Annotated in this window: 41 protein-coding genes; 19 read left to right on the forward strand and 22 right to left on the reverse strand. The window is 41.0% G+C overall.

What is annotated here, in order from left to right; translation table 11 throughout:
• A partial coding sequence (locus V7K98_RS06745; protein WP_335020090.1) for a hypothetical protein occupies positions 1 to 245 on the reverse strand: 245 nt, incomplete at its 3' end.
• A 502-nt stretch (positions 246 to 747) separates the two neighbouring features.
• Between V7K98_RS06745 and acsF the strand changes: the two genes are divergently transcribed.
• Entirely contained in the window at positions 748 to 1,824 is a 1,077-nt protein-coding gene (gene acsF / locus V7K98_RS06750) for a magnesium-protoporphyrin IX monomethyl ester (oxidative) cyclase (RefSeq protein WP_335020092.1), read from the forward strand.
• A gap of 177 nt (positions 1,825 to 2,001) precedes the next feature.
• Here acsF and V7K98_RS06755 read toward each other — a convergent pair whose 3' ends face one another.
• The 4 genes from V7K98_RS06755 to V7K98_RS06770 form a co-directional block, all read right to left on the reverse strand.
• Positions 2,002 to 2,250 carry a hypothetical protein gene (locus V7K98_RS06755; RefSeq protein ID WP_335020094.1) on the reverse strand — a complete coding sequence of 83 codons (249 nt, stop codon included), beginning with the start codon at positions 2,248 to 2,250 and terminating at the stop codon, positions 2,002 to 2,004.
• Positions 2,251 to 2,252: 2 nt separating this feature from the next.
• A complete protein-coding gene (locus V7K98_RS06760; RefSeq protein WP_335020096.1) occupies positions 2,253 to 3,104 on the reverse strand; it encodes a hypothetical protein in 852 nt (283 codons plus the stop codon).
• A gap of 164 nt (positions 3,105 to 3,268) precedes the next feature.
• Complete coding sequence (locus V7K98_RS06765; protein ID WP_335020098.1) at positions 3,269 to 4,045, reverse strand: RNA polymerase sigma factor SigF; 777 nt, start codon at positions 4,043 to 4,045, stop codon at positions 3,269 to 3,271.
• Between the two features lie 880 nt (positions 4,046 to 4,925).
• Positions 4,926 to 5,756 (reverse strand): photosystem II manganese-stabilizing polypeptide, encoded by an 831-nt coding sequence (locus V7K98_RS06770; protein ID WP_335020100.1) that lies wholly within the window; start codon positions 5,754 to 5,756, stop codon positions 4,926 to 4,928.
• An 816-nt stretch (positions 5,757 to 6,572) separates the two neighbouring features.
• Here V7K98_RS06770 and V7K98_RS06775 point away from each other — a divergent pair.
• On the forward strand, positions 6,573 to 6,923 hold the full coding sequence (locus V7K98_RS06775; RefSeq protein WP_335020102.1) for a hypothetical protein: 351 nt from the start codon (positions 6,573 to 6,575) through the stop codon (positions 6,921 to 6,923).
• A 103-nt stretch (positions 6,924 to 7,026) separates the two neighbouring features.
• Here the strand turns inward: V7K98_RS06775 and V7K98_RS06780 are convergent, their stop codons facing one another.
• Genes V7K98_RS06780 through V7K98_RS06790 form a run of 3 tightly spaced genes read right to left on the reverse strand, consistent with a single transcriptional unit; the run spans position 7,027 to position 13,513 of the window.
• Positions 7,027 to 12,072 carry an nSTAND1 domain-containing NTPase gene (locus V7K98_RS06780; protein WP_335020162.1) on the reverse strand — a complete coding sequence of 1,682 codons (5,046 nt, stop codon included), beginning with the start codon at positions 12,070 to 12,072 and terminating at the stop codon, positions 7,027 to 7,029.
• Positions 12,069 to 12,200 (reverse strand): hypothetical protein, encoded by a 132-nt coding sequence (locus V7K98_RS06785; RefSeq protein WP_335020104.1) that lies wholly within the window; start codon positions 12,198 to 12,200, stop codon positions 12,069 to 12,071. The genes V7K98_RS06780 and V7K98_RS06785 overlap by 4 nt, the downstream gene beginning before the upstream one ends.
• The gene (locus tag V7K98_RS06790) at positions 12,182 to 13,513 is read right to left on the reverse strand and encodes a P-loop NTPase fold protein (RefSeq protein ID WP_335020106.1); all 1,332 of its coding nucleotides are present in this window, start codon (positions 13,511 to 13,513) and stop codon (positions 12,182 to 12,184) included. Before V7K98_RS06790 ends, V7K98_RS06785 begins: the two co-directional genes overlap by 19 nt.
• An 853-nt stretch (positions 13,514 to 14,366) precedes the next feature.
• On the opposite strand from V7K98_RS06790, the gene V7K98_RS06795 reads away from it, so the two are divergent.
• The 3 genes from V7K98_RS06795 (at position 14,367) to ftsZ (ending at position 17,443) form a co-directional block, all read left to right on the forward strand.
• Complete coding sequence (locus V7K98_RS06795; RefSeq protein ID WP_335020108.1) at positions 14,367 to 15,221, forward strand: cell division protein FtsQ/DivIB; 855 nt, start codon at positions 14,367 to 14,369, stop codon at positions 15,219 to 15,221.
• A gap of 560 nt (positions 15,222 to 15,781) precedes the next feature.
• Entirely contained in the window at positions 15,782 to 16,072 is a 291-nt protein-coding gene (locus V7K98_RS06800) for a hypothetical protein (RefSeq protein ID WP_335020110.1), read from the forward strand.
• A gap of 54 nt (positions 16,073 to 16,126) precedes the next feature.
• Complete coding sequence (gene ftsZ, locus V7K98_RS06805) at positions 16,127 to 17,443, forward strand: cell division protein FtsZ (protein WP_335020111.1); 1,317 nt, start codon at positions 16,127 to 16,129, stop codon at positions 17,441 to 17,443.
• Positions 17,444 to 18,288: 845 nt separating this feature from the next.
• Here ftsZ and gshB read toward each other — a convergent pair.
• The 11 genes from gshB to V7K98_RS06860 all read right to left on the reverse strand — a co-directional run bounded on the left by gshB (position 18,289) and on the right by V7K98_RS06860 (position 29,759).
• Positions 18,289 to 19,254 carry a glutathione synthase gene (gene gshB, locus V7K98_RS06810; RefSeq protein WP_335020113.1) on the reverse strand — a complete coding sequence of 322 codons (966 nt, stop codon included), beginning with the start codon at positions 19,252 to 19,254 and terminating at the stop codon, positions 18,289 to 18,291.
• A 192-nt stretch (positions 19,255 to 19,446) separates the two neighbouring features.
• On the reverse strand, positions 19,447 to 19,710 hold the full coding sequence (gene grxC / locus V7K98_RS06815) for a glutaredoxin 3 (RefSeq protein WP_335020115.1): 264 nt from the start codon (positions 19,708 to 19,710) through the stop codon (positions 19,447 to 19,449).
• 270 nt (positions 19,711 to 19,980) lie between these two features.
• Positions 19,981 to 20,868 carry an exosortase-dependent surface protein XDP2 gene (locus V7K98_RS06820; protein WP_335020117.1) on the reverse strand — a complete coding sequence of 296 codons (888 nt, stop codon included), beginning with the start codon at positions 20,866 to 20,868 and terminating at the stop codon, positions 19,981 to 19,983.
• Between the two features lie 739 nt (positions 20,869 to 21,607).
• Complete coding sequence (gene hflX, locus V7K98_RS06825; RefSeq protein ID WP_335020164.1) at positions 21,608 to 23,353, reverse strand: GTPase HflX; 1,746 nt, start codon at positions 23,351 to 23,353, stop codon at positions 21,608 to 21,610.
• Between the two features lie 154 nt (positions 23,354 to 23,507).
• Positions 23,508 to 24,479: a 7,8-didemethyl-8-hydroxy-5-deazariboflavin synthase subunit CofG gene (cofG, locus tag V7K98_RS06830; RefSeq protein WP_335020119.1), complete on the reverse strand. Its 972-nt coding sequence runs from the start codon at positions 24,477 to 24,479 to the stop codon at positions 23,508 to 23,510.
• 225 nt (positions 24,480 to 24,704) lie between these two features.
• Positions 24,705 to 25,466, reverse strand: a complete 762-nt coding sequence (gene crtW, locus V7K98_RS06835) for a beta-carotene ketolase CrtW (RefSeq protein ID WP_335020121.1) — start codon at positions 25,464 to 25,466, stop codon at positions 24,705 to 24,707.
• Positions 25,467 to 26,091: 625 nt separating this feature from the next.
• Positions 26,092 to 26,541 (reverse strand): SRPBCC family protein, encoded by a 450-nt coding sequence (locus tag V7K98_RS06840; protein ID WP_335020123.1) that lies wholly within the window; start codon positions 26,539 to 26,541, stop codon positions 26,092 to 26,094.
• A gap of 19 nt (positions 26,542 to 26,560) precedes the next feature.
• The gene (locus V7K98_RS06845; RefSeq protein ID WP_094330630.1) at positions 26,561 to 26,749 is read right to left on the reverse strand and encodes a CPXCG motif-containing cysteine-rich protein; all 189 of its coding nucleotides are present in this window, start codon (positions 26,747 to 26,749) and stop codon (positions 26,561 to 26,563) included.
• An 89-nt stretch (positions 26,750 to 26,838) separates the two neighbouring features.
• Positions 26,839 to 28,494 carry a B12-binding domain-containing radical SAM protein gene (locus tag V7K98_RS06850; protein WP_335020125.1) on the reverse strand — a complete coding sequence of 552 codons (1,656 nt, stop codon included), beginning with the start codon at positions 28,492 to 28,494 and terminating at the stop codon, positions 26,839 to 26,841.
• A gap of 147 nt (positions 28,495 to 28,641) precedes the next feature.
• Positions 28,642 to 28,896 carry a SemiSWEET transporter gene (locus V7K98_RS06855; RefSeq protein WP_334860663.1) on the reverse strand — a complete coding sequence of 85 codons (255 nt, stop codon included), beginning with the start codon at positions 28,894 to 28,896 and terminating at the stop codon, positions 28,642 to 28,644.
• A 296-nt stretch (positions 28,897 to 29,192) separates the two neighbouring features.
• Positions 29,193 to 29,759 carry a hypothetical protein gene (locus tag V7K98_RS06860; protein ID WP_335020127.1) on the reverse strand — a complete coding sequence of 189 codons (567 nt, stop codon included), beginning with the start codon at positions 29,757 to 29,759 and terminating at the stop codon, positions 29,193 to 29,195.
• Between the two features lie 272 nt (positions 29,760 to 30,031).
• Between V7K98_RS06860 and V7K98_RS06865 the strand changes: the two genes are divergently transcribed.
• A complete protein-coding gene (locus V7K98_RS06865; RefSeq protein ID WP_335020129.1) occupies positions 30,032 to 31,747 on the forward strand; it encodes a tetratricopeptide repeat protein in 1,716 nt (571 codons plus the stop codon).
• Positions 31,748 to 31,848: 101 nt separating this feature from the next.
• On the opposite strand, the gene V7K98_RS06870 is transcribed toward V7K98_RS06865, so the two are convergent.
• Entirely contained in the window at positions 31,849 to 33,039 is a 1,191-nt protein-coding gene (locus V7K98_RS06870) for an FAD-dependent oxidoreductase (protein WP_335020130.1), read from the reverse strand.
• Positions 33,040 to 33,153: 114 nt separating this feature from the next.
• Here V7K98_RS06870 and V7K98_RS06875 point away from each other — a divergent pair, with 114 nt between their 5' ends.
• The 11 genes from V7K98_RS06875 to V7K98_RS06925 all read left to right on the forward strand — a co-directional run bounded on the left by V7K98_RS06875 (position 33,154) and on the right by V7K98_RS06925 (position 47,455).
• Positions 33,154 to 33,735 carry a pentapeptide repeat-containing protein gene (locus V7K98_RS06875; RefSeq protein WP_335020132.1) on the forward strand — a complete coding sequence of 194 codons (582 nt, stop codon included), beginning with the start codon at positions 33,154 to 33,156 and terminating at the stop codon, positions 33,733 to 33,735.
• Between the two features lie 216 nt (positions 33,736 to 33,951).
• Positions 33,952 to 35,427, forward strand: a complete 1,476-nt coding sequence (locus V7K98_RS06880) for a pentapeptide repeat-containing protein (protein ID WP_335020134.1) — start codon at positions 33,952 to 33,954, stop codon at positions 35,425 to 35,427.
• A 606-nt stretch (positions 35,428 to 36,033) separates the two neighbouring features.
• A complete protein-coding gene (locus V7K98_RS06885; RefSeq protein ID WP_335020136.1) occupies positions 36,034 to 36,288 on the forward strand; it encodes a helix-turn-helix domain-containing protein in 255 nt (84 codons plus the stop codon).
• Positions 36,278 to 39,478, forward strand: a complete 3,201-nt coding sequence (locus tag V7K98_RS06890) for a PAS domain S-box protein (protein WP_335020138.1) — start codon at positions 36,278 to 36,280, stop codon at positions 39,476 to 39,478. The genes V7K98_RS06885 and V7K98_RS06890 overlap by 11 nt, the downstream gene beginning before the upstream one ends.
• Positions 39,475 to 39,951, forward strand: a complete 477-nt coding sequence (locus V7K98_RS06895) for a response regulator (RefSeq protein WP_335020140.1) — start codon at positions 39,475 to 39,477, stop codon at positions 39,949 to 39,951. Before V7K98_RS06890 ends, V7K98_RS06895 begins: the two co-directional genes overlap by 4 nt.
• Positions 39,951 to 41,918 carry a hybrid sensor histidine kinase/response regulator gene (locus V7K98_RS06900; protein ID WP_335020142.1) on the forward strand — a complete coding sequence of 656 codons (1,968 nt, stop codon included), beginning with the start codon at positions 39,951 to 39,953 and terminating at the stop codon, positions 41,916 to 41,918. Before V7K98_RS06895 ends, V7K98_RS06900 begins: the two co-directional genes overlap by 1 nt.
• 278 nt (positions 41,919 to 42,196) lie before the next feature.
• On the forward strand, positions 42,197 to 43,432 hold the full coding sequence (locus V7K98_RS06905; protein WP_335020144.1) for a pentapeptide repeat-containing protein: 1,236 nt from the start codon (positions 42,197 to 42,199) through the stop codon (positions 43,430 to 43,432).
• A gap of 673 nt (positions 43,433 to 44,105) precedes the next feature.
• Positions 44,106 to 45,302 (forward strand): ABC exporter membrane fusion protein, encoded by a 1,197-nt coding sequence (locus tag V7K98_RS06910; protein ID WP_442940401.1) that lies wholly within the window; start codon positions 44,106 to 44,108, stop codon positions 45,300 to 45,302.
• Positions 45,299 to 45,505: a hypothetical protein gene (locus V7K98_RS06915; protein WP_335020148.1), complete on the forward strand. Its 207-nt coding sequence runs from the start codon at positions 45,299 to 45,301 to the stop codon at positions 45,503 to 45,505. Before V7K98_RS06910 ends, V7K98_RS06915 begins: the two co-directional genes overlap by 4 nt.
• Positions 45,492 to 46,664, forward strand: coding sequence for an ABC transporter permease DevC (devC, locus tag V7K98_RS06920; protein ID WP_335020150.1), 1,173 nt, complete (start codon positions 45,492 to 45,494; stop codon positions 46,662 to 46,664). The genes V7K98_RS06915 and devC overlap by 14 nt, the downstream gene beginning before the upstream one ends.
• A 101-nt stretch (positions 46,665 to 46,765) precedes the next feature.
• On the forward strand, positions 46,766 to 47,455 hold the full coding sequence (locus tag V7K98_RS06925) for a DevA family ABC transporter ATP-binding protein (RefSeq protein WP_335020152.1): 690 nt from the start codon (positions 46,766 to 46,768) through the stop codon (positions 47,453 to 47,455).
• 347 nt (positions 47,456 to 47,802) lie between these two features.
• On the opposite strand, the gene V7K98_RS06930 is transcribed toward V7K98_RS06925, so the two are convergent.
• Both V7K98_RS06930 and V7K98_RS06935 read right to left on the reverse strand, forming a co-directional pair.
• Positions 47,803 to 48,258 (reverse strand): cupin domain-containing protein, encoded by a 456-nt coding sequence (locus V7K98_RS06930; protein ID WP_335020154.1) that lies wholly within the window; start codon positions 48,256 to 48,258, stop codon positions 47,803 to 47,805.
• 176 nt (positions 48,259 to 48,434) lie between these two features.
• Positions 48,435 to 49,214, reverse strand: coding sequence for a cysteine hydrolase family protein (locus tag V7K98_RS06935; protein WP_335020156.1), 780 nt, complete (start codon positions 49,212 to 49,214; stop codon positions 48,435 to 48,437).
• 81 nt (positions 49,215 to 49,295) lie between these two features.
• Here V7K98_RS06935 and V7K98_RS06940 point away from each other — a divergent pair, with 81 nt between their 5' ends.
• Together V7K98_RS06940 and V7K98_RS06945 are read left to right on the forward strand one after the other, a co-directional pair.
• The gene (locus V7K98_RS06940; protein ID WP_335020158.1) at positions 49,296 to 50,720 is read left to right on the forward strand and encodes an amidohydrolase; all 1,425 of its coding nucleotides are present in this window, start codon (positions 49,296 to 49,298) and stop codon (positions 50,718 to 50,720) included.
• 65 nt (positions 50,721 to 50,785) lie between these two features.
• Positions 50,786 to 51,232, forward strand: a 447-nt coding sequence (locus tag V7K98_RS06945) for a hypothetical protein (RefSeq protein WP_335020160.1), incomplete at its 3' end; no start/stop codon positions are given.

Raw genomic sequence — 51,232 nt, forward strand, 5'->3', positions numbered from 1 at the left:
TTAAGTTGAATGCTACTACCAACTGTTGTGTTACTTGGTGCAGAGACATTTTGAACTATTAAGTCTGGTGCAGGTGTCGTTAGAGAAATCGCACTGGCAAAAACATTATTGTTTTGAGAAGCAGTAACATAGCCATTCTGATTGAAATTTAACCCATAGCTATTATCAGTGCTATGTAAATTGATATTTGGATTATTTCCGAGAATACTATTTGTATTGATGAGATTATTTTCAGTAGAAAGCATCGATTACTCCATTAAAAGTTAAGTATTTTGGCAAAACAAATCCGACAGCCTTTGCAATTTCAAAGGTTGAAAGTCGAATATTTGTTACTCACAAAAATTAAATCAAATACTGATACATTTATAATACGTGTGCTGTAGCGGAGATACTGTAAACTTAGTGTAAAAAATTACTTTTCATTATGAAGTTACGCAATAAATAAATTGTTAAAGTAGGACATGATGAATGCTGTTGTGCCAGTTGTCTAAATCCTGTCTCCGATTCTTGGTTGCGTAAACATTGAATTATTGTTGCAACTCTTAATCTTTTGCTTACAAATTTCTAACCCGCACCTTGGTAGACTGAACTTTATACAATTGGATTATTATGGGCTGTTAAGCTTTAACAGAGCATTACCTTTGGCTTTCTGGTGAGGCAGTCGCTCGGAGGGGTTTTCCCGTATGAAGAACTGCACCAAGCCGGAGGGTCTACTTAAGATAATAAAGACGAAAGAGCAATCAAGACATGGTAGATTCCCTCAAAAAACCAGGCTTTGAAGAAATCCGGCCAGGGATTAAAGTCCCGGCAAAAGAAACCCTGTTAACACCTCGGTTTTATACTACCGATTTTGATGAAATGGCGCGGATGGATATTTCCGTCAATGAAGACGAGTTACAAGCCATTCTCGAAGAGTTCCGCACTGACTACAACCGCCATCACTTTGTTCGGGATGCGGAGTTTGACCAATCCTGGGATCATATTGATGGCGAAACTCGCAAGTTGTTCGTTGAGTTTCTAGAACGTTCTTGTACGGCAGAGTTTTCTGGCTTTTTGCTATATAAAGAACTTGGCCGTCGCTTAAAAGGAAAAAGCCCCGTATTGGCAGAGTGTTTTAACCTGATGTCACGGGATGAAGCACGTCACGCTGGCTTTTTGAATAAAGCTTTGTCGGACTTTAATCTGTCCCTAGATTTAGGGTTTTTGACTAAGAGTCGCAGTTACACCTTCTTTAAACCGAAATTCATCTTCTACGCCACCTATATTTCTGAGAAGATTGGTTATTGGCGCTACATCACTATTTATCGCCATTTAGAAACACATCCCGAAGACCGGGTTTATCCAATCTTCCGGTTCTTTGAGAACTGGTGTCAGGATGAAAACCGTCACAGTGATTTCTTTGATGCGGTCATGAAATCTCAGCCGCAAATGTTGAATGATTGGAAAGCACGGCTGTGGAGTCGGTTCTTCTTATTGTCGGTGTTTGCGACAATGTATCTCAATGACATCCAACGTAAGGACTTTTACGCCACCTTGGGATTGGATGCACGAGAATACGACATCCACGTAATTCAAAAGACTAACGAAAACGCCGGTCGGGTGTTCCCTCTGATGCTGGATGTAGAGAATCCAGAGTTTTATCAGCGCTTGGATACTTGTATCAGCAATAATGAAAAGCTGAGTGCGATCGCTAATTCCAACACTCCCAAATTCCTGCAATTGTTCCAAAAACTGCCGCTTTACATCTCCAACGGCTGGCAGTTGTTGCGGCTGTACCTGATGAAACCAATTGATACTGTTTCTGGTCAAGGTGGAGTTCGCTAAATCATAACAGGTTTGCGAAAGCTTTAGTGGCTCTGCTGATTGCAGAGCCACTTTTTTTGTGCAGAATACGGACAATTCATCAATTGTCCCTACCTAACCGCCACTTAATCATTCACGAACAACAAAATTCCCGACTTCTCTAAGAAATCAGGAATCTGAGGCTTCAATTTTTACAAATCAAATAGGAACATAGCGATTTTGATAGTAAGCCAAAATTTGGTTAAATCGTTGCCGACTTTCTAAACCAGAGTTTGCTGTCCACGAAATGGACAAGCCACCAATTTGACTTTGATTGTAATCAAACTGTTGGGATGATTGGGGAATTAAATCCACTTCTACCCCTTCGATTTGACGCAAATGAGCTGCTATCTCTCTGTAGACAGCTAAAGGCAAACCAGCGAATTCAATTTTTTCTTTAGTCTCCATCTCTATGAAGCTCCAACATTAAAAGGATTTGAGGAGGGCGTTGCAACTGAAACAGGATTACCATTAGCAGATGCAGCTGATGGCGTTGAGTTGACAGGCTCTTCCCCTACCATTTTGGCAACTTCGATACCAAATTGTTCAAGAATTACAATCGGATTGGAGCCTCCATTCATTTCAATCCGTTTAATCAGTACACCATTGGCTAACCTCTGCCCAGCTTGCACATAGCGACTTGTGGGTTCATCTGGTACTTTGATAATTGCCTGCGGTTCATTACTAATTAGAACTACACCACTCACAATAACTGCCCTTGCTAACTCAGGTTGTGCTGGTGGTGGCAATACAGATACTAAAGTCGGGTTGGAGACAACTTGAGGTAAAACTTTAGGTAAGACTGAAGTCAAAATAGGATTGACTTTTTTTGGTATAGAAGCAATGTTATTTTTCTTCTGATTTGAAGCTATGTTGGGTGTTGGAAGTTTTCGTACCACTAGCGATGCAGTAGGTAGCTTAGGCACCACAGGAACTGGTTTTCCAGGTGTTGTAGAAACTCCGAGAACCGTCGGCCCTAAAATTTGTGCGAACGGGTCAGTGCGGTTTTTTGATATCAGAATTAACCGTTCCCGCTCTGTAGCATTAGTGGATTGAATCAAGCTAGCAGATGCAGGAGTAACTTGTGAAACCTGTTTGGCAGGTATCACTGGATTCTTAAAGGATTGAGCCGCCGATGGCGACTTTGCGGCTATTTTGGGAATCGGCGCAGGATTGACGGCTTGTGGTGTATCTTCAGAAGCACATCCTGCGATCGCTAAGGTTAAAATAGCTGCAATTGTAATTTTTGAATTTCTGCCCATGAGCTGTTCTCAAAAGCCATTGGAAAATTTAAAAATGGAAATCAACATGCCTGAAATTTGTATCAAAGGCAAAGTATGTTCCCTTTATAACCTAATTTTTTACATTTCAAGGGTTATTTTTAGCACTAGCAGCCCAGCATAACTGCGGATTCAGTTTTTTGCAGTTAATCGTCTGCTACACCCATAAGCTGTTTCATCAAATCCAGACCTTTCTTGACTCTACGGGAAACTGTGACGACACTGATTCCTAGATGTTCTGCAACTTGTTTTTGTGTCAAATCTTGTAAAAACACGCATTCCAACACATCGCGGGTACGTTCTTCAAGCTGAACTAATGCTTGTTGCAAGCGAAGTTGATCTTCTTGTGCCAATTGAAAGCTGCGATAGTGAGGATCTGGAACCAATTCTCCCAAACAAGTAGAGCCTTCTTCTCCATCTTGGATTGGTACATCAAGACTCAAGGGAGCGCGGTTTATCCAGGCTAACTTAATTTCTTGCCATTCGTTTGGAGAAATTTCTAGTGCTGTTGCTAATTCGGTGTCTGTTGGTTGGCGATTATGCTTTTCACGCCAAGAACGTGACACTCCTATTGCTTGCTGTTGCAGTGCTAACCACTTCCGAGGAATTCGCACAGTGACACCTTTATCTCGGAGATAGTGTTGAATTTCACCCCGAATATAGGGAAGAGCATAGGAACTAAAGGCGTGTCCCTTGGAAAGTTCAAATTTTTCAATTGCTCTGATTAAACCCAAACATCCAACCTGGATCAAATCATCGTAGGTTTCATGACATTGATTCGTCCAGTAGTGAGCTTCTTTTCTCACAAGTCCAAAATTGAGTTTTACTAGTTGATTGCGAACATTTCCTGACCGAGATTGCTGATATTCTCGCAACAACTGCCAAATTTCATGTTTGAGTTCATTGGTGACTGTGGTAGGCATTGCACCGTGTCTATTGAGTAAATTAACAATCAATTACTCACTTTTAAATTCAGCTGCGATCGCACGAGATTAAAAACGATATCGTGCTATGTGTAATAGCAAATACTATGGTAATAAAAACTTTTTTAAAGAAAATTCCATAGATTTGCTTGACAATCGAGCAAAATTTAAATGGGCGAAATTGGTATTTAGTTTGTTATTTATCTTGGGGATAATCTGTAGCTGTTTTTAGAACTACATAGAAATAAAATATAAAATTAATCACTAAATATCAAACCGAGATTTTACTTAACTTTAATTAATTAATGATGAAGCTAATTTCTATAAATAAAACAACAGTAGTCGGAATTTTGTTAGATAGTAAAAGTTTGATTTACAGTAAAATTACTTGTCATTCAACTCATATTCAACCAATCATTAAAAATTACTAATAATATTGGGAAAATAGTATGTATATTTACGTAAGCCAATACAACAAAAGTTATTCTGGCCATTTGTTGTAATAAGGAGATATTGTGAGGCAAAATATCACTCAATACGGTTGGGTTAAGGGCTATTGGTAAAAAAATTTGGTTTTTGAGACGCGATAAATCGCCCTCTCTACAAGTGTTTTGGTCTTATCTGAACTGTATTGCTTTATAAAAAACCTGTCTACCACCCTGAAAAAAGGCAGGGCTGTTTCATTCTTTCAAAGCCTCTTGAAAAGATGGGGACAAGAAAAGGCAGAATTTTTCTCTTGTCTCTTTTCGTTTCTGTAAGGCTTCTATCGGAATGAAACAGCCCTGAAAATGGGGGCAAAGAAGTTAACTTTTGTAATTAAACCTGATATTTACAGAATTGTAGTTCTGAATGCCAGGTCAGTTATCTAACTCCAGAGAGTTTAGCCACGATTTGGTTCAACCCGTGCAAAAAATAGACCGCGAATCTTGACTTCTTTTGGTTCGCCAGCACCTAAATCTGTATCAGATGGCTGTTCGCTCTCGAAAGTACCAGCAATTTCACCACTAGAGCTATCTACTTTAGCGATTTGCAGAGAAATCTTACCATTTAGATTTTCAGCACGCTTAACGTTAGTGCGGGTAAGTTCTTCATTATCCGTAGCAGGGAGAGCCACAGCATTATCGTAACCACTGACGACACCACGACCTTTAGGATCTAGGAAGGCAGCACCACGATAGGAAGGAACTTTGAAAGTGCCTTCAAAGTCCGTGGAGGTGTTAATACTGCTCAAACTGGGTTGGGTTTGAGCAACCAAGTTTTTGATGGTGAAGAGGAAAGGTACTCGCTCACCGCCAGGAAGTTGTACAGTGATGGCTTGGAAGTCAAGACCATCAGTTTCCGTGAAAGTCAAGCTATTATCTGAGTTGATTTTTAGGTCGCCTTGCACCTGGTCAATGGTGGAAGTGTATCTGGTCAACAATTTACCAGCAACAAATTCTGCTTCTTGGCGTTTATTTGCAGGTTCTTCTTTGATGAAGAAGCTAGTTGGTTCTAAGCAAAGTTCTTTGATGGCATAAGACTGGCTAGAATCAATGGGAATCGAGCCACGGCTTGTTTCTGCTAGTTGGGGGCATTTGTTAGCCAAGCCAGTGCCACGAATTTGGTCGTAAGTGAGTACATCTCTAGTACTAGTAGCAGGAGCATCACTACAAGCAGTGATTAGCCCCAAACACAAAGCGAAGAATGCAACAATTAAAGCGCGATACCTCATGGTCAACCTCAATCTCAAAAATTAATATCTAAGTTGTAAAACTGCATCGAAGCTTTGATTTCTGACGAGAAGCCATCCTTGATCGGACACTGCGTTGCTCTGATTGCCAGAGTTGAGGCAAATGTTCGGGCGTATAGGTTGGAAGTCGCCACTCAAACTTTTCTCTGCTAAACGTAGTTAAACGTGTCGTTCTCTTGATCTTGGGGTGTAAACCCCAGAGTAAGCCGTACACTGTATCTTTTTGGATGTGTGTAACTAGGGGAGCAAAACCAGAGGTTTTACTGTTGGTGGCATTTGTTAGAGTTGGACGGGTGAATGAGTAAGCGCTACACGGAGCAGCACAAGTGCTTATCTCAAAGAGTGCGAAGAGGGGTGTCTGCTTCGCACTTTGCTTTTGCCAATTGCAAAAGCAGCATCGCCCAAGTCTTTTTGTATCATGTATGTGACGCTACTACATACAGTCCATTGTTTGATGGGTAAATTAGCCAGATCATACGATTTTTTTTAACTCAAAATCAAAGTACTCAAAATCCAAGAAAGTCTCGTCTCGATCGCATCTAGCTGACGTGGAAGCTATGTTAAACTTTACCGCTCCGTCAAAGTAGCGATCGCAATTGCTTTTAATAAAGATACAAATCTAGTTATATTCAACCTTTACTTAGGCAGTGAAGGCATGGGCGATCGCGGTGAGTGGAGAAAAAACCATCTAGAAGCCTACAGCAGGTTCATTTTCTCGACTCCTAGTCTAGAGTAACTAGGGAAAATTAAAAATCTCCGGTAAATTTGAGTTGACCTCATTTATACGGAAAGGCTGGGATGAACGATCACAAAAATCTAGAATCAGGGGAGTTGTCCTGTAAACTGCAAGCGATCGCAACTGTGGTAGGTGATGCAGTTCAGGGTTGTGAAGGTGATACTGTAGCTCTTTTGGCTTTGCTTAGGCAATTAGAACAGTTACACCGAGAGATCCGGGATGGGGTTTTTCAAGAGAGTTTGCCTGTTAACCGTCGGCAACTTTACTCGCTGCTGAAAGATATTGAGTCTGAGGGAGGCTGGCCTTATATTGAGCGTATGAGACTACAATCCTTCTTAGCGAATTTACCACAAGAGACTCCCCAAGAAAATAGCCGTGAAGTTTTAAAGAGCGATCGCTCCTTTGCTGATTAGCTCGGAATTAACAACTCTGATCGCCTCATCAACCGCTAAACCAAGAGCGGTTGCTCATTGAGGCTTTAAGAGTGATTAGTTAATAATAATTTTCCGCCTCTACTTAAGATTTGCGGGTTATGCCATCACAAAGAAGGCGATCGCGCTCCTCAAGGTTACGGTTGTGCTTAAGGTAATCACCCACCCAGTCGCAACCACGAACCAGCAGATCGTCAAGATTTAAATTCCACAGAATTATCGTGTTGTCATTACTAGCTGATGCTAGTGTTTGACCATCTGGGCTAAAACTAACACTTAACACTGGGGCACGATGCCCATTTAGACTTTTAATTAATTTGCCTTCATGACTCCAGAGTTTCACTGTACTATCCCAACTGGCGGCGGCAAGCAATTCACCATTGGGACTGAAAGTTACAGCATTGACGCTATCGCTATACCCCTTTAACAAGGTTTTTAACAACGTACCATCCCGTCGCCACAGTTTCACGGTGTTATCCCAACTGGCAGAAGCCAGTAATTCATCAGTGGGACTAAAGCTGACACCTAACACCCAACTGTTATGGGGTGAAAAAGTTTTGAGCAACTTGCCTTCACGGTTCCAGAGTTTTACAGTTTGGTCATCACTGGCGGAGGCTAAAATCTGACTATCAGGGCTGAAATTCACACTATTTACCCAACCTTGATGCCCTACTAATGTTTTGAGTAACTTACCTTGACGGTTCCAGAGTTTCACGGTTTTATCTTTGCTAGCTGATGCCAAAAACTGACCATCGGGGCTAAAATTCACGCTCATCACACTATCGCTATGTCCGTAGAGAGTCATGATTAAAGTACCGTCAAGCCGCCAAAGTTTCACAGTTTTGTCATAACTTCCTGAAGCCAGCATTTCACCTTTGGGGTCAAAACTGACACTAGGAACTTTATTTTTGTGACCAAATAAAGTTTTGTAAAGCCGGGTTTTGAACTCGCCATTACTGGTGTATCGTTGCCAAAGTTTTATGGTGCGATCGCTACTACCAGAAGCCAGCATCTGGCCATTGGGACTCCAAGCAACGCTCAAAACTCGATCCTGATGCCCTTTCAGAATAGACGGTGTTGGGGCATTTAAACTCCATAGTTTCACGCTTTTGTCGAAACTTCCTGAAGCCAGTAATTTATTATTTGGACTGAAAGCTAAACTAACAACAGCATCGCTGTGTCCTTTGAAGGTTTTGAGTAAAGTACCAGTGATACTCCAGAGGTTTATGGTATTGTCTTCACCTGCGGAAGCTAACTTTTTACTATCGGAACTAAAGCTCAAACTCCATACCGTACTGCTGTGTCGCCGTAAATTTTTGTAAAGACGAAAGTCAAAACCGTCTTTACTGTCGTTAATCTCCCTCTGCCAAAGTTTCACTGTCTTATCTCGACCTGCTGACGCTAAAAATTTCCCGTCAGGGCTAAAAACAGCTACAATTACGCCCTGCCGATGTCCTTGCAAAGTTGTAACCAGGCTGCCATCTCGTCGCCAGATTTTTACTGTCTTGTCGTCGCTGGCGGAGGCGATGAATTGACCATCGGGACTAAAGTTTACCCAGTTAACCCACCCGCGATGTCCTCTCAGGGTTTTTACTAATGTGCCGTCTTTGCGCCAGAGTTTTATAGTTCTATCCTTACTGGCAGTCGCTAACAAGTCACCATCAGGACTGAAATTAACGCTATAAACCCAATTTTTATGTCCTTGCAGGGTTTTATATGGTTTGGGGTCGAATTTACCAGTAACCGCGTTTTTGTGCCAAATTCGCACTGTTTTGTCGAGACTTGCGGAAGCCAGCGTTTGACCATCTGGGCTGAAACTTACACTGGTAACAGCATCAGTGTGACCTTTGAGGGTTTGAAGTAAAGTACCATCAGGATGCCAAATTTTCACCGTCTGATCTCGGCTACCTGATGCTAGGGTTTCACCATCTGGGCTGAAAGTTACTCCCCAGACAATATCAGTATGCCCTTCCAGGCGGTTGACTTCTGTTACTCCATAAACAGCTTGTTGTAGGGCTGTAACTACCCGCATTCGAGTATCTGGTTGCACTCCATCTGCCTGTTTCAGTCCTCTCCAAGCCCGCAAACTCTCTAATAAAGCATCAAATTCTTTATTAGACGCAAATAGAGCTTCACTAGCAGCAGTGATTCCACTAATGCTCAAGTTGGTTTCACTGCGTTCGGCTCGTAGAGTTTGGCGAATTGCTGCTGTTTTTTGCAAGTCGGCTTGCCACCATAATGCTGCTATTGTTCCCCCCATGATTGCCAGCATTACGCCGACAATCCGTGCTTCTCGCAGTCGCCGTTGCAACACCAGATTAAGTTGCTTTTGACTAAGTTGTTGGGCGACTTCTGCTTTAGTTTTTTGAAGTTTGATTTTTTCAAATTCAGCGAGCATACCATAGTTGTTTTTTTGGCGAATTGGCTCAACTAGATAATCGTGAACTAGCTGGTAGCGATCGCCTAATTCTTCTCTGACTCGCAACACCAAACCTGAACCCACCAATATTTCTAAAATCAGTTCCCCAACTGTGTCAAAACTTGATATTGTATCTATATCGTGGTTATTAACTAATGCAACTGCTAAATCAGTTTTAGTTTTTAATGGTCGCGTCCCTTTTTCATCAGTTAACTCAAATAATAATTTCCAACTTAACTCTTCATTCTCTTGACCGCAATCTTTGATTACTTCCCCAAGCCAGCGTTCAACTAATTTTGCCGAGCCGCCACAAAGTTTGTATTGTCCAAGAGTGGTAATGTTTTCTATTTGTAATTGAGCGCCAACTATTTGTAATTCAATTGGATGTACTTCATCTAGTTCTCCTGTCAAATCCTGGACTAATCGGTTAATTAATTCATCACTCAGTTCATAATGCGAACGTTGAGTAAGACTGTGAATTATGGCTTTAGCATCCTGGCTAGAGAATTTTCCTAGATAGTAGCGAATATCCTTATCGAGAATATTTTTATTAATTACGCCTAAATCATATAGTCCAATACTATTTTTTTGGCTCAAACGTTCAAATTCTAATAAGTAATGTAAATAATCTTCTCTTAAGGAAAGAATAATTTTTACATAAGAGATATTTAAACATTCACTAAAGAATTGATAAAATTCAATTCTTTGCGTGGGAGTATTACTAATAAAGAAAAATTCTTCAAACTGGTCTAATATGATAATTATTGTATAATTCCGCTCGGTTGCTAACCGAATTTTTTCTAGCAGTATAGTAGGTGTAGAGTCAGGATTAAGTGATATTCCTGTGTATGCCAGCACTTGGTTTAGGCTGCTGATTAAGACTGTGAGCCAATCAGTATAAACAGACAAAACAATAGGGATAGGAATGCGTTCTCCGATCACTTTTCCTATCAATGCGGGGACTAGACCGGCTTTGAGGATTGAACTTTTACCTACGCCTGATGGCCCATAAATTACTGTGAGTTTATAGTCAGCACGACTAATTCTTTCAATCAAACGATTGACATCTTGCTGTCGTCCAGAAGCAGATATTTCCTGAGCAACTCCTTCAGGAATAAACGGTATTTTGTGAGGTTCTAGGGCTGGGTTAATTCTCGCTCGTTGCGGCTGTAATTGACTTGCCCCAATAAAAGCACGAAAGCCATACTGATGTTCTATTTGAATTTTTTCTTGCTTTAGTTTAAAAGCTTCTGTATAGTTATGACGCTCAAAAAAGTAAAGCGATCGCAGTTCCTCTAAAATCTCTAAATACAGTGATGGCTGATGTTGTAGCTCACAAACTACCCTGGCCCATTCCAGGTTATTGATAGCTTCCTCTGGCTCACCTAGATGCCTCTGTGTACGTGCTAGCAAGAGCAGATACCAACTTTCTTGTCGTCGTCTTCGCAAAGCATCTCCCAGAGAAGCTTGTATTACTTCTTCGGAAATAGAAAGTGCTGTATTCGCTAATTCATGAGCTAGTACCCAATTCGACTCAGAAGCTGCAACATTTGCCAAAAAGCCATAATTTTGAGCAACTTGTACGGGAGTTCCATAATTTTTATGTAGATATAATGACTTTTGAGCTAATTTTTTTAAGTCATCCCAGGCTTGTAAACGTTGCAGCATTTCACAAGCGGGCAAAATAAATTTAGCAACTAAGTCTTCTCTTTGTACCCCTTCTAATATGTCTAGACATTGTTTAAACCACAAGAGAGCGTGTTCGCAATATCTACTATTGCTATTGTGGTGCAAATCTGCCATTCGGTGATAACACAGCCCAAGATGGAATAGTACTATTGCTTGCTTGAGTAAAGAGGAGGAAAGGGTAGGATGAGAAGATGGGAGAGGCAAAGAAGAATTACTTTCCAACTCTGCTACTCTCTTCGTTTCTTGCTGCCATAACGCTAGGCTTCTTTGATAATTGGCTAAAGCACCATTAATTTGATCGTTGGCATATTTATCTCGCCCTAAGACAAATTCTAAACTAGCTTCTAATCCTGGTGTTAATTTAAAACCATATAGGCGCAATAAATCATTACGGGCTGATTCTATTTCGTGGCGGGGTTGAGACTTAGGATCTAAATCTAGGGAAGCATTAGATAAAAATGTTTCGGCACCTGCTTCTAAAACTTTGGTAAATAGAGATTCTGCTTCTTGATGAATCAAAGCAATTAAATCTACTTTTGCCATTTCAAATTTAATTGTGGTTGCAGCCCAACTTTTAAAATCAGGGGCTAATCTAGACAGCAATGATGCCACTTCATCTTGTAGCCACAAGACTACTGGAAATGGAAAAGTCGCAGCATAAATATCTCGCGCTTGGTTAATACCTGTAAGTAAGTTTTCTAGATCGAACACTGACTCAATACCAAAAATCATCACAGCATCTGGCAAAGAGTCTGTGGCGACAGCAGGAATATCAAGAGATAGTTCTGAGACTATTGTGTTGTGTAAGGAAGTAGTTGATGAATTGAGAAAGATTTCTCTAATATTGATATCTTTACTGCTTGAGCGAATGTTTTCTAACATCTGCTTACGTAAGTGCCCATAGTTACACCGAACTAAAATTAGGGCAAATTGACCTTCGGATAGTGCGATCGCTCTAATCAGTCTTTCCAAGGTATGCTGATTTTCTCTTGTGTGGATGTGTAGTTGCTTGTCAGTAGTCATTGGTTGTTGGGCATTGGGCATTGGGCATGGGGCATTGGGCATTGGGCATTGGTTATTAGTCCAATGGCAAAGGACAAAGGACTAATGACTATTAACTTACCCAGGACTATTACTTCTTTTGCTGCCAAGCTAAAACTTTTTCTGTTTCTGCTAGGGCTGGACTGATGCCAAACCAGCGCCCCGCAGGATCACGATATTCAAATAAATACATGCTTCGTAGTAAGCTTTGATAGTCAGACTCACCTTTAACTCTCTGTTGCTGAACCACTTCAAACAATAATTCCCACTGGGATTCATCAATAGCTAATAGCAAATCGTCGCGGTAGTCTTTAATGACAGCTTCTAGACAGTCCCTAGAAAAAGGTGGATCTTGCCGTTGCAGGCAGCTATAAAGTAAACCCAGTAAGTTACGAATGTGGCCACCGCTAACGCGACATATCCGATCCAAGGTTTGGGAATGATCGAATAATTCTGTAATTAATAAAAGCCTTTCATTCAAAGGAACTTCTGGAAAAGCTCTTGCTAAGACTAACTGGCGTACTAGTGACATTCCTGGTTCGTAGTCACTGCCATCTCTTTGCCGCACTAACACCATCGGCAGTACTTTTGGTGCAATCCCTCCCCCCAAGCGGTTTTTTAGTGTTTCATACTCATTGGAGAATATTAAGGTTAGGGGAATGGTGTAAACTAGGTGGCATTTGAGTCGGCGTAACTGTTCGCCTCGGTCGATGAAAAGATATTCTGGTTGCGATCGCCCCGATGCTAACGGACGCATATCTACTCGATCCAAATTATCTACGATCACTACCAGTCCTTTTTGACCCCGTAGCTTTAGCTGTTCAACAGCCCTTTCTAAAATTTCTTCGTTAATCGCTTGCAAAATACTATTGGTACGTGGCTCCAAATATTGCCTCAGTTGATTCCGCATCTGCGTGCTATCTTTGGTTTTGGCGGTAATTTTGGCAATACCCAAAGACAATTCTGCTTGTCCAGAAAGCTCTATGGGGGTTTGCAAAAAATCTCCTACTTCTTTAAACAAATTGTTAAAGTAACCACCTTTGAGTTTGATGTTAATCCCTTCTAAACTGGCACTGACTTGACGGGCTACACTCAGTAAAATATCGCTGATATCAATATCTGCCATATCTAAGTCTTGACTGGACTCAAAATAAACTACATGAAATCCCGCTAATTCGAGTTCTGTTTTGAGGCGCTGCAATTCTGTTGATTTACCGCAACCAATATGACCTGTAAATAACTGGCAGGTTGGCTCATCAGGAGAAATCCGAACTATAGTCCGTTGCAATTCTTCGACAATCTTGCAACCACGGACATCAGCAAAATCTATATAATACTGGCTATCTAGCGCGTTACTTATGTTAAGCGTGTAGCTTGGGTTACATGCTTTATAAAAACGTGACAAATTGAATGTCGTTTTCATGTACGTAGATGTGTGTAGATACAGTTTAATTCGTATTTTTTATACCAACAATCTCTAACCTGAAGTAGGCGCACGATTAATTCGCAAGTTGGTAGTATCTTGCAGAAGTCAGCACTTATTACAGGAGTACTGTCAGTAGTATGGTAGAGATTTAATTGACCCTAATAACCTTAAGCATATTTGTCCTTTTTACACCTGCTAATGGGGTTTTGACAATCTCTAACTTTTGTTTGAGGCATAAACCTTTATGGCTGAGTTAATCAGTAAAAAAAGCTACTACATTGTATAGTTCCCAGTTTATATAGCTGATGAGGTATAACTAGTACAAATTATAGCAATTTATACAGAGATTCAGGACTACTTAGTTCTCATTTCACATTCTATTTGTCAATAAAACAAAATCAGAAATATTTAAATTAATTTAGAGAAAAAATATTTGATAAGCACTTGCCAAAAAGACAATGGTGAGTTAAGAATGGACACCGGAAACTTTCATAGGAAGGATTACTAGCACCATGTTAGTTCTGTACTTACTGTAAAGTGTTACTAAAAATAAAAAAAAGTCTTGAGGAGAGCGCCTAACAAAAAATATAAGAACCTCACCCCGCCAAAGCTACGCTTTGTCTCCCCTCCCCTTGCTAAGGAAGAGGTTGGGGGTGGGGTGTTAGGGACTTTTGCAAGAGGTCTAGTGTTTTCGTTAACTAAACACACTGTTTTGTCAAAGATAGGACTTACGCAAAACCACACGCGGTAGGGGCAATTCATGAATTGCCCCTACCTGAGAATAAGGGTTTTGGCTAAAATTTTGCGTAAGTCCTAAAAGAATTTGGACTGTAACGAGAAAGGGGTTTGAATGGCTGGCATAATATCGGTTTCCCGCACAGATTTAGCCCAGCGTCGTAAGAAATTACGGCAACGGCGGCAGATGAAAATTATTCAAGCTATCTGGCGAACTTTTGCCATTACTGGTTTGGCAGGTGGATTGCTGTGGGTAGCAGTTCAACCAGTATGGGTATTAAAAACTCCCAAACAAGTAGTGATGAAATCAGGCAATCAATTACTGTCTGATGAGACAACTAAATCCCTGTTGGTGCTATCTTACCCTCAATCTTTGTGGCGGATTGAACCAGATGCGATCGCAAACTCTTTGAAAAAACAACCAACTATTGCCCAAGCGATCGTTAAACGCCGCCTATTCCCTCCTGGATTAAATATCGAAATCCAAGAACGAGTCCCTGTAGCGGTGACTCAAACCCCAAGTGTACAAAATCAAGGCACTGGCAACAAAAAAGTCACAATCGGTTTACTAGATGCAAGTGGGGCCTGGATACCTTTAGAAAAATACACATCACTGAATCCCACTCGGAAATTACCCAATCTTAGAGTAATTGGATCGCCAAAACAATACTGTCTCGACTGGACTCAAATTCATCAAGCTGTAAGCCAAAGTACCGTAAAAGTGATGGAAATTGATTGCCAAAATCCAGCAAATTTAATTTTGAAAACAGAACTAGGAAATGTACATCTTGGTGTTCCAGGCCCTCAGTTGTCTGAACAAATTAAGGTACTCGCCCAAATGATCCCTTTAACAGCAAAACTCAATTCCGGCCAAATAGAGTATATTGATCTGAAAAATCCCGAAGTTCCATTAGTACAGATGAACCAAAAAGACCAAAAATTAACTCCCAAAAACCCTAAAAATATTTAGTGTGTTTAATGTATTGATAGCTCCTAGTAAATTAAGAAGCTTTATGCTGATAAATATATTTATTATTTTCAGTTTTCCGGCAACCCGCATGAAAATCGGCATTAACTTCTAATTAAAATGAGAAGATCAATCATAAAATCTCTCTTGTGAGGAAAACACTCTCAATTGTTACCTTAACATCTAAATAGTAGGGTGCAAGATGTCAGACAATCTAACTTTGGTCTGTTGAGGATACTTCCAAAGACAGTTTACTGAAATTAAAATCTGTAATTTAAAGTACTGTAGAAAGTTGCGTAAATGCTGCTTTTTGGGAGTCATTTTGGACTGTTCTGTAACATAATTCCTAATTTGGTTACTAAACCTCTAGGAAATCTTGATTTGTTGACCACACTAGTGAGGGTTCTCGTAAGATAGACTGTTGCTCCAACAAAGTGTCCATTAAGACTCCCCAAACAGCAAATTAATCAGGTATAGTCTGACAAGTAAATTCTTGCTGACTTAAACCTTAAGAATAAGTAAGTTTCAGGTGATTTTTGTGTCTAAAGTTGCAATTATCCCCAATGGTGAAACCTATTAACAATATTATTGAGGCAGATAACATGGGCTGTAGTGTGTCTTTAGAACTTATTTTCTCTGATCAGAAGAATGAAGAAATTAATGTCTGGTTGAAGTTATACAGTTCACTTTTAGATAAATATAGGTATACTTCTCTAGAATTGGCTGTGGGATCGGCTGCATTAAAAGCTTATCCCATAGCAAATTTTCGCACTGTCAATTCTGTTAGGCTTGGCAGTAGTGAAAACAATAAAGAACAGTGCCATCGTTTTGTGGCAGTGTCAAACTATAGTTGACTCTTAAGTGAATAACACCTGAAAAAGTCGTTTATCTACCCTTTCACAAATCCAATGACACTTGATAATAACCAAGGACTCACGTATAAAAATTCCCAATCCCCAGGACAGCCTGGGCTTTCTCTGGCAGTTAACTCGACCAATCCCTTTAATAACTCTGGAATGAACTTCGGACAAAATCACGAGAATAAGAAGATTTTTACGGAAAATAGCCGAATTGGTGAGATTGTTCCTGGTCGGGTTGCCAACATTAAAGTAATCGGTGTCGGTGGCGGGGGTGGCAATGCCGTTAACCGCATGATCGAATCTGATGTCTCTGGTGTAGAATTTTGGTCAATTAATACTGATGCCCAAGCTTTAACTCTGGCAGGCGCTCCCAGTCGATTACAAATTGGACAGAAGCTAACACGGGGTTTAGGAGCCGGTGGTAATCCTGCCATTGGTCAAAAGGCCGCTGAGGAATCACGAGACGAAATTGCTACAGCTTTAGAGGGTGCTGACCTAGTATTTATCACTGCTGGTATGGGTGGTGGTACTGGGACTGGTGCAGCCCCAATCGTGGCAGAAGTAGCAAAAGAAATGGGCGCTCTTACTGTTGGCGTAGTCACACGTCCATTCGTTTTTGAAGGTCGCCGCCGCACCAGCCAAGCGGAACAAGGGATTGAAGGGTTAAAAAGTAGGGTAGATACACTGATTATTATTCCCAATAACAAACTGCTGGAAGTGATCCCCGAACAAACACCTGTGCAAGAAGCTTTTCGCTATGCAGATGACGTGTTGCGTCAAGGGGTGCAAGGTATTTCTGATATCATCACGATTCCCGGTTTGGTAAACGTTGACTTTGCTGATGTCCGCGCTATTATGGCAGATGCGGGATCAGCATTGATGGGAATTGGTGTCAGTTCTGGGAAATCTAGAGCCAGAGAAGCTGCGATCGCAGCTATTTCTTCACCATTGCTAGAATGCTCTATTGAAGGCGCTAGAGGGGTTGTATTTAATATCACAGGTGGTACTGACTTGACTTTGCATGAAGTGAATGCAGCCGCAGAAGCAATTTATGAAGTAGTTGATCCCAACGCCAATATTATTTTTGGGGCTGTAATTGATGATAGACTCCAAGGCGAGGTAAGAATTACTGTAATTGCCACTGGATTTACAGGTGAAGTGCAAGCTGCGGTACAACAAAGCGTAGCTAGCATTCGAGTAGCGCCCAATACCTCAAAGCGACCAACAACACAACAACCCGCAGTTAATCCCCCAACCTCAACTCCAAGTGGAACTCCAACTCCAACTCCAATTCCAGAACCAAAAGAAAAACCTGGATTGGATATACCTGACTTCCTGAGAAACCGATCAAAACCACGGAATTAAAAGATTTTGGATTTGAGATTTTAGATTAAATTAGCAGTATTAGGTTAGGCTGAGTGCTCTATAAAATCTGTTAGTTTCAGGGTTTTACCAAAAGCAGGGATAAGCAATCCGTTGCCATCCCTAATTTTGCTAATTGGTAAAGAAACTCATCAACGTTATTTAATAGAATGAAATTGGCCAGGAGTATGTTGGCTTAGATTTCTAGTTGTGCTTTTGAAAGAAAAAATCTGGAAATCTGCCTGACTACGAAGGTTTAAATGTAGCCCGTCGTAGGCATTGCTACTTCTACCACCGCAATCCATTAAACTTATATTCGGTATAAACAAAGCCGCTTGGTTAATAAAGTAAAAAGTAAAAAGTAAAAAGATAATCCCCATAAATAAATCTAGGGGATTTAAAAAGGACGCATAAACAAGTAAAAAGATAAAAGTAAAAAGTAAAAAGATAAAAGTAAAAAGTAAAAAGATAAAAGTAAAAAGTAAAAAGATAAAAGTAAAAAGAAAGATAAATTCAATATTTCTTTTGCCTTTTTACTTTTTACTTTTGCCTTGTACGGATGCCTTGTTTCACAGCATGTTGTGTCGCACTTCGTGCCGCTACGCTAACAAAACAAATCTTTATTTCCTTTTCCATAAATAAATTCAGGGGCTTCAAACCGATTTTATTCCTCTTTCTTTTTACTTCTTGCTTTTTATTTTTGCCTTGTTCGGTGAGTTAACCACGGAAGCGCCCAAAGGAATTCTGTTTGCTGGAGAATGTGATACCAAGTAAACAATAATTTACATTTATTAAAGAGGTAGGGGTCAAATCCGCAACTGAAAAGCTCCTCCTGTCTCCTGCTTCATTCAATTTAGTGACTGTTCAATCCATTGAATAACCTGATGACCAAGATTAGTACCATCAAGGCGATCGATCTCACGAATTCCTGTAGGACTAGTGACATTAACTTCAGTTAAGTAGCCACCAATAACATCTATACCCACAAAAATTAAACCGTCTTGACGTAACCGTTCGGCTACTTGGGTACAAATTTCATTTTCTCTTGGGGTAATTTCGGTTTGAGCGACAGTACCACCAGTGGCCATATTATTGCGAAAATCAGTTCCGCTAGAGAGGCGATTGAGCGCACCAATCGGTTCGCCATTGAGCAGGATAATTCGTTTATCTCCTGCTTTTGCTTCTGGTAGATAGGTTTGTACCATTACTGGGACTCGACCTTGGAGGGTGCTGAGTTCGACAATGGAGTTAAAATTGCGATCGCTCGATTGCAAAAACAAAATTCCTTCCCCAGCTTTATTACCCAGTGGTTTGAGAATTGCTGCCCCCTTTGCTTCCACAAATTGCCGAATAAACTGCTTATCAGCACTGACAATCGTTTCTGGAATCGCCTTGGTAAACTGGAGGGCATACATTTTTTCATTTGCCCCTCGGATGCCACTCGGACTGTTAATCAGCAGGGTTTTATTTTGGTCAATGTAATCCAAAATGTAGGTGGCATAGAGGTAGGAATCATTGACAGGTGGATCTGTCCGCATAAATACGGCATCCATTGTCTCTAAAGAAGTTAAGGAAGAATCGCTCAACTTATACCAAGGATTCGCCGCTACCCAGCGCCCCTCCACCAACTGCACTGGTACAAGTTCGACTCGCTGTAAGACAGCCCAAGCTTTGCCCTCCACCACACTCAGCAGATTTGCTTGAGTTACCCAAACTTCGTGTCCCAGGATCTGCGCTGCTTCGATCAGGGCAATGCTGGTATCATGACATGGGTCAAGCAGATGGATGGGATCAATGATAAAAGCTAGTTTCACCCTTTATACCTCAATCGCCAAGAAATTAAATGGTTATTCAATTATTATCTCTTGACGATCTTACTAATTGACGTACATCTGTACTGCTGAGTAGAAACTGGAGGGTAAAGTCTTGTGGACAGATACTTTTGCGAGAAAAAAGTTCGTAAACAGAGTTGTAGTGGCTTGTCGCTAGCGCAATATCTTCTAAGCTTACACGGAAGTTAGTAACTCATCCAGCTTACCTTGACTGTCTAAAGCGTGGATATCATCACAACCACCAATATGATCGTCATTGATGAAAATTTGTGGTAAAGAACGCCGTCCATTTGCTCTTTGAGCCATTTTATCTCTCGCTGCTTCATCTCCATCGATGCTGTATTCTGTAAATTCAACACCCTTACTCTTCAGCAAACTTTTGGCACGGATACAAAACGGGCAAGTCCTCCAGGTGTAAATTTCTACTTTGGCAGCCATAATTTCCTCAACTTGATTTAATACTTTTTAATTTTATAACTTGTCACTTGCTATAGCGGTTCTATCTCGTTTTCACTTTATCTTCAGAAGGGCTAACTAAATTTGCCACGTTAACTTACTAGTACATCTGAGTCCCTTCCAGAGGTGCTACCCGTAGCTCAAAAATAAAAATCGCTAAAAAGCTCTTGTTTTATAAGCTTCTTAGCGATTGTATAGCAAACTTTATTAAAAATCGCCCTGGCTTACTACTAACCTCTAGGCAAGTGTTCTTTAATCTGTTACTAAAGACTTTTTCTTCACCACTCTCAGCGCACCTATAGCAAATAAGCCAAGGGCAACGGCTGTATTAGGTTCAGGTACTTTTTTAGGTGCAGGTGGCGGAGCCTGATAATATGGTGTACCACTTCTAGCTATTACTTTGAAATCAGGTCCGTTGTAATCTGCATTGGTTGTTATTTGAATACCACTAAGAGAGGTTACTCCCAATTGCTTAAGTTGGACTCCCCATGAACCTACTTGTTGAGCGCCATCAATTTCTGTAGTGTCAATGCTATAGCCTGCATTTTTTTGGTCTTGGCGATTCAGTTGTAAGAATTTACCTATTAACTTGCCATTGCTATCAATGGCTTGAATGCCCAAGTCACTATTCATACCGCGTTCCCAAAAGAACAGGTTGTCTAATCCAGTATTATCTTTCTGAATGGAACTGTCGAAAAAGAGGTTCATTTTAAAAGACCCGGTGTCTTCTGTATCAATAATGTTGTTTAAGTTTTTGTTACCCACGAAGGCAGCAATTTCAGCACCAGTAGGGTCTTTAAGACCAGAAACAGCTATGGGAGCAGAAGCTTTATCACCTTTGTCTGTACTCGCTGCCCCGGTGTTATTGTTTTTGTCGCCTGGGGTACTCGTACTTCCTGCTTGGACGTTTGCGATTGGTGTGTTAGATAAGATATCTACTTTGTTAACGAAAGATAAATTATTAAATTTGGTTCCATTCTGAGTAATGTAATTTAGCCAAATATCACCTTTAGAAGCGTCTGCACCTGTAAGAGATTGAGTGAAATTAGTGTCAAAGGTGGCAGCCTTAACAGATGGAGAAAATGCTAAACCTGCTCCAAAGCAGATAAAAAGAAAAGTGGATATGCGGTAAATTTTCATCAATTTTACTGTGATACTTGAGTAGTCAAATTAATATGCTTTTTCTTCAAGACAAAGGCATATTGATTTTGAAATTTAGTTTCAGCAAGGATTAGCTGATATTGGATAACTGGGATTGATTGTAGCCTGATAGTTAAGATTCAGATAAATCTACTCAATGAGTATTAGATTTATTGATTAGAAATTGATATTTACAAATTGCCATAAAAGATGCTGTAAAGTCCATGTTTTATTTATATGTTTATTAAAAATTTAATTTAGGAGGTAAAAATGAGATTTTTTTAAGTATTGTCCTAGTAGATAGTAATTACACGGAGTAATTATATTTATTTGAAATATTCCACTAAAAAACTGGACTATGAAATGAAGTCTTTTATAATATTGAAATATCTTTAATAAAATATAATTAAATTGATTTAGATAAATAACTCAAAGAATGTCTGTAAAGTTTTACAGGAGAGCATTCCCAAGCACACAGAAGGAGTCTACATAAGTAGACAGTTTTCTTCAGAATCGCTCAAGCTACTCGGTCAAAGGCTTTTTCAGTATATTTGCATAGATGACTTTAGCTTAGTAGAGTAGAAATATTTTTATCTTCATAAGGATTAGTGTTTGATTTTTGAACGAAGTTAGGTATCGTAGTACCTTCTCAGAAATCAAACTGAATTCCCATAGAAAGTGCCGTAGCTATACGAACTACGGCATTTTTAACTGAAATACAAAACTTTAATTTCAGTATTTACCTACTGTCAACGGCATATTCAATCAGTTGAGCAAGCCGATGGCGTAGGGTTTCTAATCCCAAGCGCTGACTAGCTGAAATAAATACGGCTAGAGGGAATTCTTCTCTAGCTAAAGCTAGAGTCTCACTATTAGCTTGATCAATCTTGTTAAAAATAACTAACGCCGGGCCAGGAGTTATCGGCATTTGTGCCAAGATTTCTCTGACTGAGCGAATATGACGCAACCAAGCTGGGTGAGACAAATCCACCAAGTGGAGTAGGGCATCAGCTTCTGTGACTTCTTCCAAGGTGGCGCGGAAGGCATCCATTAATGATGCAGGTAGTTCGTGTATGAAACCTACCGTATCTGTAATGAGAATTTCCTGATGTTCGTTTGTTTCGCCATAAGGAATCACTAAACGGCGCGTCGTAGGATCGAGAGTGGCAAATAGCTGGTCGGCTGTATAAACTTCTGCATTAGTGAGAGCATTCAACAGAGTAGATTTACCAGCATTGGTATATCCAACCAAAGCCACTGAGGGAATTTCTCGATGCTGCCTTCGTTGCCGTAACCGCGAACGATGGGCCTGTAACTGGGTTACTTCTTTTTGCAGTCGGGATATGCGCTGCCCAATGGCACGGCGTTCAGTTTCTAGTTTGGTTTCACCAGGGCCACGAGTCCCTATACCACCACCCAATCGGGACATGGTGCGCCCTCTACCAGCTAGTCGTGGCTGCATGTATTCTAGCTGTGCTAGTTCTACTTGCAACTTACCGGCACGAGATTGAGCGCGTTGAGCAAAGATATCCAAAATTACTTCGGTGCGGTCAACTACCCGGATGCCAATTTGAACTTCTAAGTTGCGGACTTGGGAGGGTGAGAGGTCGCGGTCAAAGACGACGAGATTGACTCCTAATGTTTGGGCAGTTAGGGCAATTTCTTGCACTTTACCTTCGCCAACTACTGTTTGGGGATGAACGCGCGATCGCTTTTGTCGGATTGTCTGTAATACATCTCCCCCAGCAGTATCAACTAAACGCGCCAATTCTACTAGGGTATCTTGGAATTGTAGGGGAGTTGTCTCACTGGTCATCAGCCCCACAATTAGCACGCGATCGTGGTCAGCATCTACTTCCTGGGCGATAAATTCACGCTGGAATTCCGCTTCCAGATTTTCTACCAAGTCTACTAAATCCTGATCTCCCAAATCATCCAAATCCATAGGTGGCGATATATTCCAACTTGGGGTTTGAATTTGGCTTTCCCCTACCTTGAAAGCAGCAGGACTAGTAATCAGGGTGCGAGACTCTTGGGGTATGAGATGAGCTAGATAAGCCTCTTTGACATATCCAGTTGCACCACCTCCCCGCCGTGTAAATCCTGTTCCGGTAATATTTAGGACAACTAGGGCATCTAAGCGTTGCAGGGCCATAGCCGTGAGTGCCGCTTCATTTGGCGGTTCTGGCTTCAGATGGGTGGCTATGCAACGAATACCACTGAGTCGTTCTGCACCGTAACGGGGCAATTCCATTGGTGGTATTTGCGTTTGTCGCGGTGTACCTACCCCGACGCGAATCACTTGTCCGCGACGATTGATGTAGGCGCATACAGGCTGATTGACTTCTGTGCTAATTGCTGCCAGACGCTGGGAAAACTCAGGCGTGGTGATGCGATCGCCTGGTATACGCTGGTGATACAGCTTCTGTAGTTGTTTCAGCTGGCTGGACTTTAAACCTTGGAGATTTCCGTAGATAGTTTCTATAGGCGTTTATGACCAGTAAATGGCCCCCCAATCCTTATATGTCTATTTTACAACACGGTTTAGGCTGCTATCTATATCTTCTGAGGGATGCGTTGGGAATTTGTCGCCCACAGTCTTGATTTGACGCTATTTTGGTGGTGTGAGTATAGCAATGTTAAACCAATAACATAGCATTCCGCGATCGCTTCACTGCTGTTTGTAGTTCCTCTGACAACCAGCTATCAAATTGCGGATAAACTGGCGATCGGGCCACCAATTCCCACCCAGCAGGCTGTAAAATGTTTCTCAAAGCCTGTTCCTGAATATGGGGATAATCAGGATTCACTTCATCTTTTGGCCCAATTCCGCCCAAATCCCTAGCACCAGCTTCGATACAAGTGAGTAACCAGCAGTCATCCTTAACTAAATTCGGTGGAATTTGAATAGTAATATCTGGCGGTAGAATCTCACGTGCTTTAGCAATTACTTCTGGTAATTGATGAGGATCAAAAGGAGGTGCATCAAAAGTTTGCTGATTTCCCGGACTATGAGGTTGCAGGATGACTTCTTGAATGTGATGGTAATGTTGATGTAAGTTAGATATAGCTTCTAAAGTTTCCCACCAATCATTAGCAATTTCTCCAATTCCTAACAGTAACCCAGTTGTAAAGGGAATTTGTAACTCTCCCGCCCACTGCAATTGTTGTAAACGAACTTCTGGTAATTTACTCGGTGCGTGTCGATGTACACTATTTAACAATGTTGGCGTTAACTGTTCCAACATCAGCCCCATCGAAGCATTTACACCCTTAAGCTTTTGCATTTCATCAAAGCTCAATGGCCCCACATTAGTGTGTGGTAAAAATCCCATTGAAAGCGCTAATTTACACAAATCATAAATTCGCCCAAACCACGCCTCACGCTTTGGCGAATTTGGATGAACTTCACCGCTTAGTATAAGTATTTCACAGACTTTTTCGCTTGGAAGTGATTTTAAAATAGTTTCTGCATCTGAAAGACTCATCCAGGGACTTTTACCAGGTTCACTACGAAAGTTGCAGTAACTACACCGATTAAAGCATTCGTAAGTGGGGACAATGGTATAAGCAGGGCTATAGGTGACAAGAGGAGAATTATTAATTGGCATAAGCAGGATAATCTTAAAGAATGCCTTGCTTAAACTATATATAGCAATTCTATGTGATTTGTGAAAATTACTTTTTTAACGTAGACGCTTCGGCTTCCCGCAGGGTACCACAGAGGCACAGAGAACAGAGAGAGAAGAGTCAGCAGAAATTTTTACAAATGATTTAGTAATGCTATAGATTACCGTGTGACTCTTATTTATTAACATAATATTTATAAATAAGAACTATTTGCTTTTATAAATTTCTGGTAACTGCCACCAAGGAACATGGGGATACTCGTGATGTTCCTCATGATAGCCAAAATGATAGCACGTCATAAATGACCACCAGATTGGACGATTAATCGTTTGGGAACGATGGGGCTGAATATAACCTCCTATGGGTTCACTATGAGGTAGGAAAGTACCAAAGTAAAATAGTTGGAATGAACTTAAAAGCGAAGGAATAACCCAAAAGTAAGTTAGATTCTCAGATGGTATATTGAGGATGTGATTATTAAAGTGATAGATAGTAGTCAAGGCAATAATTTGTCCCCAACTCCAGTAACCCTTCATAAAATGAAAATACCACGCGAAGAAATTTTTGTGTTTACCATTATGAAAATCTGGGTCTATTTGACTTGCTGGATTGTGGTGGTGTATCCAATGTTTTTTTAATAATTTTTTATAGGGCAAAAGGCCATATAAAGATAAGGTTAATGTCCCAATAAAATTATTAATCTTGGTGTTCTGGGGAAATACTACCCCATGCATGGCATCATGAGATGTAATAAATAACCCTGTATATAAAAATGTTTGCCAAAGTATGGTAGGCAATAGAATCCAAAATGTTAACTTGGAGGTGTCAAGGGAAAGTAATAAACTCAGGCTAATGATCCATGCAGTAACAATGAGAATAGCAATGAAAAGTCCCTTAGACTGAGATTTATTTTTCCCTACTGTGGTCAGTTTTGTTTGATGATTGGGTGGTTGTTCTGATTGAATCACGCTTTTACTCCGCCTAGTATTCAGGTGAAAGTTTCTAAAATATAGTCACGACAAAAAGCACTAACCACCATTCAGAAAACTCTATTAGTGGTCAGTGTTTTGGATTGGACAGTGCCAATACTCTAATAATATGTACAAACGTAAAGATACTTTAACTATTATTACACATACAAGCGATATACCCAAAACTGTTTTCGGTTGAGAGGTGAAAAGTATAAATAACAACGCCAAGAATTTTAGCGTTTACAGAAAACAGTGTTTCTATTTGGTAATTTCTAAATAGATGAAGCCTTAAAAATAGGTGACTATATAACAATACGGTTCAGTTAAGGCTAAAACTCTTTGTTAAAGTCAGTTTTTTTTAACAAACCACAGAGACGCAGAGAAGCCAGTGCGTTGGGCGGGTTCCCCGACTTGTAGCAACTGGCGCTACACAGAGAGAAGATAAAAACCTTAACTGAACTGTATTAGGTTATATAATAAATGCTCAAAACCCTTATTTTCCGGTAGGGGCAATTCATGAATTGCCCCTATAGCGTGTGGTTTTGCGTAAATCTTATAAACGTCTAGGGCTTTTTTCTTGTTTTTGGAATTTTAAGATAACTTTATTGTTCAGCACATTTTGCTATCGTGACTCACATTCTCGTTTAGTCACATAGTGGCGATAGCGAAACATTGCTTCTAGTTGCGCTTGCACTAACCAACCACTGACAAATTCAACTGTTCCTCCACCAGGCATAGAGAAAGAAATAGTATCAGTCAGCCTAGTTTTGCCAGCTTCTGGTTCAAATTCATGTCGATGTACCCAAGACTCAAAGGGGCCAGAAATCTGTTCGTCGGTAAACAGGCGATATTTGTCGCATTCAGTATGACGCGCTAACCAAGTTAATGGTAATGGGCCGAGAAACAGGCGAAATTCTGTGATAGCGCCCACGTTTAGCCCTCCCTCACGACGAACCACTTGGACTGGCTGCCAAGGTGGATTCAGCATTTGCAAAATATCTGGCCTTTCGTGAAATTTCCAAACTACTTCTGGTGAGGCATTAATTACTGAGGAATGTTTAAAGTGCAGCATGGAAAGAAAAACCTAAAATTCAACTTTCTGATTCTGTATCAATCTCGATATCTAGGGTATCTTCATTAACCCGCACGTACAAAATATTTGGGTTACAGCAAACTTGACAATCTTCTACATAAGATTGCTGTCCTCCAGCACTCAAATCAATAAAAGTTAAGTTCGGTTCGCCGCAATAGGCGCAGTAATACTCAGCTGTGTTTTGCATCAAGTTTTTGGGATTGGGAATTGGGCATTGGGCATTGGGAATTGGATATTAAATTTTAATCTTAGTCCTTAATCCTCAGTCCCCAGTGCCTAGTCCCTAGCCCCCAGTAACGGCTGTAGTTCTTTTGGAGATGGGTTGATATAACTCTTAGCATCGGCCAAATGCTTTAGTAGTGTAGACTGTGGCAGAGGCCCTTGCAAGTGGCTCCAGGGTAATATTTGCTCTGTTGACCATTCGGCGTGGACGTAGAAATCTAAATCGGGGATTTGTCCTTTTAGTTGTTTGAAAGCACGTTTGTAGCTACCCAAGGAGTCGCCAAAGTCACGGGTAAGTTGAAGAAGTTGGGAGAGTCTGCGATCGCCTCTCGACAATAAAGCTTGTATAATCGACCAATTATAGCTTTCTGGCCGAAACTCTATCCCCTGCGGTTTTAGCTGTTTTTGCAAAAACTGTAACCGCTTTTCTGCTTGACGATTTACCCCAAACCATTGAAAGGGTGTGTGCGCTTTGGGGACAAAGGTGCTGCATCCAAATGTTAGGCGTAATCCTGGTGCAGCTTTTTTGATATTACGCATCATCGCCACAGTTTGCTCTAAATCTTCTGCTTCTTCACCGGGAATTCCTGCCATTCCGTAGAGTTTCAAGCTTTTTAATCCGCCAGCTTTGGCATTTATCGCTGCTTGGATAATTTCGTCGTTATGCAGCTTTTTGTTGACGATTTGCCGGATTTTCTCAGAACCACTCTCTACAGCAATGGTAAGCGATCGCGTGTCTCGTTTTGTCAAAGTTTCTGCTAACTGTACTGTTACGGTATTGGTTCGCACTGAGGCAATACTGAGACGAACATCATCGTATTTTGGCTGACTGATATAATTTAGCAAATCTTCAAACTCTGGATGCTGAGTTACAGAAGCCCCTAATAATCCTAGCCGATTTGTGACTTCTAAACCTTTTGCGATCGCGGGAATTAAAGAATCTTCTAAACTCGCTATTCTAAAAGGCAGTGTGAGATAACTCGCCAAACAAAAGCGGCACATTTCTGGACAACTTCTCACCACTTCCACCATGTAAATATTTTCCCAAGCGGCTTTTTCGGTGACTACAGTCGAAGCCGATAGAGTATTTCCCCGATAAGTCTGTTTTTGCACCACTGCGGGAATTTCTGGAGAAATTGGTTTAATTGACTTTACTGCACCATCTTTTGTGTGATATTCGACTTCATACAAACTCGGAATATAAATTCCTGGGATTTGTGCAAGTCTTTTTAGTTGAGTTTGTCTAGAAGCATTTCTAACTTCTTTGTACGCCTCGATGAAATTTCCTAGTAGGTTTTCACCATCCCCCAGTAAAATTACATCAAAAAAATCTGCATAAGGTTCGGGGTTAGCTGTGAGAACGGGGCCACCACCAAAAATTATTGGATGAGAATCATCACGAGAAGTTGCTTGAATGGGAATTTCTAAAGATTCCAGTAAATTTAAAATATTCACATAATCCAGTTCCCAGGAAATAGAAAATCCCACAATTTCCGGTGTTCTGGGGAGTTGTTCGTGAGTATCTGTAAACAGGCGACTTACCTGCACATCATCACGCATTGCCAAAGTTGCCCAAACTACCTGATAGCCAAGGCTAGTGATACCTACGCTATATTCATTGGGAAAGGCGAAAATTATGGGGATAGCGTTGGTGTCTGGGGTGGTGGGGGTGAATAGGAGGCGTTCAGATTCAAATACAGATGAGGTCATGATAATTCGTAATTCGTAATTCGTAATTAATACAGTTAGACTCAGGCTGACTTAGGCTATATACAGACAGATTGCAATTGATTTTCTTCCTATTATTCAGAGAATATATCCTTTTTATGGTGTCAAAGGTTTTAGTTATGAGTAGGGTTATCTATATTTAATTTTAAGCCATAGAATTATCAAGTTAAAAAACAATGTCACGCTATTAGCAAGAATAATTGGTAAGGCTTGTAGATAAATTCCGTAGATTAACCATAAAAAAACACCAATTATGAATGTAATCAGCGTAACTGAAGAAACATCTTTTGCTGATTTTGTTTGCCATGTTTTAAACATCTGTGGTAAAAATGCAGTACTGGTTAGTGTGGCAGCAGCTAATCCTAGAATTGTCAGAAAATCCATTTATGTAAACCTATAAGATAAAGTTTCTATTGGTTAAAAATTTTAGAGACTCATTCATTTTCATTAAAACTTACGCCAACAATAATCACAATACTCATTTTTAGGTAGGAGCAATTCATGAGTTCTCTCTAATGATGTAGTTTTGCGTCAGTAGGATTCATAATACTGTATTAATGTCTTCGGTTTTACATTGTAACGTGAGGTAGAAAGTGGAAAAAAGAAAAAGGGAAAAATTTTAAATCTTTTCCCTTCTTCTTTAAGCCTTAGCCTAATCATGAAAAAATATATGATTGACGTTAGTGAAATCGATTAATTAATTCTTCACGGGATAACTGCAATAGTAAAGGCGTAAATTCTTCTGGTGGTAACGTCAATAAAGGTTCAATAATTTCTTGAAGTTCATTATCTATTTCACCAAAACGAAATTTGAGCAAGTTTTCCACCACCAAACGTTCTCCCTGCTGAATTCCTGTTTCAAGTCCTCGTTGTTCACCTTCTTGCATCGCCTGTTCTCGGTCTTGTTGGTAAAGTGGCGCTAATCGCATAAGTAATTCCCTGTCTTCCTCGTCTTGATTTTGAGTGACTTGTAAGTTTTGCTGCAAGTTGTACAGCAATTCTAACGCTGCTTTTCGGAATTCTTGTACTTTATCTTGCTGCTCTTGCTTGATAGCTTCTAAAGTCTCTTTAAGCTCAGACTCTCCCAACCAATTAGATTCTAAATCACTAAGTTCAATTCCTAAGTCAACTTTTCGCAATATAAGATATAAAAGACTAGCAGGTGATGAATCTGGATAATTAGTTGCTTGGTACTTGGACTTTAAAGCAACAAAGTGTTTTAAACGATTTTGAAACTCTTTACGCATATTCCTAGCAGATGCGATCGCACTTAGCCAATGTGTTATCCGCTACTATAATAGCCTCAGTAAAAAACGGTGAGTCAGTCACCCACCATTCTTATTTGCGGTGCTTGCTGCTGTTTAAGTCGCCTGAAAATCGTCGCACTGATATAATCTCACAGAAAATCAGGAATTAAAATCTTAGCAGGAGGCACAATAAGCTGGAACGATTATCAAAACATATCGTTAAGAATCCCGTTGCCTTTAAGCTAGGGAATGTCGAAATCCAGGAAAATTACATGAATGCTGAAGAATTATTAAACCAAGGATTAAACCACAGTTTACAAGGGGATTATCAAAAAGCGATCGCTACTTTCAACCACGCTATAGAAATTAATCCCAATTTTGCCACAGCCTACTATCACCGAGGTAATGCTCGTTACTTTTTAGCCGATTATCAAGGAGCGATCGCAGATCATAATCAAGCATTGCAAATCGATCCCAATCTCGCCCAATCTTACCACAGCCGGGGTAATGCTTACTTTGCCTTAGAAAAATACGACAAAGCGATCGCTGATTATATCCAAACAATAGAAAATAGTACCCAGTTAGCTGATAATATCAATATTGATATTGCCAATGCTTATCATAATCGAGGTGTCGCTTGTTTTGAAAGCGGCGATCGTCAAGGAGCGATCGCAGATTTTCAACAAGCTTTACAATGGCATCCCAATTTTGCCGCAGCATACAGCAATCGGGGTAATATTCACCACATCTTAGGAAATTTTAACGAAGCGATCGCAGATCATGACCGAGCATTACAATTAGATCCTAAGTTGGCGGAGGCTTATCATAATCGAGGTAATGCCCACTACTCTTTAGCAGATTATCAAAGTGCGATCGCAGATTACAACCGCGCTTTAGAAATAAATCCCAGGTTTGCCGGAGCATATTACAATCGGGGTTTGGTTCTTGCTCACCTCAAAGAATATCACCGAGCAATTGAGGATTTTAATCAAGCGCTAAATTTCAACCCTGATGATGTACAAGCCTATTGTGAACGGGGTCTTGTCCGTAGTACCCTTGAAGATTATAAGGGTGCGATCGCAGATTATGACCGAGCCTTACAAGAAAATCCGACTCTAGCTTTAGTATATGGCTTTCGGGCGAATGCTCTCCGCCGACTGGGAGATTATCAAGGCGCAATTGAAGATAGCAATCGCTTATTACAACTCAATCCTAGTTTAGCTGAAGGATATTGCGATCGCGCGGCGGCTCGTCGTTCTTTAGGAGATCATAGAGGAGCAATTAAAGATTACGATCGGGCATTACAGATTAATGATAACTTAGCCGCAGCTTATTATGGTCGGGGAATTGCCCGTGAAGCTCTGAAAGATTTACAGGGTTCAATTGACGATAACACCCAAGCAATAGAATTGGTTCCTGAATTTTCGCAAGCGTACTGCAATCGAGGAAATGCTCGTCGTCTTTTGGGGGATGAGCAAGGAGCGATCGCAGATTATAATCAAGCATTGGAAATTAATCCTGATTTAATTGAAGCATATTACAACCGAGGTTCAACCCATTATGCTTTAGAAGCTTATGAAAGTGCGATCGCAGATTACACCCAAGCTTTGCAAATAAATCCCCAATCTGCTGCATTTTACAGCGATCGCGCTAATGCTTGCTATGCCCTAGAAGATTATCAAAAGGCAATAGAAGATTATAGTCGAGCGATCGCGATCGACTCTAGTTTTGCTGAAGACTGGTACAATCGTGGTCGTAGCCGTTCTCTATTGGGAGATTTACAAGGAGCGCTTACTGACTTAAATCAGGCTTTACAGCTTCAGCCTCATTGGGCTTCAGCTTACATCCTTCGAGCAGATGTCTACCAAAATCTGGGTGATTCTCAAAGAGCAATTGCGGATTTCCAGAAATCCGCAGACTTGTATTACCAAGAGGGAAATATCCAGTATTATCAACAAATTATTGAGCTAATTGAACAGATTCGATAAATTGGGCATTGGGCATTGGGAATTGGGAATTGGGCATTGGGCATTGGGCATTGGGGAAAAAATTCTCTTAACTCCTAACTCCTAACTCCTAACTCCCTTATTTATTCAAAATGAAAGCGTTCCATGAAGCGCCTGTCAATGCAATCTTTGTAATGCCATAAGAGTTTATGAGGTGGTAAAGTGATGATGCCTTTGGTTAAGATTGCCTGTCCATCTCCTGTACCAATTAAACTTAAATATTGTTTTTGTGGTTTATAAGGTTTGAGCGACTTACCTAATAAAATTCGTTGCAAATTCTCAAATAAAGGTTTACCTTGTCTAACAGCAAATACCCCAGCTTTCGGACGTGGATGATTTACCATTGTGGCGATGTCACCAGATGCAAATACTTGCGGGTGTGTTTGAGATTGCAATGTGTCCTCTACCAGAATAAAACCTTTTTTATCAGTTCCTAGTCCGGCAATTTTTAACCATTCGGGTGCTGAAGCTTGTGTTACCCAAAAAATCTTATTACACTCTACTGTCAAACCAGATTCGCACTTAATCTCAAATAGTTCTCTAGTTTGCTTGTGGTTTATAGGTGCGATATTACACACACTTTCTCCAAGATGTAGCTCAATACCTCGCTGGGTAAGAATTTGCTGAAGTTGATGCCGTACTGATTGATGATAATTAGGCATCAGTTCCATCTGACGCTGAAACAAATGCATTTCTAGATTGGGAAGTGGTTGTTGAATCTGATGTAAATGAGATTGCATCGCCAACGCCAATTCTACACCGCCGGCACCTCCACCTGCGATCGCAATCCTCATCAGTTCTTGAGGATTTTTACTTACAGCCGCAATTAGTTCATCCCAATGTTCCAATAGCTGCGATACTGGTTTAGCTGCGATCGCATATTCTGCTGCACCTGATACAGACACTCTGGCCGGAGTGCTGCCAATATCAATAGACAGCACATCAAAATCTACCGCCAATCCGTTAGCACAGAGAACTTTGTTGTTTTCCAAGTCTAGAGCAACTACTCTGTCAATATACAAATTTGCTTGAGCAAAGTTAGCCAATGGCTTCAAATCAATATGGCATTCATCATGGGTGTAAAATCCAGCAATGTATCCTGGTAACATTCCTGAGTAGGCTGTCTTTTGATTTGCACTAATCAACGTCAAACGCACTCCGGGTAACGGCTTAATTCCAAACATTTTCAGGGCAATTGCATGGCTGTGACCGCCACCAATTAGCACTAAGTTTTTAACTATCGTATGTTGACAGTCATTATTAATTATTTTCATGCTGTAAAAAATATTTTATCAATCAATAACAGTCAGTTATCAAAAATATGTCTGGGGATACATGTTTTCACAGATAAATTTAATCAAACTCAACATAAGTCTCCAAAAGAACGTTTGAAAATAGCAATTGAACAACTAAGAAATAACACAATAGAAACCAGTCTAGCTGTAATTAATGATTTAGAGCAAATTGCCCAAAATCATCCACAATACCACTGGATAATTATGGATGTTCTTACTACTTTTATCCGAGAAAATACTATTCATGTACCTCAAAAAGAAGCAAAAGTTCGTATAGATATTCAAGCAGCCCTGACTGTTATTGCTAGAAGAGATGTAAATCAAGACCCAGAAAATGAACAGCTTGATTTGAGTCACGCGGATATGAGAGGAGTAAATCTGAATAGAGCGAATCTACAACAGACAAACCTCTATCAAGCTAATCTTGCTGGGGCGAACCTCACAGAAGCTAATCTTGCGGGAGCAATTCTCAGTGCAACTAACTTAGAAGGTGCTAACTTATATTTAGCTAATCTAGAATGGGCAATCCTTAGTGCAGCTAACCTAAAAGGAGCTAACTTAAAAGGAGCTAACCTCCATTATGCAAGCTTATATCTAGCTGATTTGCAAGGGGCAGTTCTCAATGATGCCGTACTTGATGGGGCAAACTTGAGAGAAGCTAAATTATCTGAGTAAAACACCATTTTTGCAAGGCGAAAGTTAAAAGGAAGAAAGCTTCCAGTGCAAGCTTTTCAATAATTGTTCAATTTTTGCCTTAATTCACAAGTATATTCGATATTATTACTTAGTTAAAGAGGTATTCGGACACCTATTATAATTTTCTGCTAAATGGTATACTATTTTTTCCAAACATCTAAGTAATAATTCTAAGTTGTAAGGAAAATTTTTACCATGTCTTCTAAAAAGACAGACACTCTGTTGAATTGGTTCATAACTATAACAGTTTTATTTGGCTGCTCATTGACTGTAACTTTCTTTGCTTTGTCTAGTATTAAAGAATTGTCAATTCAGGAAAAAATTCAGTATAGAAACCAAGCGTTAACAACTACTGCAATAGTTTTTCTGGCATCGGCAGCAATGTTTAATACCTATTATTCAGCAAAGCGGGCCCAAGCGATGCATAAAAATGCGATCGCAGCTGAGAAAAACCTCGAAATTAGCCTTCAGAATGCCAAACTGAATCAAGACAGATTGACTTCAGAACGCTTTATGGGGGCAATTGCCCAACTTGGTCATGATAAAATCGAAACCCGAACAGGTGCAATTTATGCATTAGAAAGGGTTGCTCAGGATTTTCCTAAAGAACACTGGACAATCATGGAAATCCTCACTGCCTTTGTGCGCGAAAATGCGCCTATCCAGGCGGTGAAGGTGGAGCAACAAAAGCCAGAATATTCACCAGATGCTTACTCAGGTCGGCGTAGAAGTGGGCCGCGTCCGACACAGCAGTTGGAGCAAAACCTCCATGAAGAATTGCCAATAATCCGCACTGATATTCAAGTAGCCTTAACTGTCATCGGTAGGCGGAATTTTCTCGAAGACCCAAAAGACCAGAAACTTGATTTACGTCATATCGACATCAGACGAGCAGACTTGCTAGGAGTGAATCTGCAACAAGCCGATTTACGTGGTTCTGACCTGAGTGGGGCTGACTTGCGGGGAGCCGACTTGAGTGAGGCTGACCTCAACGGCGCTAACCTTGTTAGGTGTATTCTCTATGAAACCAGGTTACTAAAAGCTAGCCTTTGTGGAGCTAATCTATGTTGGGCTAATCTCAACCGCGCTAATCTCTCTGGGGCTAACCTGCGTTCAGCCAACCTTTCTGGAGCAAGTCTGCGTGTAGCGAATCTCCAAGGAGCAAACCTTTATAAAGCTAACTTGCAACAAGCAACTTTAAAAGTCGCCAACCTCTCTGGAGCAAAGTTGTTTTTAGCTAACTTGCAAGGTGCAAAACTGGGTAAAGCTAACCTAAATCTAACGGGTTTGATTGGTGCTAACCTTTCTGGGGCTAATCTAAATGGAGCTAACCTTTCTGGGGCTAACTTGAATGCAGCTAAACTCCACCAAACAGAAGTTTATTTTGCCAATCTCTCAGAAGCCAGTTTAACGGAAGCTGACCTGTATCAGGCAAACCTGATTGGAGCTAACCTGCATAGGGCGACCTTTTATCAAGCTAATCTGACACAGGCTAACCTGATGGGAGCTAACTTTTTAGAAGCTGACCTCAGCGATGTCAAACTCGAAGGGACAATTTTAACAGGGGCTAAAAACTTAGAGTTGCACCAGATTAGAAAAGCACTTGGCGATCGCACCACTCGTCTACCTGATTATATAGAACCACCGGCAGATTGGCCACAATCAGGTTGAGTTATCACAGCATCATTAGTTATTTGGGCGTATTCTACCGTTTTCACTTACAGCTATAGTTTTTACTAAAAGAGAAGAACGCTTATTATGGGACAGCTAATATTTCTAACAAACGCCTCTATTTATATATAGCAATCTTATCTGATTTGTGAAAATTCGCGGTGTCCAGATCCCCGACTTCTCCAAGAAGTCGGGGATCTAACTTTTCACTGGCGATCGCACAACAATCTTACCGGAAAATCTTCAACTACCGGAACATTGGATAGATAAAGTTTGACCCTCTGAACCTCAACGTTGACCCTCTGAACCTCAAAGTTGACCCTCTGAACCTCAACGTTGACCTTCTGAACCTCAAAGTTGACCTTCTGAACCTCAAAGTTGACCTTCTGAACCTCAAAGTTGACCTTCTGAACCTCAAAGTTGACCTTCTGAACCTCAACGTTGACCCTCTGAACCTCAACGTTGACCCTCTGAACCTCAACGTTGACCCTCTGAACTTCAAAGTTGACCCTCTGAACCTCAACGTTGAGAAATATTTCTTAAGCCAGAGATAAATAATAGGACAGATGTCCTATTCTGGTCATGCTGTAAGAATAAAAAGAAAAGATGCCTATAACAAAGCGCCTGGAAATTTTAGATTTGGTTCGGCATCTTCGGCAACAACTTAATCTCTCTCAGAAACAGTTTGCTACTAAATTAGGAGTCTCATTCAAAACAGTCAATCGGTGGGAAAATCGGCATACAGTGCCTTCACCGTTAGCGCTAAAACTAATAGAAGAAATGTTACGGCAGATGGAAGAACCGGGCAAAAGGCTACTAAACCAGAATTTTCCAGAAGCAGAATCAGATTATGACTTATAGGGTGAGAACATCTGAACGCGAAGATATCTTTGCTGGTAGTAAAAAGAAAAGCGCAACTATTCGAGAGCAACTGCTGCATTATGGTATAGCTTTGCTATGTGTTGCTTTAGCACTTGGGGGAACTCTGCTACTCTATCAATATCTCACCCCAACGCCGGCGGCGCTATTTTTTGCTGCGGTGATGGTGAGTGCCTGGTACGGTGGGTTGGGGCCGGGGTTACTTGCCACAGTTTTGTCTACTTTGGCAATTAACTACTTCCTTTTCAAGCCGCTCTATTCGCAGAATATTACAAATCCAAACGTTTTAGTACCCCTGATCGTGTTCATGCTGACAGCAGGGTTAATCAGTTTGCTCAACGAATCACGCCGCATAGCTCAATGGAAGGCTGAGGAGAGTCTGAAGTCTTTACGCGAAAGCGAGGCAAGATTTGGTCGCTTAACAGAGTCCAATATTATTGGCGTGATTGTAGCCGATCTAAATGGCTTGATTATTGAAGCCAATGATGCCTTTTTGCAAATGCTAAATTATACCCGCAAGGATTTGCGCTCTAGTCGAATTCGCTGGGGTCAAATCACTCCACCTCAATATATTGATGTGAGTGAGCAATCAATTCAAGAACTGAGAATTACTGGGAGTTGTAAACCTTTTGAGCAGGAATACATTCGTAAAGATGGCTCCCAAGTTCCCGTTCTCATTGGCTTTGTCCAGCAAGAAGATAGGACAATTATTGGTTTTGTTCTTGACTTGAGCGAACGGCAAGCCGCGCTGCGCGAACAGCAAGCTGCGCTGCGCGAACGCAAACAAGCCGAAGCCGAAGCCCAGCATCGCATCCGCCAAGCTGAAGTTTCCCAGAGCATTCTGCAAATGCTCTTAGAACACGTCCCAGAGGGAATTACTATCACTGGTGGCCCCCCTAATTTCCCAATCATTGCCAACAGCAAACTTGCCCAAGAGCTTTTGGGCAAACCTGGTGAATCCCTCGTTGGCATGACTTCTAGCGACTATGCTCAATCTTACGGTTTGTTTCTAGCTGATGGTGTAACGCGCCTCACCTCAGAACAATTGCCTTTGTATCGTGCTACGCGCCACGGTGAAACAATCCACGATGAGGAGTGCATCATTGAACGTCCTGATGGAACCCAGATTATAGCTAGTGCTAATGTAGTACCGATTCGGGATTTCCAAGGTGAGATTATTGGTGCAATCAATTGCTGGCGCGATATCACAAACCGCAAGCGCATTGAGGAGGCACTACGGCAAAGAGAAACGGAACTTCGCTTAATTACAGATACACTGCCAGTTCTAATTTCCTTTGTGGATTCAAAACAACGCTACCGCTTCAATAACCGAGCTTATGAAGAGTGGTTTGGGCTTTCTGCGGCAGAAATTTATGGAAAGCATCTCTGGGATGTTGTGGGTGAATCTGCTTATGAAGTGGTTCGTCCTTATGTGGAACAAGTACTTGCAGGAGAGCAGGTAACATTTGAAGGTGAAATGCCTTATAAAGATGGTTGCATACGCTACATTAATGCTATTTTTGTTCCCCAGGTTAATAAACAGGGAACCGTTGAAGGGTATGTGGCGTTAATTACTGACATCAGCGAACAGCAAGCTGCACTGCGCGATGTCTGCGACGAGCTTCGCTTACGCAAACTTGCTGAAGAGGCATTGCGCCAGAGTAATGAGCGGCTAAACTTTGCCCTGCAAACTGCAGGATTGGCTGACTGGGATTTGGACTTAAGAAACCAGACGGCTAACCGTTCGCTACGACACGACCAAATCTTTGGTTACGAGTCTATCTTACCCGAATGGACTTATGACATGTTTTTGGAGCATGTCTTACCTGAAGAGCGTCCTTTGGTTGATGCCAAATTTCGGACTGCTCTAATTAATCAAGAGATTTGGGATTTTGAGTGCCGCATTTGCCGTGCAGATGGAGAATTACGTTGGATTTGGGCACGGGGTCATCTTTATCATAATGCTCAAGGAGAAGCAGTACAGATGCTGGGACTGCTCGCCGACATTAGCGATCGCAAACTTGCTGAAGCAGCATTGCGTGAAAGTGAAGCCCGCTTTCGCCAAATGACAGACACCACTCCCGTACTAGTGTGGATGTCCAGCACTGACAAACTTTGTAACTACTTCAATAAACCCTGGCTAGATTTTACCGGGCGAACTCTGGAGCAAGAGATGGGCAACGGGTGGACTGAAGGTGTTTATACCGATGATTTTCAGCATTGCTTAAATACATACATCAATGCCTTTGATGCCCGACAAAGTTTTAAAATGGAATATCGCCTCAGACGCTTTGATGGCGAGTACCGTTGGCTTTTTGATACTGGTGTGCCTCGGTTTGCATCAACTGGGGAGTTCCTTGGCTATATCGGTTCCTGTGTAGATATCCACGATCGCAAGGTTGCCGAAACTGCCCTGCAAGAAATCAACGAAATATTAGAGCAACGGGTTCAAGAGCGCACCATTCAACTAGAAATTGCCAATAAAGAATTAGAATCCTTTTCCTATTCAGTTTCTCACGACTTGCGATCGCCCTTTCGTCACATCGCCGGATTTGTCGAATTGCTGCAAAAGCGCCATAGCTCAACAACCTTAGATGAAACGAGTCAGCGCTATTTAAAAATAATTGCAGAAACTGCCAAACAAGCAGGCATACTCATCGATGAGTTGCTGACATTTTCTCGCATGGGGCGCACCGAGATGCGCTACATTAACCTCAACATGGAGGAATTGGTACAAGAGATCAAACGCGATTTGGTAACAGAAATCGCAGGACGTAAAATCAATTGGCACATCGAATCACTACCAAAAGTCCAAGGCGATCCCTCAATGCTCCGACTCGTCCTTCGCAACCTCATAGACAATGCCGTAAAATATACGCAGAATCGAAATCCAGCAGAAATTACTGTTGGAAGTACTGACAATGAAAACGAAGTTGTCTTTTTTGTCCAAGATAACGGCGTTGGGTTTAATATGCAATATGTTCACAAGCTATTCGGAGTATTTCAACGTCTGCATAGCGATCCACAATTTGAAGGTACTGGTGTTGGCTTGGCAAATGTACAGAGAATTATTCATCGACATAATGGCCGAGTCTGGGCAGAAGCCATAATTGACAGTGGAGCCACCTTTTATTTTTCATTGCCCAAGTTGTCGAACAAGGAGGGCGAATGAAAGAACTCAAGCGAATTCTGCTAATTGAAGACAGTGCTAACGATGCAGAATTAATATTAGCCGCCTTATCAGAAAATCATCTCGCCAACGAAGTAGTAGTGGTACGTGATGGAGAGGAAGCGCTAGATTATCTCTATCGCCGGGGACTGTTCCGGTTACGAATGGAAGGGCATCCTGTAGTAGTGCTACTCGATTTGAAACTACCTAAAATCGATGGACTAGAAGTGTTAGCACAACTCAAAGCTGACCCAATAATGCGAGTTATTCCAGTGGTAGTATTAACTTCTTCTAGTGAGGAGCCAGACTTAGTTAGATGCTACGAGTTAGGTGTTAATGCTTATGTCGTCAAGCCCTTAGATTATCATGAGTTTGCCGATGCGATTAAAGGTGTAGGACTTTTTTGGGCAGTGATTAATCACCCACCCGTAGGCGCTCTACCTTCTGCACCTCACCGTCAACAGGAGGGCAACTGATGAATATCCTGCGTTTCCTCCTTTTGGAAGATAGTCGGTTAGATGCAGAACTTACCCTTATGGTGCTAATCCAAGGGGGAATTGATTGTGAACTGCTCAGAGTCGAAACCGGCGCTGATTTTTCGGCTGCTTTAGAAACAGAGGCTTTCGATTTAATTCTTGCGGATTATGCCTTGCCATCTTTTGATGGCATTTCTGCCTTAGAAATTGCTCGAAATCGTTCTCCAGAGGTTCCTTTTATCTTTGTTTCTGCCGCGCTGGGCGAAGAATTAGCGATCGAAGCTTTGAAGAATGGTGCAACGGATTATGTATTAAAGCAACGACTAGGGCGGTTAGTTCCCTCAGTACAACGGGCATTGCGAGAAGCCAAAGAGCGCCGAGAGCTAAAGCAAGCAGAGGAGTTGCTACAAAAGAGTGAGGCTAAGTATCGCCGAATTGTTGATACCTCTTATGAGGGAATTTGGATGATTGATTCTGAATCACGAACAGAGTTTGTGAATCAACGAATCTTCGAGATGTTGGGTTATCCGCCTGAAGAGATGCTTGGCTGTTCTATATTTGATTTTATAGAAGAGGTTAATGGGATAACATCCGAAGAGATATTAGCGTGGCTAAAGCGAGAAGGGAGCGATCTTAAAGAAGGTAGATTGCGCTGTAAAGATGGTTCGTACATCTGGACACTGATTTCTGCTAGAGCTATTTTGAATGAACAAAATGAGTTTTTAGGCGCGATCGCTATGCTAACTGATATTAGCGATCGCAAACGCACCGAATCAGAACGCGATCGCCTTTTGCAACTTGAGCAAATAGCGCGGGCGGAAGCAGAAGCTGCTAACCGAATCAAAGATGAGTTTTTGGCGGTACTTTCCCATGAATTGCGATCGCCTCTAAATCCAATTCTCGGCTGGGCAAAACTGTTGCAGAGTCGTAAGTTTGATGAAACGGCACTCCAAAAAGCCCTTGAAACTATTGAACGCAATGCTAAATTACAAGCTGAACTAATTGATGATTTACTGGATGTTTCTCGCATTTTACAAGGTAAACTCAACCTGAAGATGGTATCAGTCAATCTGGCATCCACCATTGAAGCAGCAATGGAAACAGTGCGTTTAGCAGCAGAGGCTAAAAGTATTCACATTGAAATGATGCTTGACTCTCAAGGGAAAGTTTTGGGTGATTCAGTCCGTTTACAGCAAGTCTTTTGGAACCTTTTATCCAATGCTGTCAAGTTTACACCCATTGGGGGAAAAGTAAATGTGCGATTGCAATGCATCGATGCCCAAGTCCAGATTACTGTGAGCGATACAGGTAAAGGCATTCACCCTAACTTTTTAAATCATGTGTTTGAATATTTCCGTCAAGGTGATAGTACAACAACTAGAAAGTTTGGTGGGTTAGGGTTAGGTTTAGCGATCGCTCGTCACTTAGTTGAGATGCACGGCGGAACAATTAAAGCTGAAAGTCTTGGCGAGGATGAGGGGGCTATCTTCACAGTGAAGTTACCCTTGCTCAAGGACAGTGCAACATGCAAAAATGATCCAAAAGTTAAGAGAGCATCTGCCATTTCTACCTACTTGCCTCTCATCGGTGTACAAGTTTTAATTGTCGATGACAATGCTGATACCCGCGATTTTTTCAGCTTTGTGCTTGAGGAGTTTGGAGCGATCGTCACCACAGTAGCATCAGGAGATGAAGCATTACAAGCGCTCACCCAGTCAAAGCCAGATATCTTACTCAGCGATATTGGGATGCCAGAGATGAACGGCTATATGCTGATGGAACAGGTGCGGAATCTAGAAGCACAACTAGGGGTAAAAAAGATTCCTGCGATCGCTTTGACTGCTTATGCAGGCGAAATTAATCAGCAGCAAGCAATAAGAGCAGGATTTCAACAGCACATTGTTAAACCTGTATCACCAGAGGAATTACTCATGGCGATTTCCAATTTAGTCATGTTAAAAAGCTGAGTAATTAGATAAATCTCTTTAACGTTATAGATTTAAAACTATTCTAGAGGCATTTAAATTGCGTGGAATAGCTTCGCTTTATGGACAAAAATGTTGTGTCGTTAGCGCTAACCCCCGCAGTTCAGAGACTGTTTGAAAAATAAATTCTGATGGATTTCATAGATGATTTCTATTAAGTACGTTTAAGTATTTATCAAGTACTTCCGTATTTTTACTCTACCAGATATTTACACACGCTCTTAAACTTAACCTAAGTTTATTTCCGTAAGGAGTCAGATATGAAGACTTATGACATATCTTTCATAAAGACAAATGGACTCACGACTTTGTTGGTATTTATCTCAATTATATTTATTTTCTCAGCAACTCTTATTTTCTCATTATTTGAAAGTATTGAAGGATTTTCAAATCAAGAAAAAATAGAATATATTAATCAAGCATTAACAACTCTTGCCATAATCATTGGAGGATTGGCATTAATTACTAATGCTTACTATACTTCCAAACTGTCTCTAGATGAAAATCAGAGTTTGTTAACCCAACTCCTTGCTGGGACACTAGCTTGGGATAAGAATATCGTTAACACACAACCAACTCCAGAAGAGGTTGTTCCAGAACGCTTTTGTAAAGCAATTGAACAACTGGGTAATGAAAAGATTGAAACGCGATTTGCTGCCATTTATGCTTTAGAGCAAATTGCTAAGGATTCTCACAAAGACCACTGGACAATTATGGAAATTCTCGCTGCTTTTATCCGCGAGAATTCCTCTGTGAATCATGAATATAAGAAAGACTCACAGGGTTCATCAAAACTTCCTACAGATATTCAAACAGCCTTAACTGTCATTGGAAGACGCAATTCACATAAAGATCCGGTAAATCAGAAACTGGATTTACGGAATACAGACCTCCGTAATGCCGACTTAACTGAAGCTAACCTCTCTAGGGCAATTCTCGTAGGATCTAATTTACAATGGGTCAATTTTACACGAGCAAATCTCTCGGAGGCAGACTTATCAGTAACCAATCTTTGTGGTTCAGTTTTCTATGAAGCAAACCTCTCAAAGGCAATCCTTCCAGAGGCCAATTTGCAAGGGGTAATCCTCAGAAAAGCGAACCTTTCAAAGGCAATCCTTTATGATGCTAATTTAGAAGGGGCAATCCTTTGTGATGCCAATTTAGAAGGAGCAATTTTTTGTGATGCCAATTTAGAAGGAGCAATCCTTTGTGATGCTAACCTCTTTGAAATAAACTTTGAAGGTAGCAACCTGCAAGATGCAAACCTAATTGGCAGTAACCTACAAAGAGCAAAACTTGCTGGAGCTAATTTAGAAGGTGTATTATTCAGTACAGCTAATCTGCAAGATGCCAACTTCCATGAAGCCAACCTTTCTAGGGCAAACTTGAGCGGATGCGAAAACCTAGAATTACAGCAGCTTGAGCAGGCTATTGGCGATCGCACAACAATTCTACCGGAAAATTTGAACATTCCCCAACACTGGCAGGCTATGTAAATTACAAAGGCAAGACGCGATAAATAAGTAATGAGTAATGAGTAATGAGTAATGAGTAATGAGTAAATACCCATTACTTATTACTCATTACTTAAAAATTAAAAACCCTTGATTTGGTGATAAATCGCCGTCTCTACAAGAATTGCGATTTATTGCGTATTTGCGTCTATGTTAAAAAATTGACTTTGGTAATAGAGTTTTAGCCTTAACTGAACTGTATTATTAGATAACACTGCGTTTTTAGTATTAGCAGTGAAATATATCATTAAAAATAATAAAACTATCAAATTCAAAGAGATTTTTTAGTAAGTTAAATTTATTTGTTTTTCATGACAAAAGCAATAGCTAAATTTATCTCTGATTGTTGGCACTGTTACAGCCTGTGAATTTGAAACCGTCTACTATATCTGAGTACTTTCACAAAACAAAATAAAATTAATCATCAAAAGTAAGTCTCTTAATACTGGAAAATAAATTGTTGTCATCCTATCCAGCTAAATTACAGTAAGTTGGTAAATTCTCAATAATTTCCATTTTTTATGAATTCAGAATCGATAAATCCACAATAGTTAACTAACAAATAAAGGAAAAGCTAGAAAATCAAGAAAGAAGTAAGAATAAAAACTTAAGCAATTCAGTTTTTTCTGCGCCACTAGTTAAGAGGTAATCTATGGTGCGAAACTCAAAATTAGGGTACAGAACGTTCCCTAAGTCTATTCTGCGTCCATCCGTTGCTGTAGGTATAATTGCATCTTTGTTGGTTGGCGGAATAAGTTTTTATATAGTCAAACGTTGGCAAAATTATGCAACCCCTGAGACACAAATGCCAGCAACACAATTGCCAGAGTTAACAACCGTAACAGCTTTAGGGCGGATTGAACCACAAGGAAAGGTAGTTAAACTCTCTGCTGCGGTATCTGCGGAAGGAAGTCGGGTAGAAAAGTTGTTGGTGAAGGAAGGGGATAGGGTAAAAGCAGGACAAATAATTGCGATTTTGAACAGCCGCGATCGCTTACAAGCAGAATTTCAAGAGGCGCAAGAACAAGTCAAAGTAGCCCAGGCAAACTTAAACCGCACCCAAGCAGGGGCTAAACGTGGTGAAATTGCCGCCCAAAAAGCTGCGATCGCCCGTTTAGAAGCAGAACGCCAAGGTAATAGTAATGCCCAAGCAGCAACAATTGAGCGATTCCAAGCCGAAGTGCGTAACGCCCAAGCAGAAGACGAACGCTATCAGCAACTATATCGACAGGGGGCAATCTCCGCCTCCCAACAGGATAGCAAGCATTTAAACTTGGAAACCGCCCAGAAAAACCTGCAAGAAGCGCAAGCACAGTTAAATCGTACCCAATCAACTAGCCAGCAACAGGTAAAACAAGCTACTGCAACCCTTGATGAAATTGCTGAAGTCCGAGGAGTAGATGTAGAAGCAGCCCAAGCAGAAGTCAATCGGGCTGTAGCAGCGATGAATTTGGCAAAAGTCAATCTAAAACAGGCCGAGGTGCGATCGCCCCAAAGTGGACAGGTATTTGAGATTCATACCTATCCTGGTGAATTAGTCTCAAATGATGGCATTGCTGATATCGGACAAACCAGCCAGATGTATGTCATAGCCGAAGTCTACGAAAGCGATATCGGCAAAGTGCATTCAGGCCAAAAAGTAACATTACTTGGTGATTACCTCCCGATTGAATTGCAGGGAATTGTAGATCGCAAAGGCTTGCAAGTACGGCGGCAGAATGTCGTCAACACAGATCCTGCCAGCAATATCGATAACAGAGTAGTAGAAGTTCATATCCGACTAAATGAAGCCTCCAGCCAAAAAGCTGCCACCTTAACCAATATGCAAGTTAAGGCAGTAATTGAATTATGAAATGGGCATGGGGCATGGGGCATTGGGCATGGGGAATTGTAAGTTCTAAGCTTAACGCTTTGTGTTCAAAGGTCGAAGTTCCCAGTTCAGAAGTCAAAGTAATCATCTTTCCTCTGAACTCCCCAATGCCCAATGCCCAATGCCCAATGCCCAATTCCCAATTCCCAATTCCCAATTCCCCAATAAATTATGGGATTGATTAAACAACTGCTACGACGAACCCCTTTAGGATGGTTACAACTGAATCATGAAAAAAGCCGTCTCTTGGTGGCATTGTCAGGTATTGCCTTTGCGGATCTTCTCATGTTTATGCAACTGGGATTTCAAACTGCGCTGTATGACAGCAACACCAGATTACATCGCAGTTTGCAAGCAGATATTGTTTTAACCAGTCCCCAAGCCCGTAACTTGCCAAGCTTGTCTACATTTTCTCGGCGGCGACTTTACCAAGCAATGGATATACCAGGGGTGAAGTCAGCAGAACCAATGTATTTCAATAACACAATCTGGAAAAATCCCCAAACACACCGTGAAGCAGGGGTATTAGTCATCGGCTTCAATCCAGACAAGCCAGCTTTTGATTTACCAGATGTTAATCAGCAATTGCAGGCAATTAAGCTACCGAATACCGTTTTATTCGACCGTGGCGCAAGAGGAGATTATCAAAAAGCGATCGCTCAAATTGACCAAGGTAAAACCCTAACTACCGAAATAGAACGGCGCACAATTACCATCAGTGGCTTATTTCAAGTCGGGGCTTCCTTCGGTTCTGATGGCAATCTAATTACTAGCGATCAAAACTTTTTGCGGCTATTTTCTGGGCGACAGTCTAGCAGTGTCAGTCTTGGTTTGATTGTTCTGAAACCAGGCTACGATCCGAAAAAAGTAGCAGCAATGCTCAAAGCCTATCTGAGAGATGATGTCAAAGTCTTAACCCACGCCGAATTTATTGAATTTGAAAATAACTTTTGGAGAACAAATTCGCCAATTGGATTTATTTTCAGCATGGGTGTATCAATGGGCTTTGTAGTGGGCGTGATTATCGTCTATCAAGTCCTTTCCGCCGATGTTAATGCCCATGTTCGAGAATATGCCACCTTTAAAGCAATGGGATATCACAATTATTACCTGCTGGGTGTGGTGCTTGAAGAATCGTTGATTTTGGCAGCACTAGGTTTCTTCCCCGGATTAGGAGTATCTTTAGCACTTTACCAACTGACTCGCAGTGCTACAAACTTACCCATGTACATGACTGCGATTCGGGCATTGCAGGTATTAGTACTGACTATCATGATGTGTACAATTTCTGGTGCGATCGCCACCCGCAAACTCCAAGCCAGCGATCCTGCTGATATGTTTTGAAAAATGGGCATTGGGCATAGGGGATGGGGCATGGAAATATTTATCAATGCCCAACTCCCAATGCCCAATGCCCAATGCCGCCCAATGCCCAATTCTAAAATATGCTTCCCGTAATCTCTATTAAAAATCTTGACCACCATTTTGGCCATAGTTCACTTCGTAAGCAAGTTTTATTTAATATCAACTTAGAGATTAATGTCGGTGAAATTATTATTATGACCGGGCCCTCTGGTTCTGGTAAAACTACCTTGCTGACTTTAGTGGGTGGATTGCGTTCTGCCCAATCTGGTAGTTTGCGGGTGTTGGGGCGAGAACTTTGTGGTGCTAGTGCTGAAGAACTAGTGCAGGCGCGACGGCATAACGGTTACATTTTTCAAGCACATAACTTGCATGGTAGTTTAACAGCACTCCAAAATGTCAAAATGGCTTTGGAATTGCACAAATATCTTGGGTTAAAAAAGATGCTAGTGAGATCAGCCCAGATGCTAGAGCAGGTAGGATTAGGAAATCATTTCGATTATTATCCTGATAAACTATCTGGGGGACAAAAACAAAGAGTAGCGATCGCTCGTGCCTTAGTCAGCCATCCTCAAATAATCCTAGCGGATGAACCCACCGCCGCCCTTGACAGCCAATCGGGACGAGATATAGTCAATCTCATGCAAAAACTGGCAAAAGAACAAGGCTGTACAATCTTGATGGTTACTCATGACAACCGCATCCTAGACATTGCCGATCGCATCGTTGAAATGGAAGATGGCAAACTCAAGTCAATCAATTTTGGATTTTAAATTTTGGATATTGGATTGACCCCGATTACAAGGGTACAGGGCATGAACCGAAATAATCTAAAATCTAAAATTGGCACGGTCAAAATTAAAAGTATTAACTTAGAGTTGATCAGCCTTCATTTCTCAAGTTCAGAACTTTAAGCTTTTTACTCAGAACTTACGCAAATAATAGCCAAAACCCTTATTAAGTAATCAGACAGAATTCATTACACAAGTTTTTTCCTGTAACCTGTAACCTGTTCCCTATCTCCACCAATGAATTTAATTGTGTCCGACTACTTATCAGGTAGGGGAAATTCATGAATTGCCCCTACAGCATCTCGTGGAAAGCGTTATTACGAATTATCTTAACAAGGCATTAAAGAACTTACTCTCCCCAATACTGCCATATCTTCTGCATCTAATTCCGACGGAATCCCACTGCGAATCAATTCCGAAAAATCTTCATTAGGAACCATAACAGTCAATGTATACAAGCGAGTCGAACCAGTATTTTTAATCAAATGAGTCCCTGTGGGAGGCACTAATAAACTATCGCCAGCTTTGATCGCGGCACTCTTGCCATCACACATAGCGATCGCTTCCCCTTTGAGAACAAAAAACATTTCCACCGCCCACTGATGGCGATTTGGTGGTGTTTGTCCCCCAACATCAAAAATTTCTATACAGGAAGTCAAGGAAGTATTAGCATTTATCGAATCGAAGATAATGGCTAATCGATTAGAATCATTGGGACTAATGCGATATACTTGGTAATCTTTGGGAGATTTGATAACCGGAATTACACAACGAGTAGCGTACATTTATTTATCCCCTCTAAAGTTATCGATGGGTTTGAAAATTCCTAAAATCCTAGTCTTAAATCATATAATTCTAAAAGTCTAAAATTATTGATCGTTCGCGCAGCGTCCCGTAGGGAAGAATGAGCATTCATACATGGGATCAATCTAAAATCTAAAATTCAAAATCCAAAATTGATTCACTCCTCACTCTTTTGCAGCGCTGTGAAAATTTCTTGGGAGTCAGTGACAAAACCGAAGCATTGTTTAACATTGTACAATGTCGCTAACCAACAATATTCAGGCGAAGTAGTAGCGCTACAATCTTTAATTAACACGCAGTCATATCCCAAGAAGTTGGCATCACATAAGGTAGCTAACACACATTGATCGGCATTAACACCAGCAAAAAATAATGTTGTGCTTCCTAGATTCCGCAAGATACTATCTAATGGGGTATCCCAAAACGCACTCATCCGATATTTGTCCACACGAATATCTTCGGGAAGTTGTTCTAGTTCATCCACTACTGCCGCAGCCCAACTACCTGCCATAAGTACTCTAGCGCCATTGCTTGGTAGTGGATCGCCTAATCCCACACCTGCCCCAGTAGGGTTATAGACATGACGCGAACCAGCACTAATATTGAGCAAGTCGGGACGATTTCCCCAATTTATCCAAATGACTGGAACACCCACCTCACGAAGTTCTGGAAGTAAGTTATTCAAAGGTTCAATAGGCTGACGCGCCGGAGTTACATCCACGCCGATATGCGCTAACCAGCCATCAGGGTGACAGAAGTCGTTTTGCATATCAATGACGAGGATAGCAGTTTTTGCCAAGTCTAGACGCAGAGCTTTAGTTTCTGTTGATAAAATAACGGGTTGTGGGATCTTTTGAGGACGAGTGATATCTGCGATCGCATCATTCACTGTCCACGCATTTGGTGAGACTCCCAATGTCCGAAAAGGTTGATTCATAAAATTGCCATACCTTACACCATTTTCTATCTTGTAACTTGAAATTCAGTTCAAAATACAATTACTTAATCAAGGTTAAATATGGTAAATTTCACCATCCAGAATGTTTTAATTGCCGCCAGTGATGATTATGCAACGGTAGATGTACAGATTGTAGATGGTGCGATCGCCTATGGCGGGGCTTTGCCCATCGCAGCCATTGCCCCTAATCTACCAGTAATCGGCACTGCCATCGATGGCAAAAATAAGCTTTTGTTACCTGGTTTTTTCAACGCCCACACTCACTCATCAGAGATGTGGCAACGGGGAATCATGTCAGCTTTGCCTTTAGAATTGTGGTTGGCGGAATTGTATGATTTTGCGCCCCTCGATCCCGAACAGGTTTATCTCAGCGCCTTGGGTACTGCGGTAGAAACTTTACTTTCCGGCGGTACGAGTGTAGTAGATCACCTGGTGTTAATTCCTGGACTTGAGTTAGAAACGATCGCAATTGCAACTCGCGCTTACAGAGAAGTTGGAATTCGCGCCTTTATCGCCCCCTTAATTCAAGATGAATCCCTCAGCGCAGGTATCCCATCTGGAGAATCAGTAAAAACTCATGAACCTTATTTTCGCTCAACTGCGGCAACATTAGAAATTATCGAAGAGGCAGTGAGACAATTTCATCGCCCAGACGAAGGTATAAATATTTTAGTTGCACCAACGGGGATACAGCTATGTACTGATGCTTTATTTGCAGGATGTACTGAGTTAAGCGATCGCTATAATCTTTGTCGTCACTCCCATTTACTTGAAACCAGGGCACAGGAAAAACTCGCCCAAGAGAAGTATGGTTGTACTGCCGTGGAACATTTAAAAAGAATCGGGTTTTTGAGCAATAAAACTTCTCTTGCTCATTGTGTTTGGTTAAATGATAATGATATCGCCATCCTCGCTGAAACTAAATCTACAGTTGTTCACAATCCCTTAAGTAATTTACGTTTAGGCAGTGGCATTGCCCCAATTTTAAAATATCGCCAAGCTGGAGTAAATGTAACTTTTGGTTGCGATGGTGCTTCAAGTAACGACTCCCAAGATTTGTTAGAAGCGATAAAAATTGGTTCTATATTACACAACGTTACAGATTTAGATTATCAGCACTGGATTACACCCCGACAAGCAGTAGAAATGGCATCTTTAGGAGGTGCAAGAGGATTGAATCTTGCAGATAAACTTGGTTCTATTACAATAGGGAAACAAGCAGATTTAGTACTTTATGACCTCACCAATTTATCATTACTTCCTCGTACAGACCCCATTGGCTTATTAGTTTTAGGTCGTCCTACTAATGTTGTTGATAGTGTTTGGGTTAACGGTAAGCAAATTGTTGCTGATGGGAAAGTAACAACAATTAACGTTGATGAATTGCGACAAGAATTATTTAACCGCAGTCAATGGGAGACAAAGCGAAAATCTCAAACTGTCGCGCAAATTGAAGCACATTATCGGACGGTTATGGGATTGTAAAATACAAATAAATTCGATTCTAATTATGTCATATTGCTTTTGTATTAAATTAAAGTTAGCTGATTATGAATGAAAACAAGAGCCAAAATCAAATAGACCAAGAATTGATAGAAAATTTTTCTGGCAAGGAAGAGGATAAAACGAGCAGAAATTGGTGGATTGAAATTATATCCTTGTTAGCATTAACGTATTTGATATTTAGCCTAATTAGTCCAATGTTTCTCAAACAAGGGCAACAACCAAGAAAGATAGAAACTCCTGATATTATAGTCATTACCATTGTTTTATTGTTCAGCTCTGGTTTGCTCAATAGACTAGAGGATTTTGGTATTTCTAAAGAGGGCGGTGTTACAGCCAAGTTTAAACAACTAAAGCAAGAGGTTAATGAACAAAAAAAACAAATCGATGAGCTTCAAGCTAGGCTGTTGACTTTGTGCCTTTTTCGGCGATTTTTGTTCATACAGTTTATGTGTCGTCAATTAGCTCCGAGAATAGGGTTTTTCTCTTCGACA

It is taken from the genome of Nostoc sp., from assembly GCF_036917435.1.
Classification (GTDB): Bacteria; Cyanobacteriota; Cyanobacteriia; order Cyanobacteriales; family Nostocaceae; genus Nostoc.

Excerpts from the sequence above, each read along its gene's own strand:
- acsF (WP_335020092.1), top strand. The coding sequence starts at position 748 with ATGGTAGATTCCCTCAAAAAACCAGGCTTTGAAGAAATCCGGCCAGGG.
- V7K98_RS06755 (WP_335020094.1), bottom strand. The coding sequence starts at position 2,250 with ATGGAGACTAAAGAAAAAATTGAATTCGCTGGTTTGCCTTTAGCTGTC.
- V7K98_RS06760 (WP_335020096.1), bottom strand. The coding sequence starts at position 3,104 with ATGGGCAGAAATTCAAAAATTACAATTGCAGCTATTTTAACCTTAGCG.
- V7K98_RS06765 (WP_335020098.1), bottom strand. The coding sequence starts at position 4,045 with ATGCCTACCACAGTCACCAATGAACTCAAACATGAAATTTGGCAGTTG.
- V7K98_RS06770 (WP_335020100.1), bottom strand. The coding sequence starts at position 5,756 with ATGAGGTATCGCGCTTTAATTGTTGCATTCTTCGCTTTGTGTTTGGGG.
- V7K98_RS06775 (WP_335020102.1), top strand. The coding sequence starts at position 6,573 with ATGAACGATCACAAAAATCTAGAATCAGGGGAGTTGTCCTGTAAACTG.
- V7K98_RS06780 (WP_335020162.1), bottom strand. The coding sequence starts at position 12,072 with ATGACTACTGACAAGCAACTACACATCCACACAAGAGAAAATCAGCAT.
- V7K98_RS06790 (WP_335020106.1), bottom strand. The coding sequence starts at position 13,513 with ATGAAAACGACATTCAATTTGTCACGTTTTTATAAAGCATGTAACCCA.
- V7K98_RS06795 (WP_335020108.1), top strand. The coding sequence starts at position 14,367 with ATGGCTGGCATAATATCGGTTTCCCGCACAGATTTAGCCCAGCGTCGT.
- V7K98_RS06800 (WP_335020110.1), top strand. The coding sequence starts at position 15,782 with ATGGTGAAACCTATTAACAATATTATTGAGGCAGATAACATGGGCTGT.
- ftsZ (WP_335020111.1), top strand. The coding sequence starts at position 16,127 with ATGACACTTGATAATAACCAAGGACTCACGTATAAAAATTCCCAATCC.
- grxC (WP_335020115.1), bottom strand. The coding sequence starts at position 19,710 with ATGGCTGCCAAAGTAGAAATTTACACCTGGAGGACTTGCCCGTTTTGT.
- V7K98_RS06820 (WP_335020117.1), bottom strand. The coding sequence starts at position 20,868 with ATGAAAATTTACCGCATATCCACTTTTCTTTTTATCTGCTTTGGAGCA.
- cofG (WP_335020119.1), bottom strand. The coding sequence starts at position 24,479 with ATGCCAATTAATAATTCTCCTCTTGTCACCTATAGCCCTGCTTATACC.
- V7K98_RS06840 (WP_335020123.1), bottom strand. The coding sequence starts at position 26,541 with ATGCTGCACTTTAAACATTCCTCAGTAATTAATGCCTCACCAGAAGTA.
- V7K98_RS06845 (WP_094330630.1), bottom strand. The coding sequence starts at position 26,749 with ATGCAAAACACAGCTGAGTATTACTGCGCCTATTGCGGCGAACCGAAC.
- V7K98_RS06850 (WP_335020125.1), bottom strand. The coding sequence starts at position 28,494 with ATGACCTCATCTGTATTTGAATCTGAACGCCTCCTATTCACCCCCACC.
- V7K98_RS06855 (WP_334860663.1), bottom strand. The coding sequence starts at position 28,896 with ATGGATTTTCTGACAATTCTAGGATTAGCTGCTGCCACACTAACCAGT.
- V7K98_RS06860 (WP_335020127.1), bottom strand. The coding sequence starts at position 29,759 with ATGCGTAAAGAGTTTCAAAATCGTTTAAAACACTTTGTTGCTTTAAAG.
- V7K98_RS06865 (WP_335020129.1), top strand. The coding sequence starts at position 30,032 with ATGAATGCTGAAGAATTATTAAACCAAGGATTAAACCACAGTTTACAA.
- V7K98_RS06870 (WP_335020130.1), bottom strand. The coding sequence starts at position 33,039 with ATGAAAATAATTAATAATGACTGTCAACATACGATAGTTAAAAACTTA.
- V7K98_RS06880 (WP_335020134.1), top strand. The coding sequence starts at position 33,952 with ATGTCTTCTAAAAAGACAGACACTCTGTTGAATTGGTTCATAACTATA.
- V7K98_RS06885 (WP_335020136.1), top strand. The coding sequence starts at position 36,034 with ATGCCTATAACAAAGCGCCTGGAAATTTTAGATTTGGTTCGGCATCTT.
- V7K98_RS06890 (WP_335020138.1), top strand. The coding sequence starts at position 36,278 with ATGACTTATAGGGTGAGAACATCTGAACGCGAAGATATCTTTGCTGGT.
- V7K98_RS06895 (WP_335020140.1), top strand. The coding sequence starts at position 39,475 with ATGAAAGAACTCAAGCGAATTCTGCTAATTGAAGACAGTGCTAACGAT.
- V7K98_RS06900 (WP_335020142.1), top strand. The coding sequence starts at position 39,951 with ATGAATATCCTGCGTTTCCTCCTTTTGGAAGATAGTCGGTTAGATGCA.
- V7K98_RS06905 (WP_335020144.1), top strand. The coding sequence starts at position 42,197 with ATGAAGACTTATGACATATCTTTCATAAAGACAAATGGACTCACGACT.
- V7K98_RS06915 (WP_335020148.1), top strand. The coding sequence starts at position 45,299 with ATGAAATGGGCATGGGGCATGGGGCATTGGGCATGGGGAATTGTAAGT.
- devC (WP_335020150.1), top strand. The coding sequence starts at position 45,492 with ATGGGATTGATTAAACAACTGCTACGACGAACCCCTTTAGGATGGTTA.
- V7K98_RS06925 (WP_335020152.1), top strand. The coding sequence starts at position 46,766 with ATGCTTCCCGTAATCTCTATTAAAAATCTTGACCACCATTTTGGCCAT.
- V7K98_RS06930 (WP_335020154.1), bottom strand. The coding sequence starts at position 48,258 with ATGTACGCTACTCGTTGTGTAATTCCGGTTATCAAATCTCCCAAAGAT.
- V7K98_RS06935 (WP_335020156.1), bottom strand. The coding sequence starts at position 49,214 with ATGAATCAACCTTTTCGGACATTGGGAGTCTCACCAAATGCGTGGACA.
- V7K98_RS06940 (WP_335020158.1), top strand. The coding sequence starts at position 49,296 with ATGGTAAATTTCACCATCCAGAATGTTTTAATTGCCGCCAGTGATGAT.